This is a genomic window from Caballeronia mineralivorans PML1(12), assembly GCF_001028175.1.
GTDB lineage: Bacteria > Pseudomonadota > Gammaproteobacteria > Burkholderiales > Burkholderiaceae > Caballeronia > Caballeronia mineralivorans.
Genome location: NZ_AEJF01000210.1, coordinates 1 through 54,848, shown reverse-complemented (window position 1 = coordinate 54,848; position 54,848 = coordinate 1). Strand labels below are relative to the sequence as shown.

At 60.5% G+C, this 54,848-nt stretch carries 61 protein-coding genes and 2 tRNA genes (1 of these 63 running past the window's edge); 34 read left to right on the top strand and 29 right to left on the bottom strand.

What is annotated here, in order from left to right:
* From EOS_RS35215 to EOS_RS35165, 11 genes are all read left to right on the top strand, one after another.
* A protein-coding gene (locus tag EOS_RS35215) for a glycosyltransferase family 39 protein (protein ID WP_047896836.1) crosses the window boundary here: on the top strand, nt 1–1,352 show its 3' portion. The gene continues 322 nt to the left of window position 1, outside the view; only the last 1,352 of its 1,674 coding nucleotides appear in the window; its start codon lies off the left edge, out of view; it ends in the stop codon at nt 1,350–1,352.
* A 117-nt stretch (nt 1,353–1,469) separates the two neighbouring features.
* On the top strand, nt 1,470–1,841 hold the full coding sequence (locus EOS_RS35210; protein WP_047896835.1) for an SMR family transporter: 372 nt from the start codon (nt 1,470–1,472) through the stop codon (nt 1,839–1,841).
* A 105-nt stretch (nt 1,842–1,946) separates the two neighbouring features.
* The gene (locus EOS_RS35205; protein WP_047896834.1) at nt 1,947–3,110 is read left to right on the top strand and encodes a DegT/DnrJ/EryC1/StrS family aminotransferase; all 1,164 of its coding nucleotides are present in this window, start codon (nt 1,947–1,949) and stop codon (nt 3,108–3,110) included.
* Between the two features lie 102 nt (nt 3,111–3,212).
* Nucleotides 3,213–4,241, top strand: coding sequence for a glycosyltransferase (locus EOS_RS35200; protein WP_047896833.1), 1,029 nt, complete (start codon nt 3,213–3,215; stop codon nt 4,239–4,241).
* A gap of 7 nt (nt 4,242–4,248) precedes the next feature.
* Nucleotides 4,249–5,259, top strand: coding sequence for a formyltransferase (locus EOS_RS35195; RefSeq protein WP_047896832.1), 1,011 nt, complete (start codon nt 4,249–4,251; stop codon nt 5,257–5,259).
* Nucleotides 5,256–6,305, top strand: coding sequence for a bifunctional UDP-4-keto-pentose/UDP-xylose synthase (locus EOS_RS35190; protein WP_053064141.1), 1,050 nt, complete (start codon nt 5,256–5,258; stop codon nt 6,303–6,305). The genes EOS_RS35195 and EOS_RS35190 overlap by 4 nt, the downstream gene beginning before the upstream one ends.
* Before the next feature lie 9 nt (nt 6,306–6,314).
* Nucleotides 6,315–7,211: a polysaccharide deacetylase family protein gene (locus tag EOS_RS35185; RefSeq protein WP_047896831.1), complete on the top strand. Its 897-nt coding sequence runs from the start codon at nt 6,315–6,317 to the stop codon at nt 7,209–7,211.
* A 153-nt stretch (nt 7,212–7,364) separates the two neighbouring features.
* Nucleotides 7,365–7,826 carry a peroxiredoxin gene (locus tag EOS_RS35180; RefSeq protein ID WP_047896830.1) on the top strand — a complete coding sequence of 154 codons (462 nt, stop codon included), beginning with the start codon at nt 7,365–7,367 and terminating at the stop codon, nt 7,824–7,826.
* Nucleotides 7,827–8,300: 474 nt separating this feature from the next.
* Nucleotides 8,301–10,169, top strand: coding sequence for a PhoH family protein (locus EOS_RS35175; protein ID WP_047896829.1), 1,869 nt, complete (start codon nt 8,301–8,303; stop codon nt 10,167–10,169).
* Between the two features lie 224 nt (nt 10,170–10,393).
* Entirely contained in the window at nt 10,394–11,626 is a 1,233-nt protein-coding gene (locus EOS_RS35170; RefSeq protein WP_047896828.1) for an NlpC/P60 family protein, read from the top strand.
* A gap of 131 nt (nt 11,627–11,757) precedes the next feature.
* The gene (locus tag EOS_RS35165) at nt 11,758–12,564 is read left to right on the top strand and encodes an SDR family oxidoreductase (RefSeq protein ID WP_047896827.1); all 807 of its coding nucleotides are present in this window, start codon (nt 11,758–11,760) and stop codon (nt 12,562–12,564) included.
* A gap of 46 nt (nt 12,565–12,610) precedes the next feature.
* Here the strand turns inward: EOS_RS35165 and EOS_RS35160 are convergent, their stop codons facing one another.
* The 8 genes from EOS_RS35160 to EOS_RS35125 form a co-directional block, all read right to left on the bottom strand.
* Nucleotides 12,611–13,621 carry an inorganic phosphate transporter gene (locus EOS_RS35160; protein WP_047896826.1) on the bottom strand — a complete coding sequence of 337 codons (1,011 nt, stop codon included), beginning with the start codon at nt 13,619–13,621 and terminating at the stop codon, nt 12,611–12,613.
* Nucleotides 13,622–13,650: 29 nt separating this feature from the next.
* A complete protein-coding gene (locus EOS_RS35155) occupies nt 13,651–14,277 on the bottom strand; it encodes a DUF47 domain-containing protein (RefSeq protein WP_047896825.1) in 627 nt (208 codons plus the stop codon).
* Between the two features lie 119 nt (nt 14,278–14,396).
* A complete protein-coding gene (locus tag EOS_RS35150; RefSeq protein ID WP_047896824.1) occupies nt 14,397–15,785 on the bottom strand; it encodes a replicative DNA helicase in 1,389 nt (462 codons plus the stop codon).
* A 142-nt stretch (nt 15,786–15,927) separates the two neighbouring features.
* On the bottom strand, nt 15,928–16,383 hold the full coding sequence (rplI, locus tag EOS_RS35145; RefSeq protein ID WP_047896823.1) for a 50S ribosomal protein L9: 456 nt from the start codon (nt 16,381–16,383) through the stop codon (nt 15,928–15,930).
* 28 nt (nt 16,384–16,411) lie between these two features.
* Nucleotides 16,412–16,687: a 30S ribosomal protein S18 gene (rpsR, locus tag EOS_RS35140; RefSeq protein WP_047896822.1), complete on the bottom strand. Its 276-nt coding sequence runs from the start codon at nt 16,685–16,687 to the stop codon at nt 16,412–16,414.
* Nucleotides 16,688–16,689: 2 nt separating this feature from the next.
* Nucleotides 16,690–16,989 carry a primosomal replication protein N gene (priB, locus tag EOS_RS35135; protein ID WP_047896821.1) on the bottom strand — a complete coding sequence of 100 codons (300 nt, stop codon included), beginning with the start codon at nt 16,987–16,989 and terminating at the stop codon, nt 16,690–16,692.
* A 38-nt stretch (nt 16,990–17,027) separates the two neighbouring features.
* Nucleotides 17,028–17,402 carry a 30S ribosomal protein S6 gene (rpsF, locus tag EOS_RS35130; RefSeq protein ID WP_047896820.1) on the bottom strand — a complete coding sequence of 125 codons (375 nt, stop codon included), beginning with the start codon at nt 17,400–17,402 and terminating at the stop codon, nt 17,028–17,030.
* A gap of 163 nt (nt 17,403–17,565) precedes the next feature.
* On the bottom strand, nt 17,566–18,477 hold the full coding sequence (locus EOS_RS35125) for a LysR family transcriptional regulator (RefSeq protein ID WP_047896819.1): 912 nt from the start codon (nt 18,475–18,477) through the stop codon (nt 17,566–17,568).
* A gap of 142 nt (nt 18,478–18,619) precedes the next feature.
* Between EOS_RS35125 and gcl the strand changes: the two genes are divergently transcribed.
* From gcl to EOS_RS35105, 5 genes are all read left to right on the top strand, one after another.
* The gene (gcl, locus tag EOS_RS35120) at nt 18,620–20,395 is read left to right on the top strand and encodes a glyoxylate carboligase (protein ID WP_047896818.1); all 1,776 of its coding nucleotides are present in this window, start codon (nt 18,620–18,622) and stop codon (nt 20,393–20,395) included.
* Nucleotides 20,396–20,409: 14 nt separating this feature from the next.
* Complete coding sequence (hyi, locus tag EOS_RS35115) at nt 20,410–21,213, top strand: hydroxypyruvate isomerase (RefSeq protein WP_047896817.1); 804 nt, start codon at nt 20,410–20,412, stop codon at nt 21,211–21,213.
* Between the two features lie 18 nt (nt 21,214–21,231).
* Nucleotides 21,232–22,113 carry a 2-hydroxy-3-oxopropionate reductase gene (glxR, locus tag EOS_RS35110; RefSeq protein ID WP_047896816.1) on the top strand — a complete coding sequence of 294 codons (882 nt, stop codon included), beginning with the start codon at nt 21,232–21,234 and terminating at the stop codon, nt 22,111–22,113.
* Nucleotides 22,114–22,202: 89 nt separating this feature from the next.
* The gene (locus tag EOS_RS46630) at nt 22,203–22,574 is read left to right on the top strand and encodes a hypothetical protein (protein ID WP_152693228.1); all 372 of its coding nucleotides are present in this window, start codon (nt 22,203–22,205) and stop codon (nt 22,572–22,574) included.
* Nucleotides 22,571–23,029: a GNAT family N-acetyltransferase gene (locus EOS_RS35105; RefSeq protein WP_047896815.1), complete on the top strand. Its 459-nt coding sequence runs from the start codon at nt 22,571–22,573 to the stop codon at nt 23,027–23,029. Before EOS_RS46630 ends, EOS_RS35105 begins: the two co-directional genes overlap by 4 nt.
* Before the next feature lie 31 nt (nt 23,030–23,060).
* On the opposite strand, the gene EOS_RS35100 is transcribed toward EOS_RS35105, so the two are convergent.
* The 6 genes from EOS_RS35100 to EOS_RS35075 form a co-directional block, all read right to left on the bottom strand.
* Nucleotides 23,061–24,065: an asparaginase gene (locus EOS_RS35100; RefSeq protein WP_047896814.1), complete on the bottom strand. Its 1,005-nt coding sequence runs from the start codon at nt 24,063–24,065 to the stop codon at nt 23,061–23,063.
* A 36-nt stretch (nt 24,066–24,101) separates the two neighbouring features.
* Complete coding sequence (locus EOS_RS35095; RefSeq protein ID WP_047896813.1) at nt 24,102–25,028, bottom strand: CysB family HTH-type transcriptional regulator; 927 nt, start codon at nt 25,026–25,028, stop codon at nt 24,102–24,104.
* Nucleotides 25,029–25,052: 24 nt separating this feature from the next.
* Nucleotides 25,053–26,111, bottom strand: a complete 1,059-nt coding sequence (locus EOS_RS35090; RefSeq protein WP_047896812.1) for a sulfate/molybdate ABC transporter ATP-binding protein — start codon at nt 26,109–26,111, stop codon at nt 25,053–25,055.
* Nucleotides 26,112–26,126: 15 nt separating this feature from the next.
* Entirely contained in the window at nt 26,127–27,056 is a 930-nt protein-coding gene (gene cysW, locus EOS_RS35085; protein ID WP_047896811.1) for a sulfate ABC transporter permease subunit CysW, read from the bottom strand.
* Nucleotides 27,053–27,949, bottom strand: a complete 897-nt coding sequence (gene cysT / locus EOS_RS35080) for a sulfate ABC transporter permease subunit CysT (RefSeq protein ID WP_047896810.1) — start codon at nt 27,947–27,949, stop codon at nt 27,053–27,055. Before cysT ends, cysW begins: the two co-directional genes overlap by 4 nt.
* A 168-nt stretch (nt 27,950–28,117) precedes the next feature.
* Nucleotides 28,118–29,155 carry a sulfate ABC transporter substrate-binding protein gene (locus EOS_RS35075; RefSeq protein WP_047896809.1) on the bottom strand — a complete coding sequence of 346 codons (1,038 nt, stop codon included), beginning with the start codon at nt 29,153–29,155 and terminating at the stop codon, nt 28,118–28,120.
* A gap of 293 nt (nt 29,156–29,448) precedes the next feature.
* Between EOS_RS35075 and lexA the strand changes: the two genes are divergently transcribed.
* From lexA to EOS_RS35060, 3 genes are all read left to right on the top strand, one after another.
* A complete protein-coding gene (gene lexA, locus EOS_RS35070) occupies nt 29,449–30,105 on the top strand; it encodes a transcriptional repressor LexA (protein ID WP_047896808.1) in 657 nt (218 codons plus the stop codon).
* Between the two features lie 186 nt (nt 30,106–30,291).
* Nucleotides 30,292–30,678: a hypothetical protein gene (locus EOS_RS35065; protein ID WP_235443056.1), complete on the top strand. Its 387-nt coding sequence runs from the start codon at nt 30,292–30,294 to the stop codon at nt 30,676–30,678.
* A gap of 121 nt (nt 30,679–30,799) precedes the next feature.
* On the top strand, nt 30,800–31,444 hold the full coding sequence (locus EOS_RS35060) for a DUF2939 domain-containing protein (RefSeq protein WP_047896807.1): 645 nt from the start codon (nt 30,800–30,802) through the stop codon (nt 31,442–31,444).
* 107 nt (nt 31,445–31,551) lie between these two features.
* Here the strand turns inward: EOS_RS35060 and EOS_RS35055 are convergent, their stop codons facing one another.
* Complete coding sequence (locus tag EOS_RS35055) at nt 31,552–32,058, bottom strand: universal stress protein (RefSeq protein ID WP_047896843.1); 507 nt, start codon at nt 32,056–32,058, stop codon at nt 31,552–31,554.
* A gap of 430 nt (nt 32,059–32,488) precedes the next feature.
* On the opposite strand from EOS_RS35055, the gene nodI reads away from it, so the two are divergent.
* Together nodI and EOS_RS35045 are read left to right on the top strand one after the other, a co-directional pair.
* Nucleotides 32,489–33,415 (top strand): nodulation factor ABC transporter ATP-binding protein NodI, encoded by a 927-nt coding sequence (gene nodI / locus EOS_RS35050; RefSeq protein WP_087882037.1) that lies wholly within the window; start codon nt 32,489–32,491, stop codon nt 33,413–33,415.
* Nucleotides 33,416–33,475: 60 nt separating this feature from the next.
* Complete coding sequence (locus EOS_RS35045) at nt 33,476–34,276, top strand: ABC transporter permease (protein ID WP_047896842.1); 801 nt, start codon at nt 33,476–33,478, stop codon at nt 34,274–34,276.
* Nucleotides 34,277–34,368: 92 nt separating this feature from the next.
* Here EOS_RS35045 and gnd read toward each other — a convergent pair whose 3' ends face one another.
* Together gnd and tkt are read right to left on the bottom strand one after the other, a co-directional pair.
* Nucleotides 34,369–35,355 (bottom strand): phosphogluconate dehydrogenase (NAD(+)-dependent, decarboxylating), encoded by a 987-nt coding sequence (gene gnd, locus EOS_RS35040; RefSeq protein WP_047896805.1) that lies wholly within the window; start codon nt 35,353–35,355, stop codon nt 34,369–34,371.
* A 6-nt stretch (nt 35,356–35,361) separates the two neighbouring features.
* Nucleotides 35,362–37,458 carry a transketolase gene (tkt, locus tag EOS_RS35035; protein WP_047896804.1) on the bottom strand — a complete coding sequence of 699 codons (2,097 nt, stop codon included), beginning with the start codon at nt 37,456–37,458 and terminating at the stop codon, nt 35,362–35,364.
* Between the two features lie 86 nt (nt 37,459–37,544).
* Between tkt and EOS_RS35030 the strand changes: the two genes are divergently transcribed.
* Nucleotides 37,545–37,739, top strand: a complete 195-nt coding sequence (locus EOS_RS35030) for a hypothetical protein (protein WP_047896803.1) — start codon at nt 37,545–37,547, stop codon at nt 37,737–37,739.
* Nucleotides 37,740–37,757: 18 nt separating this feature from the next.
* Here EOS_RS35030 and EOS_RS35025 read toward each other — a convergent pair whose 3' ends face one another.
* Nucleotides 37,758–38,810, bottom strand: a complete 1,053-nt coding sequence (locus tag EOS_RS35025; protein WP_047896841.1) for an NADP(H)-dependent aldo-keto reductase — start codon at nt 38,808–38,810, stop codon at nt 37,758–37,760.
* A 194-nt stretch (nt 38,811–39,004) separates the two neighbouring features.
* Between EOS_RS35025 and EOS_RS35020 the strand changes: the two genes are divergently transcribed.
* The 5 genes from EOS_RS35020 to EOS_RS35000 all read left to right on the top strand — a co-directional run bounded on the left by EOS_RS35020 (nt 39,005) and on the right by EOS_RS35000 (nt 42,946).
* Complete coding sequence (locus EOS_RS35020) at nt 39,005–40,447, top strand: DHA2 family efflux MFS transporter permease subunit (protein ID WP_047896802.1); 1,443 nt, start codon at nt 39,005–39,007, stop codon at nt 40,445–40,447.
* A 136-nt stretch (nt 40,448–40,583) separates the two neighbouring features.
* Nucleotides 40,584–41,585 carry a tRNA dihydrouridine(20/20a) synthase DusA gene (dusA, locus tag EOS_RS35015; protein ID WP_047896801.1) on the top strand — a complete coding sequence of 334 codons (1,002 nt, stop codon included), beginning with the start codon at nt 40,584–40,586 and terminating at the stop codon, nt 41,583–41,585.
* Nucleotides 41,586–41,684: 99 nt separating this feature from the next.
* Nucleotides 41,685–41,760 (top strand) — tRNA-His (locus EOS_RS35010).
* Between the two features lie 327 nt (nt 41,761–42,087).
* Nucleotides 42,088–42,369, top strand: coding sequence for a hypothetical protein (locus EOS_RS45100; protein WP_075645444.1), 282 nt, complete (start codon nt 42,088–42,090; stop codon nt 42,367–42,369).
* A 151-nt stretch (nt 42,370–42,520) separates the two neighbouring features.
* Nucleotides 42,521–42,946, top strand: coding sequence for a hypothetical protein (locus tag EOS_RS35000; RefSeq protein WP_047896799.1), 426 nt, complete (start codon nt 42,521–42,523; stop codon nt 42,944–42,946).
* Here the strand turns inward: EOS_RS35000 and EOS_RS34995 are convergent.
* The 5 genes from EOS_RS34995 to EOS_RS34975 all read right to left on the bottom strand — a co-directional run bounded on the left by EOS_RS34995 (nt 42,943) and on the right by EOS_RS34975 (nt 45,811).
* The gene (locus tag EOS_RS34995; protein WP_047896798.1) at nt 42,943–44,049 is read right to left on the bottom strand and encodes an enoyl-CoA hydratase/isomerase family protein; all 1,107 of its coding nucleotides are present in this window, start codon (nt 44,047–44,049) and stop codon (nt 42,943–42,945) included. The genes EOS_RS35000 and EOS_RS34995 overlap by 4 nt on opposite strands.
* A gap of 55 nt (nt 44,050–44,104) precedes the next feature.
* Entirely contained in the window at nt 44,105–44,731 is a 627-nt protein-coding gene (locus EOS_RS34990) for a TetR/AcrR family transcriptional regulator (protein WP_047896797.1), read from the bottom strand.
* Between the two features lie 94 nt (nt 44,732–44,825).
* Nucleotides 44,826–45,104: a DUF1488 family protein gene (locus tag EOS_RS34985; RefSeq protein ID WP_047896796.1), complete on the bottom strand. Its 279-nt coding sequence runs from the start codon at nt 45,102–45,104 to the stop codon at nt 44,826–44,828.
* Between the two features lie 63 nt (nt 45,105–45,167).
* A complete protein-coding gene (locus EOS_RS34980) occupies nt 45,168–45,539 on the bottom strand; it encodes a hypothetical protein (RefSeq protein ID WP_235443055.1) in 372 nt (123 codons plus the stop codon).
* Nucleotides 45,539–45,811, bottom strand: coding sequence for a hypothetical protein (locus EOS_RS34975; protein ID WP_047896840.1), 273 nt, complete (start codon nt 45,809–45,811; stop codon nt 45,539–45,541). The genes EOS_RS34980 and EOS_RS34975 overlap by 1 nt, the downstream gene beginning before the upstream one ends.
* 377 nt (nt 45,812–46,188) lie before the next feature.
* Here EOS_RS34975 and EOS_RS34970 point away from each other — a divergent pair, with 377 nt between their 5' ends.
* On the top strand, nt 46,189–46,551 hold the full coding sequence (locus EOS_RS34970) for a hypothetical protein (protein ID WP_047896794.1): 363 nt from the start codon (nt 46,189–46,191) through the stop codon (nt 46,549–46,551).
* A gap of 48 nt (nt 46,552–46,599) precedes the next feature.
* Here EOS_RS34970 and EOS_RS34965 read toward each other — a convergent pair whose 3' ends face one another.
* Together EOS_RS34965 and EOS_RS34960 are read right to left on the bottom strand one after the other, a co-directional pair.
* The gene (locus EOS_RS34965; protein WP_047896793.1) at nt 46,600–46,938 is read right to left on the bottom strand and encodes an SMR family transporter; all 339 of its coding nucleotides are present in this window, start codon (nt 46,936–46,938) and stop codon (nt 46,600–46,602) included.
* Between the two features lie 3 nt (nt 46,939–46,941).
* Nucleotides 46,942–47,445, bottom strand: coding sequence for a heme-degrading domain-containing protein (locus tag EOS_RS34960; RefSeq protein ID WP_047896792.1), 504 nt, complete (start codon nt 47,443–47,445; stop codon nt 46,942–46,944).
* Nucleotides 47,446–47,747: 302 nt separating this feature from the next.
* On the opposite strand from EOS_RS34960, the gene EOS_RS34955 reads away from it, so the two are divergent.
* The 5 genes from EOS_RS34955 (at nt 47,748) to EOS_RS34935 (ending at nt 49,896) form a co-directional block, all read left to right on the top strand.
* Nucleotides 47,748–48,080: a YadA-like family protein gene (locus tag EOS_RS34955; protein WP_152693226.1), complete on the top strand. Its 333-nt coding sequence runs from the start codon at nt 47,748–47,750 to the stop codon at nt 48,078–48,080.
* Nucleotides 48,081–48,351: 271 nt separating this feature from the next.
* A tRNA-Met gene (locus EOS_RS34950) sits at nt 48,352–48,428 on the top strand.
* Between the two features lie 191 nt (nt 48,429–48,619).
* Nucleotides 48,620–48,997, top strand: coding sequence for a DUF2946 domain-containing protein (locus EOS_RS34945; protein WP_047896790.1), 378 nt, complete (start codon nt 48,620–48,622; stop codon nt 48,995–48,997).
* A gap of 64 nt (nt 48,998–49,061) precedes the next feature.
* Nucleotides 49,062–49,442 carry a copper homeostasis periplasmic binding protein CopC gene (gene copC, locus EOS_RS34940; protein ID WP_047896789.1) on the top strand — a complete coding sequence of 127 codons (381 nt, stop codon included), beginning with the start codon at nt 49,062–49,064 and terminating at the stop codon, nt 49,440–49,442.
* 7 nt (nt 49,443–49,449) lie between these two features.
* Nucleotides 49,450–49,896 carry a copper chaperone PCu(A)C gene (locus EOS_RS34935; protein WP_047896788.1) on the top strand — a complete coding sequence of 149 codons (447 nt, stop codon included), beginning with the start codon at nt 49,450–49,452 and terminating at the stop codon, nt 49,894–49,896.
* A gap of 104 nt (nt 49,897–50,000) precedes the next feature.
* On the opposite strand, the gene EOS_RS34930 is transcribed toward EOS_RS34935, so the two are convergent.
* Entirely contained in the window at nt 50,001–52,487 is a 2,487-nt protein-coding gene (locus tag EOS_RS34930; protein ID WP_047896787.1) for a penicillin-binding protein 1A, read from the bottom strand.
* Between the two features lie 528 nt (nt 52,488–53,015).
* Between EOS_RS34930 and EOS_RS49400 the strand changes: the two genes are divergently transcribed.
* A complete protein-coding gene (locus EOS_RS49400; RefSeq protein ID WP_235443054.1) occupies nt 53,016–53,573 on the top strand; it encodes a hypothetical protein in 558 nt (185 codons plus the stop codon).
* Nucleotides 53,574–53,613: 40 nt separating this feature from the next.
* Here EOS_RS49400 and EOS_RS34920 read toward each other — a convergent pair whose 3' ends face one another.
* From EOS_RS34920 to EOS_RS46620, 3 genes are read right to left on the bottom strand one after another with little or no spacing between them, the layout of a single operon-like run.
* The gene (locus tag EOS_RS34920) at nt 53,614–53,910 is read right to left on the bottom strand and encodes a DUF2177 family protein (RefSeq protein WP_047896786.1); all 297 of its coding nucleotides are present in this window, start codon (nt 53,908–53,910) and stop codon (nt 53,614–53,616) included.
* A 35-nt stretch (nt 53,911–53,945) separates the two neighbouring features.
* The gene (locus EOS_RS49395) at nt 53,946–54,191 is read right to left on the bottom strand and encodes a transposase (protein WP_235443053.1); all 246 of its coding nucleotides are present in this window, start codon (nt 54,189–54,191) and stop codon (nt 53,946–53,948) included.
* On the bottom strand, nt 54,169–54,720 hold the full coding sequence (locus EOS_RS46620; protein ID WP_053064140.1) for a hypothetical protein: 552 nt from the start codon (nt 54,718–54,720) through the stop codon (nt 54,169–54,171). Before EOS_RS46620 ends, EOS_RS49395 begins: the two co-directional genes overlap by 23 nt.
* Nucleotides 54,721–54,848 lie beyond the last annotated feature (128 nt).

Below are 54,848 nucleotides of genomic sequence, written 5' to 3'. Positions count from 1 at the left end.
ACACCGGCGCGCGGGTGTTCAATGGTGTAACGGGATTTTGCGCGGCCGTCGTGCTCGCGACTTCGCCGTACTGGAACCTGATGGCCCATTTCGATACGCTCGACATGGGTCTCTCGTTCTGGATGCAACTCACGCTGTGCAGCTTGCTGCTGGCGCAGCGGCCGAATCTGCCGGCGAACCAGGTCCGGCTCTGGATGTGGCTCTGCTGGGCCGGCATGGCGCTCGCGCTGTTGTCGAAGGGGCTGGTCGGGCTGATCCTGCCTGGCGCGGTGCTAGTGCTGTACACGCTGATTGCGCGTGACTGGGCGCTCTGGCGGCGTCTTTATATCGGCAGTGGGCTGATCCTGTTCCTGGTGATCGCCGCGCCGTGGTTCGTGCTGGTCCAGATGAAGAATCCCGAGTTTCTGAACTTCTTTTTCATCGTTCAGCAGTTCCAGCGGTATCTGACCCCTGAGCAAAACCGTCCGGGGCCATTCTACTACTTTATACCGGTGCTGATCGTCGGATTCCTGCCCTGGCTCTCGGTGGTGTTCCAGAGCGTCCGGCATGCGCTGAAGGTGCCGCGCCAGCCGAACGGCTTCGCGCCGGTCATGCTGCTCATCGTCTGGTCGGTGTTTATCTTCTTGTTCTTCAGCGCGTCGCATTCGAAACTGCTGTCGTACACGCTGCCGATCGCACCCGCCATTGCGTTGCTGATCGCCATCTACCTGCCGTTGCTCACGCGCGCGCAATGGCACCGGCATCTCAGCGGATATGCGGTGTTTCTCGTTGTGGCAGCTTTTGGCGCGATCTTTTTGGGCCGGATGGGCAGCGGTCACACGCCTAACGTGCTGTACCGGGAATTTCAGGTCTGGGTGTACGCGGCGCTCGCCGTGGCCTTCGTGGTGACGCTTGCCGCCATCTGGGTGAACCGGCGCAGTTCGATCGGCGGCGTCGTGCTGCTGGGAACGGCGTGGTTGCTAATGGGTACCATCGCCGGCACGGGTCACGACGTATTCGGCCGCGAAAGCTCGGGCGTGCGGATGGTGCCGGCAGTAAAGGCGGCCATGGCGAGATTGCCGGCCGACACGCCGTTCTACTCGGTCGCCAAGCTCGATCACACCATGCCGTTCTATCTCGGCCACACCATGATCATGGTCCAGGAACCCGACGAACTGAAGTTCGGGGTCACGACGGAGCCCCAGAAGTGGGTGCCCACCATCGACGCCTGGATTCAGCGCTGGGATGCGCAACGCTACGGCCTCGCGCTGATACCGCCCGACCGGTATGACGAATTGCTGGCGAAGCACGTGCCGATGCAGGTCATCGCGCGAGACGAACGCAGGGTGATTGTCGAAAAGCCGCAGCCTTGAAACAGTGGCGCCGTGCGCTGACTGCAGCGCCGCCCGCCAGCGAATACAGAAGGAAGAGATGCGACGAAGCCTTACCGCTTCGCCGCGCTCCGCAAAAAAACCCTATTACGGCCCACGATGAACCCGATATCCTTCATTTGCATCATCACCGGCGTCATGTTGAACGCTGGCGCCCAGTTGCTGCTCAAGGCGGGCGTGAATGCCGTCGGCCACTTTGAGTTCACGCCTGCAAACATCGTGCCGATCGGCTTCAAGATCGCGACGCAATGGCCCATCATCGGCGGATTGGCATGCTACGTGTTCAGCGTGGTGGTCTGGATTGTGGGGTTGTCGCGGGTCGACGTCTCCGTGGCGTACCCCATGCTCTCGCTCGGCTACGTAGTGAACGCGATCGCGGCGTGGTATTTATTTGGCGAAATCCTGTCATTGCAGCGGCTGGTGGGCATCGGCATTATCCTGATCGGCGTCGTCGTGCTGACGCGTGCTTGAGGCCCAGAGCCCACCTGGGCGTGCCCAAAAGTATCTGAGCGCGCGTGAGTACGGCTGAAACTGTGTATCAAAGATCTCACCGTTCCTTTCCTTTGCAGAGTTTCCATGACCCAGAACGTGCCTTCTAAAACGCTTCCCTTTCTGCCTTTCGTACGCTCCGAGATCGACGAAGAGACGATTCAGGGCGTCGCCGACGTTCTGCGTTCAGGCTGGATCACGACCGGCCCGCAAAACCAGCAGTTCGAAGCCGAACTGTCCGCCTATTGCGGCGGCCGCCCGGTGCGCACGTTCAATTCCGGCACGGCGACCATGGAAATCGGTTTGCGCATCGCAGGCGTGGGCGAAGGCGACGAAGTCATCACCACGCCCATGACCTGGGTCTCGACCAGCAACGTGATCATCGAAACGGGCGCCACGCCGGTTTTCGCCGATATCGACCCGGTCACACGCAATATCGATCTGGACCTGCTCGAAAAAGCCATCACGCCGCGCACCAAGGCAATCCTGCCGGTGTATTTGTCGGGACTGCCCGTGGACATGGACCGGCTGTACGGCATCGCGCGCGAACACGGCTTGCGGGTGATCGAGGACGCAGCCCAGGCGTTTGGGTCGTCGTGGCGCGGCCAGAAGATCGGCGCATTTGGCGACATCGTTTCGTTCAGCTTCCATGCTAACAAGAACGTCACGTCTATAGAAGGCGGCGCGCTCGTCCTGAATAACGAGGAAGAAGCCGTGCTCGCGCAAAAGTACCGGCTGCAAGGCATCACGCGCACCGGCTTTGACGGCATGGATTGCGATCTCCTCGGCGGCAAATACAATCTCACCGATGTCGCCGCCCGTGTCGGTCTCGGCCAACTCAAGCACGTCGAGCGGTTCACGGAACAACGCCGCGAGCTGGCGCGCGCATACTTTGAGAGTTTCGCGAACGGCGCGGCCGTGCGAACCGGTGTGCAATTGCCGGTCCAGAACTTCACCGACAGCAACTGGCACATGTTCCAGATCGCGCTGCCGCTGGAGCGTCTGTCGCTCACGCGCGCCGAGTTCATGGGGCAGATGAAGGAGCGCGGCATTGGCACGGGCGTACATTACCCGGCACTGCACCTGTTCACGCTGTATCGCGGGCGCGGTTTTCACGAAGGCATGTTCCCGCACGCGGAAAAGTATGGCGCGTCAACGGTCACCCTGCCGCTCTTCACGCAGATGAACCAGGACGACGTGACGCGCGTCGTACAGGCAGTCGATGAAATCTGCGCGGCGCATGCCATTTAAGGCGCACTAAAGGTGCGTTAAGCAAACATGCGGAACCCGCAGCAAAAACCAGAACCAGAACCACATTCATCACCACGGACACCTAGCGGAACCATCGCCAACATGAGTCAAACGGATTATCTGCCGACCGGCCCCGAATTAACGGTCGTGGTCCCGGTATACAACGAAGAAGAAGGCCTCGCCGCACTCTTCTCCCGTCTGTATCCCGCGCTCGACGCGCTCGGCGCGACGTATGAAGTCATATTCATCAACGACGGCAGCCGCGACAAGTCGGCTGCATTGCTCGCCCAGCAGTTTCGCGCGCGGCCGGACACCACCCGCGTGATCCTGCTGAACGGCAACTATGGCCAGCACATGGCCATCCTCGCCGGCTTCGAACAATCCCGCGGGGAAATGGTCATCACGCTCGACGCCGACTTGCAGAATCCTCCCGAGGAGATCGCCAAGCTGCTCGAGAAGATGCGCGAAGGTTACGACTACGTCGGCACGATTCGCCAGCAACGTCAGGACAGCTTTTGGCGCAAGAAAGCGTCGCGGCTGATGAACCGGCTGCGCGAGCGCATCACGCGCATCCGGATGACGGACCAGGGCTGCATGTTGCGCGGTTACAGCCGCCACATCATTGACACCATCAACCGCTGCGGCGAGATCAACACGTTCATTCCGGCACTGGCCTATACCTTCTCGCAGAACCCGATTGAAATCGACGTGGCGCACGAAGAGCGTTTCGCCGGCGAATCGAAGTATTCGCTGTACAGCCTGATTCGCCTCAACTTCGACCTGGTGACCGGATTCTCGGTCGTGCCGCTGCAGTGGTTGTCGTTCATCGGCGTGATCCTGTCCGTGGGATCCGCGGGCCTGTTCCTGCTGCTGTTGGTTAGACGCTTCATGTTCGGCGCGGAAGTCGAAGGTGTGTTCACACTGTTCGCTATCACCTTCTTCATGCTGGGCGTGATCATCTTCGCGCTCGGGCTGCTCGGTGAATATATCGGCCGGATCTATCAGCAGGTGCGCGCACGGCCTCGTTATCTGGTGCAGACCATCCTGGAAGAACGCGACGGCCTGGTTGCGCGAACCATGCCACGTCAGGAAGCGGTGGCCGCGATCACCCGCGAGGTCGATCCGCTATGAGGTCGTTATGAACCCGGCGATCCAGCCACGCGCGAAGCCTCGTGCAGTCGTGTTCGCGTATCACAATGTCGGCGTGCGCTGCCTGCAGGTGCTGCTCGCGCGCGGCGTGGAGGTCGCGCTCGTTGTCACGCACGAAGACAATCCCGACGAGAACATCTGGTTCGGCAGCGTGAAGTCAGTGGCGGCGGATCATGGCATCACCGTCATCACGCCCGCCGATCCCAAGTCACCGGAACTGCATGAAGCAGTCAGCGAACTCGCGCCGGACTTCATTTTTTCGTTCTATTACCGGCACATGCTGCCGGTCGATCTGCTCGCGCTCGCCACGCGCGGCGCGTACAACATGCACGGTTCGCTGTTGCCGAAGTATCGCGGACGCGTGCCCACCAATTGGGCCGTGCTGAACGGCGAAACGGAAACCGGCGCGACGTTGCACGAGATGGCTGCCAAGCCTGACGCCGGTGCAATCCTCGCGCAGACGCCCGTGCCCATTCTCCCGGACGACACCGCCGCGCAAGTCTTCGACAAAACCACGGTCGCCGCCGAGCAAACCTTGTGGCGCGTGTTGCCGGCGTTGATCGCGGGCGAAGCGCCGCATCTGCCGAACGATCTCACGAAAGGCAGCTACTTCGGCGGGCGCAAGCCGGAGGACGGCCGCATCGACTGGTCACACACTGCGCAGCAGGTCTACAACCTGATTCGTGCCGTCGCGCCGCCGTATCCGGGGGCTTTTACGGACATCGCCCAGCACCGGTTTGTCGTCGCACGAGCCCGGCTTGTTCCCGAAAACGGCCTGCCGAGCATCGCCGCGGACACCCTGCGTGCCGTCTCGAATTTGCCCCCTGGGCTGCACGTGAAGGATAATGCGCTGTTTGGCGTATGCGGCGACGGTCGCGTCGTCGCCATCCGTGAATTGCGGCAGCCGTTCGTGGACGAAAGCCAGACTCCAGCCGGCGGCGAACGCGTCGTCAGTCCCGCCGAATTCGGCCGACTCACTCAATCACTTCCTCATTCATGAAAAAAGTCCTGATCCTGGGTGTCAACGGCTTCATTGGCCATCACCTCTCCAAGCGCATTCTCGAGACGACCGACTGGGAAGTCTTCGGTATGGACATGCAACGCGACCGTCTCGGCGACCTCGCCAATCACGAGCGCATGCATTTCTTCGAAGGCGACATCACGATCAACAAAGAGTGGGTCGAATATCACATCAAGAAGTGCGATGTGATCCTGCCACTGGTCGCTATCGCCACGCCGGCAACCTACGTGAAGCAGCCGCTGCGCGTCTTCGAACTCGACTTCGAAGCGAACTTGCCGATCGTGCGTTCGGCCGTGAAGTACGGCAAACACCTCGTGTTTCCGTCCACGTCCGAGGTGTACGGCATGTGCACCGACGAACAATTCGATCCCGAAGAATCGCAACTGAGCTACGGCCCGATCAACAAGCCGCGCTGGATCTACGCGTGTTCAAAGCAGTTGATGGACCGCGTGATCTGGGGTTACGGCATGGAAGGCCTGAACTTCACGCTGTTCCGTCCGTTCAACTGGATCGGCCCGGGCCTCGACTCCATCTACACGCCGAAGGAAGGCAGCTCGCGTGTGGTCACGCAATTCCTGGGTCACATCGTGCGCGGTGAAAACATCAGTCTGGTCGACGGCGGCGCGCAAAAGCGTGCGTTCACGGACATCGACGACGGCATCGGCGCGTTGATGAAGATCATCGAAAACAAGAACGGCGTGGCGACGGGCAAGATCTATAACATCGGCAATCCGAGCAATAACTTCTCGGTCCGCGAACTCGCCAACAAGATGCTGAAGCTCGCGAACGAGATCAGCGAGTACGCCGAAAGCGCGAAGTCAGTGCAGCTCGTGGAGACATCGTCAGGCGCCTACTACGGCGCGGGTTATCAGGACGTGCAGAACCGGGTGCCGAAAATCGACAACACGATTCAGGAGCTCGGCTGGAAACCGGTCGCCACCATGGACGACGCGCTGCGCAAGATTTTCGAAGCGTATCGCGGCGACGTGGGCACGGCGCGGCGCCTCGTCGAAGATCAGGCTTAAGGGCGGCGCGTGGCTCGGATCGTTCTGAAAATCGACGTCGACACCCTGCGCGGCACGCGTGAAGGCGTGCCGAATCTCGCGCGCCTGCTCGACAAATATCACGCCCGTGCAACGTTCTTGTTCAGTCTCGGACCCGATCACACCGGCTGGGCGTTACGCCGCGTGTTTCGCCCGGGGTTTCTCAAGAAAGTGTCGCGGACGTCGGTGGTCGAGCATTACGGCATCAAGACGCTGATGTACGGCGTCCTTCTGCCGGGACCGGATATCGGCCGTCGTGCCGTCGCCGAAATGCGCGCGATCCATGAAGCGGGCTTCGAGTGCGGCATTCATACGTGGGATCACGTGTACTGGCAGGACAACGTGCGTGCCGGCAACCGTGAGTGGACCGCCGCGCAAATGCAGCGCAGCCACGCGCGTTTCGTCGAAATCTTCGGCACGCCACCGGTCACGCACGGTGCTGCGGGCTGGCAGATGAACGGCCACGCTTTCGAGCAGATCGATGCCTGGGGCATGAAATATGCATCGGACGGGCGTGGCCACACGCCCTACATTCCCGTGCTCGACGGCCGGATGCTGAATCACGTCCAGATGCCGACCACGCTGCCCACGCTGGATGAAATCCTCGGTGTGGATGGCGTCGATGTCGGCAATGTGGCCGCGCATTTGCTGGGCCTCACGTCGAAGCACGCGCACGATCAGGTCTTTACGCTGCACGCCGAACTGGAAGGACAAAAACTGGCCACCGTGTTCGAGCAATTGCTGGCAGGCTGGAGCGCGCAAGGTCACAGTTTCTGCACGATGGGCGACTATCATGCGACGCTGGACCGCGCGACGCTGCCCACGTACCCTGTCGCGTGGGGCGAGATTCCAGGTCGCGCGGGCGAACTGATACTCCAGCCGGACTGACGCTGCTTGCGCCTGTTTTCGCGCCTGACATCTGTTTCAGGCTCGGCCGGACGGCCGCAGCCTTTCCCGGATCCGCACTACCGTTCCAACGTGCTCGTTCGCTGGAAACCGGCGCATGGGCACGCGCCTACCGATAAAAATAGGAGAAACTTCGTGCCGATCGCTGTCGATCAACCCGTTCCCGATTTCACCGCGCCTGCAACCGGTGGCGATTTTTCGCTGTCGACTCTGCGAGGCAAGAAAGTCGTGCTGTTTTTTTATCCGAAAGACAACACGCCGGGCTGCACGACCGAAAGCCTGCAGTTCCGCGATCTCTATGAGCAATTCAAGGCCGCGGGCGCTGAAGTCGTCGGCATCTCGCGAGACAGCGTGAAGTCGCACGATAACTTCAAGGCCAAGCTGGAACTGCCGTACACGCTGGTATCCGATTCCGACGAAGCCATCTGCTCGCTGTTCGGCGTCATCAAAATGAAGAAAATGTATGGCAAGGAAGTACGCGGAATCGAGCGTTCGACTTTCCTGCTGGACGCTAAAGGCGTGCTTCGCCGGGAGTTCCGTGGCGTAAAGGTTCCAGGTCACGTAGAGCAGATTGTGGAAGCTGTACAAGCGCTTTGAGGCACGTTATATTGATTCGCAATGAGCGCTTGCCCCTCCCTCCATTTCTCTTTACGTAGCGTCCGGTGTTTCGCGGTTTCCCCCGCGACCGGCACGGGTACCCGCTACACGCCACGTCTGGAATCCAGGGACGTGGTGGAAGTTGAAAGGCGTGTTGAAGCAGGCGCTGTAGAGCCGCTGGTCCCATCGTCCGGGACGGCGGCTTTTTTGTTTGCGGACGCTCCCTTACCCGCAGCGTGTGCGCCTTGGGCGTCCCGCGCCGTCCGTGCGTTTCATCCTCCATTTCATCTTCAGGACGCAACTTCCAAGGAGCCGATCGAAATCTAGGCGAACCGGCGTTTTCGAAACCGAAGCGCGTCTCCGGGCGCAAACTGCATCGACGTCCACCCTTCTGGCATGAAGGCCCGAAAGTCGACCCCGCAGGATGCGACAGGCGACGCACGACATACGATCCGAATCCTTTCGAGGGAAACCATGCCTTTGCCTACTGCACCCGTCAAGCTCGGCAACCTCCTGCCGTCTGAAGAATACAAAGCCAAAGCCCGGCCTGCCCGATCATCGAAAAAGCAGGCAAGCGATGGCGATCTGGTTGATACAGAAACCGATTTCGGCGCGAGCGTCGGCGCTTCGCGGCCTGCGGCCGCGAACACCGCCAATACGTTGCGCGCCATCGCCAGCGAAACGCTCGCGAACGCGGCAAAAGGCTCGGCGGTAGAAGCCTCTGACGCAGCGCCTGCCGCGCGCACCCGCCGCGCGAAACAAACGGCTGCCCTGCTGCAACCCGCTGCCGCGCCGGCCGAACAGGTCGAAACCGCAAAGCCCGCCGTTGCCCGCGCGCCGGTCGAAGCACGTGAACGCGCTCGCTCCGAAGCGCCTGCCGCGCCCGTGGCTACAGCCGTTCAGCCGCGTGGTCAGCAGAAGCGTCGCCAGCGTGGTCAGCCGGAAAACGAGATCGGCAAGCTGTTCGTGCTCGACACGAATGTGCTGATGCACGATCCGTCATCGCTGTTCCGTTTCGAGGAACACGACGTCTATCTGCCAATGATGACGCTCGAGGAACTCGATAACCACAAGAAGGGCATGTCGGAAGTGGCGCGCAATGCGCGTCAGGTCAGCCGCACGCTGGATGCGCTGGTGGCGCACGTCGGCGAGATGGCGGCGGGATTGCCGTTGTCCGCGCTGGGCAATCGCGATGCAACCGGCCGCCTGTATTTCCAGACCACGCTCACGGACATTGAGCCGGTTGAAGGTCTGCCGGTCGGCAAGGCCGACAACCAGATTCTCGGTGTGGTGCGCGCGCTGCAGAAAGAGCGCACGGATCGTCAGGTCGTGCTGGTGTCGAAAGACATCAACATGCGCATCAAGGCTCACGCGCTGGGCCTGCCGGCTGAAGATTATTTCAACGACCAGGTGCTGGAAGACAAGGACCTGCTCTACTCCGGCGTGCGTGCGCTACCTTCGGACTTCTGGACGAAGCACGCAAAGGGCATGGAGAGCTGGCAGGACACCAAGACTGGCACGACGTATTACCGAGTGACCGGTCCGCAATGCGCGTCCATGCTCGTGAACGAGTTCGTTTATTTCGAACCGCAGAATGGCGAACCGTCGTTCTACGGCATCGTGCGCGAGCTGAACGGCAAGACAGCGCTGCTGCAAACGCTGCGCGATTACAGCCACCACAAGAACAATGTGTGGGGCATCACGTCGCGTAATCGTGAGCAGAATTTTGCTTTGAACCTGCTGATGAACCCGGACGTGGATTTCGTCACGCTGCTGGGTCAGGCCGGTACGGGCAAGACCTTGATGGCGCTGGCCGCCGGCCTCGCGCAGGTGCTCGACGACAAACGCTACAACGAGATCATCGTGACGCGTGCGACGGTTCCCGTGGGCGAAGACATCGGCTTCTTGCCGGGTACGGAAGAGGAAAAGATGCAGCCGTGGATGGGCGCATTCGACGACAACCTCGAAGTCCTGCAAAAAACCGACGACGCCGCCGGCGAATGGGGCCGTGCTGCGACTCAGGAACTGATCCGTTCGCGCCTGAAGGTGAAGAGCATGAACTTCATGCGCGGCCGGACGTTCGTCGACAAGTACGTGATCATCGATGAAGCGCAAAACCTGACGCCCAAGCAGATGAAAACGCTCGTCACGCGCGCCGGTCCGGGCACGAAGATCGTGTGTCTGGGCAATATCGCGCAGATCGACACGCCTTATCTGACGGAAGGCAGTTCGGGGCTGACGTACGTGGTCGACCGCTTCAAGGGCTGGACGCATAGCGGTCACGTGACGCTCGCACGTGGTGAACGGTCGCGACTGGCGGATTACGCGTCCGAAATTCTTTAAGTTTCCTGACACGTTTTGAAAGCCCGGCAAGCATCGCTTGCCGGGCTTTTTTATGTCTTTTCATCGGGTTTTGAGCAAAAAACACGTCCCGCCGAAGCAACACTTACAGCGTAAACCTCAAGTGACTTATCAAGAAAACTTGCCGCAGCCCCGGCTGACGGGCTAGTATCGCGACACCGCCATCACGGCGAGCGCTCATGTTCACCCTCGGCTCGCCCTCCCGAATGCGTCGACTCTGGCCACTGCTGCTTCTCACCCTCCTCGTTGCCGCGTGCTCCAGCGCGCCGACGCTGGTGTCGCGCGCACCGGCCACATTGAGCACTACCGCTTCAAACCGCACCTTCGCTACGCCGTCAGGTTTCCCGAATTTTGTCGATCACAGCGTCGGACGCGAGGAAATTTCCATCCAGGCGATGTCGTTGGTCGGTGTGCCGTATCGTTGGGGCGGGAACACGCCCGAGGCGGGTTTCGATTGCAGCGGGCTCGTGCGATATGTCGTGGATCGGGCAGCCGCAGTGAACCTGCCCCGCACGACCGCCGACATGAGCGGGCGTGGCGAATCAATTGAACCGGATGAAGTCGCGCCCGGCGACCTGATTTTCTTCAACACGACGGGCCGGCCGCATTCGCACGTCGGGATTTATGTGGGCAAACTGCGATTCGTGAACGCACCGTCGACAGGCGGAACCGTACGGCTTGATTACCTCACGAACCCGTATTGGGCCAAGCGTTTCGATGGCATCAGACGCGTCGCGCCGGCGAAATCCGCGCCCACACCATTCGATACCCCGACGTATCTGGCGTCGCCTGTCCCCGTGCCAGCCGATAGCGCATCGGGCCGTTCGCAGGGGGCACAGGTTGCGGCGTCGAGCAGCAAAGCTACGGTTGTGGGTCGTTATGAACCGCCACCCGTTATAGCTGCTGCACAACGGCCGGCTGCGGATTCTCAGTCGATCGCAACTACGACGGCCGCGGCAGGTTCATACCATACCGCCACCGATCAGTTCGAACCGCCGCCGCCCGCGTTGTCCGCCGCGCAGCGCCAGGCGCAATCGGTGGGCGCTGTATCGCCGACCATCGCTGCAGCCCGATCCGGTTCCGATCCGTTCGAACCACCACCGCCTTCGCTTTCCGCGGCGCAGCGTCAATCGCAGGCAGCAAACGCGATGTCGCCGTCACGCGAGTCGCAGGCTGAATCGAACGCGGTCGCCGCGGCATCGAATTCCCCCGATCCGATCGCAGCCGCCGCCGATGCATTCGAACCCCCTCCGCCCACGGCCCGGCTGGCGGCCCAGCAGGCGCGCTCGGTGCAAGAGCAACAACCGTCATCGGTTGGCCGTATTCCTGCATCGGACTCCGCCGTCCACGTGATGCGCGCATCGACGAATTCGTTCGTGCCCGCGCGTCCCGCTGCGACCGACGACCCCATCGCGAAGTTCGCTAACGGCAGCTACTGAGCCGTCGCTCAAGCCGCTTCTTTCAGCCCTATTCCCGAACCGTACATACCCCGGCAGCGTCTGCTATCGTGTCTCGATAACGATTCCACGCATCAACGAATCGATCATCGGCCTCGATAGGAGTGAACCTCATGGACTTGGGACTCGCCGGCAAAGTCGTGCTCATCACGGGCGGCAGCAAAGGTATCGGCTTCGCGTGCGCGCGGGCGTTTGCAGCGGAAGGCGCGCGCGTCGCGATCGTTTCGCGCGATGCAGCAAACCTCGCACGCGCTCGCGAACAACTCGCGCAAGATGGCTTCCACGTGCATCTCGCGCGCGCCGATCTTCACGAAGCGCACAGCGCGCAAGACGTCGTGGAAGAAGCTACGGGCGCGCTCGGCCCGATCGATATTCTCGTGAACTGCGCGGGCGCCGCGAAACGGTACGACCCCGATCTCCTCGATGCCGACGCCTACAAAGCCGCAATGGAAGCGAAATATTTCCCCTGCATCTACCCGCAGCAAGCCGTGCTCAAGCAAATGGCGGAACGGCTGAGGGCGAACCCGAAAGCCGAGCCGGGTGCAGTGGTGAACATCATCGGGATGGGCGGGAAGATCGCGAGCGATATTCACATCGCGGGGGGAGCGGCGAACGCAGCGCTGATGCTGGCAACGGTTGGGCTTGCGCATCATTACGCGAAGCTCGGCATTCGTATCAACGCAATCAACCCGGGCGCGACACTGACGGAACGTGTTGAGGAATCGCTCGCGCTCGAGGCGCAAAGACAAGGGATCACGCGCGACGAAGCGCTGGCCCGCGGGCAGGCAAAAGTGCCGCTCGGCCGATACGCGAACCCCGAGGAAATCGCCGACGTCGCGCTCTTTTTAGCGAGCCGCCGCGCGAGTTACGTATCCGGTGCCATCATTCCAATGGACGGCGTGGGCGCACCGTTGATCTGAAGCGGGAAGCGGGTGACCAGACCAAGGCACCCGACAACCACCCGTTTCAAAGAAAGCGATGCCCAAACCACCATGCGGCAGCGGACATTACGGCCGATGCGGGGATCGTCAGGATCCAGGCCCAGACGATATTCCCTGCCACGCCCCAGCGAACCGCGCTGAACTTCTGCGTAGCACCAACCCCGACGATCGCGCCGATGATCGTATGCGTGGTCGACACAGGAATACCGAGAAACGACGCAACGAACAGCGTGATCGCCCCGCCCGTCTCCGCACAAAACCCGCCGACCGGCTTCAGCTTCGTGATCTTCTGACCCATCGTGCGAACGATGCGCCAGCCGCCGAAGAGCGTGCCGAGCCCCATCGACAGATAACATCCGCCGATCACCCAAACCGGCGGCGCATCGGCCGTAGCCGATGCATAACCGGCCGCGATCAGCAGCATCCAGATAATGCCGATGGTTTTCTGCGCGTCGTTGCCGCCGTGCCCGAGGCTGTACAAACCCGCCGATATCAGTTGCCACCGCCTGAAGCGCCGGTCCACTTTTGAGGGCGGCGTCCGGAAATACATCCACGACACCACCAGCATGAGCAGCGACCCGAGCACGAAACCCAGCAGCGGCGAGATAAAAATAAACGAGACGGTCTTGAGCAAGCCGTCCATGTTCAATGAGCCCCACCCCGATTTCGCCCACGCTGAACCGATCAATCCGCCGATCAACGCGTGCGACGAACTCGACGGAATGCCGTAGTGCCAGGTGATGATATTCCAGCCGATCGCCCCGACGAGCGCACCGAAGATCACATATTGATCGACGATAGCCGGATCGATCGTCCCTTTGCCGACGGTTGCGGCAACCTTCAAATGAAAGATGAAATACGCAATGACGTTGAACGCAGCGGCGAACGCCACGGCTTGCTGGGGTTTCAGCACGCCGGTGGACACGACAGTTGCGATGGAGTTGGCGGCGTCGTGGAAGCCGTTCATGAAGTCGAAAACCAGTGCGACCACGACGAGCGTAATGACAGCCCAGAGGGCGAGTTGAATCGAATGCATCGTTTATCGAATGAGTGGCGCGGCTGAAATCAGGCGTTTTCCAGCACGATGCCTTCAATGATGTTGGCGACATCCTCGCATTTGTCGGTGATCGTCTCGAGCAGCTCGTAGATTGCCTTTAGCTTGATCAGCGTCTTGACGTTGTCCTCTTCGCGGAAGAGTTTCGACATCGCCGAGCGCAGCACGCGGTCCGCATCCGATTCCAGGCGATCGATCTCCTCGCAGATCTTGAGGATTTCGCTGGCGCGTTTCATGTCGGCCAGCAGCATGACGGCTTGCTGCACACGCTCGGAGGTCGCTGTACAGATATGCGCAAGCTGGCTCATTTCCGCCGTCGATTCGCGCAGGTCGTAGAGCGAAATAGCGGTGGCGACGTCTTCCATCAGGTCGAGGATGTCGTCCATCGTCGTGATGAGCTTGTGGATTTCGTCGCGATCGAGCGGCGTGATGAAGGTCTTGTGCAGCAGATCGATGGTTTCGTGCGTGAGCTTGTCCGCACGTTTTTCGTTGGTCTGGACGTTCTGCTTATGGACCTCCATCTGGTCCATGTTGTCGATCAGCAGTTCGAGTTCGTGACTTGCGTCGACGATGCACTTTGCGTGTGCATTGAAGATTTCAAAAAATTTGCCCTCGGTGGGCATGAAGCGACCAAACATGAAAATCCCGGAAAATGGCCCAAAATGGCGCTGACATAAAAGTGCCACATTGTACCTTCGCGGGATCGCTGCCACACCCTGACAAGCGTCAAATCTAGCGCAGGCGGCGGATCGATTCCTTAGTCGCCGTAGAAATTCTGCGCACCGGCAAAATTCTCGAACTTCGTGTATTGCCCTTGGAACGTCAGGCGAACGGGACCGATCGGGCCGTTACGCTGCTTACCGATGATGATCTCGGCCGTGCCCTTGTCCTGGGTATCGGGGTTGTAAACCTCATCGCGATAAATGAAAAGAATCACGTCCGCGTCCTGCTCGATAGCGCCGGATTCACGCAGGTCGGACATGATCGGGCGTTTGTTCGGACGCTGCTCCAACCCCCGATTCAACTGCGAAAGCGCCATCACGGGAACATCAAGTTCCTTGGCGAGGCTTTTGAGCGAACGCGAGATTTCCGAAATTTCGGTCGCGCGGTTTTCACCGGCCGAACCGGAGCCGGACATGAGCTGCAAATAATCGACGATGATCAAGCCGAGCTTGCCGCATTGCCTCGCCAGACGACGCGAGCGCGAGCGCAATTCCATCGGGTTCAGACCACCCGTTTCATCGATAAAGATTTGCGCCTCGCTCATTTTCTGCACCGCGTGCGTGAGCTTTGGCCAATCTTCGTCAGTGAGACGGCCGGTACGCATTCTGTGCTGGTCCAGACGGCCGACCGAGCCGAGCATACGCATAGTGAGCTGCGTGCCCGGCATTTCCATGGAAAACACGGCCACCGGCAGGCCATATTCCACGGCCACGTATTCGCCAATATTCATCGAAAACGCGGTTTTACCCATCGATGGCCGACCGGCCACAATGATCAATTCGCCGCCATGCATGCCCGACGTCATCCGGTCGAGATCGACAAAACCTGTTGGCGTGCCGGTCACGTCGCTCGGATTAGCGGTGTGATAAAGCGTGTCAATACGCTCGACCACCTGCGTGAGCAACGGCCCGATCTCGAGAAAACCTTGCGTGCCGCGCGCGCCGCTTTCCGCGATCGAGAACACCTTCGCCTCTGCCTCGTCCAGCAACTGGCGCACTTCCTTGCCTTGCGGGTTAAAGGCATCGGCGGAAATTTCATCGGCGACTGAAACCAGCCGGCGCAACACCGCCCGATCCCGCACGATTTCCGCATAACGGCGAATGTTCGCGGCGCTCGGCGTGTTCTGCGCCAGCGCATTCAGATAGGCCAGCCCACCGACTTCCTCGGCCTTGCCGGTGTTCGTCAGCGCCTCGTAGACGGTGATCACGTCGGCCGGACGCGTGGTCGCGATCAGCTTGCCGATCGCCTCATAAATGATCCGATGGTCGTAGCGATAGAAATCGCCGTGCGACATCACGTCCGCAATACGGTCCCATGCGGCGTTGTCCAGCAGCAGGCCGCCAATGACGGACTGCTCGGCTTCGATGGAATGCGGCGGGACTTTCAGCGCATCCAGTTGGGGATCTTTCGACGGTGCGTTCATGGGGAGGAATTATCGGCGAAATGACGAGGTGGCGGGAGGCCGAAAAAACAAAAAGGCGGGAACCGTTTGCGGTTCCCGCCTTTCTTTTACTGCGGCACTACTTTTGCATCAGCGACAGGGCTCAGCCCGGCCGGCTAAATACTTAAGCGTGTTCGCCCAGCACCGACACCGTGACGTCAACAACCACGTCGGTGTGCAGTGCGATCTGGACGGCGTGATCGCCAACCAGCTTGAGCGGGCCGTCGGCCAGACGCACTTGCGACTTTTCGACTTCGGCCAGACCTTGCTTCTTCAGCGCGTCAGCGATGTCCGCGTTCGTCACCGAACCGAACAAACGACCGTCGACGCCAGCCTTTTGCGAGATCTGAACGGTAGCACCGCTCAGCTTTTCGCCCAGGGCCGTAGCGGCTGCCAGCTTTTCAGCAGCAACCTTTTCCAGGTCAGCACGGCGCACTTCGAATTCCGCGATTGCGTCCTTCGTTGCACGGCGGGCCTTCTTGCCCGGGATCAGGAAGTTACGTGCGTAACCGTCCTTGACTCGAACGATGTCGCCCAGGTTGCCCAGGTTGACGACTTTTTCCAAAAGAATGATTTGCATTTGGCTTTTTCCTTATTGCGTCGTCTGATTAGGCCTTGTGCAGGTCGGTGTACGGCAGCAGCGCGAGAAAGCGAGCGCGCTTGATAGCCGTATCGAGCTGACGTTGGTAGTGAGCCTTCGTTCCTGTCAGACGAGCCGGCGTGATCTTGCCGTTCTCACCAACGAAGTCCTTCAGCGTTTCCGTGTCCTTGTAGTCGATGTACTCGACATTAGCCGCGGTGAAACGGCAGAACTTCTTGCGCTTGAAGAGCGGGTTTTGTTGCTGACGACGTTTGTCGAATTTCTTACCAGTCGGGCGGGGCATGTTCAGTCCTTTCCAATATCCTGCAATTCTGTGATGTGAAACACCAGGGTTCGCGCGTTGCGGCTTTTCTTGGCCATGAAGCCCGTGAAGAGCGTTTCAACGCCCATCGCAATGCCTTCCAGCTTGCCGCTCGCAGCTCCGGCCGCTACCGCCGGGAGAGTCAGTTCGATTTGCCGGGCAATGCCCGCTTCGACGACTTCCGTACGGTGGTGCAACGTGCAACTTGCGATCGGGACGCCGGCGGGGGTGTACCGCACCGGTTCGCGTTCCACGACGCTTGCTGTCAGTTGCAGCCGGTTCACTTAAATCCTGGTGGCTTGACGCCTGTAGAGGCTGTCTATTAAGCCTGCGCTTCAGTCGACGGCTGGCTGGCCGCTTTCTTGGCTTCTTCGCGGTGCACTTCCTTCATCATCGGCGACGGACCGGTTTCGGCCTTCTTCATCTTGACAATGAGGTGACGCAGCACAGCGTCGTTGAACTTGAACGCGTGTTCCAGTTCTTCGAGCGTTTCCTGGCTGCATTCGATGTTCATGCACACGTAGTGAGCCTTCGCGAGTTTCTCGATCATGTAAGCCAGCTGACGGCGGCCCCAGTCTTCGATGCGATGGATCGAACCACCGTGAGTCGTGATCGTGGTTTTGTACCGTTCGATCATGGCGGGCACTTGCTCGCTTTGATCCGGATGCACGATAAATACGATTTCGTAATGACGCATTGTTACTCCTTGAGGATATAAAGCCACCCGGGCGTCGGACCGGTGCGGCAAGAGAGAAGCCAGCGATTATAGCGAGATAAGGCCGGCCGCACAACTGATTTACGCATTTCGCGGATTACTTCCGCTGTGTTTTCAATGGCTTAGCTGCGTTAAGCCCGGAGCGTCACCGTTCGCGGCTCCAGTAATCTGGTTGCGCATAGATTTTCTTCAAATAATCAATGAAGTAGCGCACTTTTGCGGGCACGTAGCGCTGCTGCGGATAGACCGCGAGGATGTCGTAATCGGGCAGCGCGAACTCGTCCAGGACGGTTTCCAGCTCGCCCGCCGCCAGTTGTCGCTGGATCTCCCAAGTGGAGCGCCAGCCGAGCCCGTGCCCTTCCGACACCCACCGGTGCAGCAATTCTCCGTCGTTGCAATCCAGATTGCCCGAAACACGCACCGTCGCCAGCTTGCCGTTGCGACGGAAATACCAGCCGCGGTTCTGGCCGCCCTGCAAGTTGAACGCGAGGCAGTTGTGGCGCAGCAGGTCATCGAGGGATTTCGGCTTGCCGTACTTCTTGAAATACGCCGGCGTGCCGCAGACCACGCGCCGGTTATCGGCTAGCTTCACCGCCACGAAGTTCTGATCGACCGCGCCGCCAATCCGGATCGACAGGTCGTAACCTTCGCGGATCAAATCGGCTACGCGGTCGTTCAGGTTAAACGACATCTGCAGCGCGGGTTTATCGGCGAGAAACCCGGGGGCGTGGGGTGCCACGTGCATCCGCCCGAACGCCGCCGGCGCCGACACGATCAGATGGCCGTCGACCGTACGCTGGCCGTCGGCGAGTTCGTCTTCAGCCTGGTTCCAGTCGGCCAGCAGTCCACGGCAGCGATCCAGAAACGCCGCACCCTCTTCGCTCACCACCAGCCGGCGGGTCGAGCGGTACATCAATTTCACGCCCAGCCGCTTCTCCAGCGCATCGATACGCCGCCCCAGAATCACTGGCGACACCCCCTCCTCCAGCGCCGCCGCGGCAAGACTGCCGGCCTCGGCGACCTTCACGAACGTCTCAATCTGCCTGAAGCGGTCCATTTCCGTGTCTCCTTTCCATACTTTTTGTATTGGATAAAACGACTATGGCTGATCTTATCAACACTCCGGCATACGCATAAAGTCCCCTAAACGACGTTCCGCAACGGCGGAACGCAGCAGAACACAATGGAAGGAGACAGAGATGACAAAAATGCGAGCAGTCGACGCAGCCGTTCTCGTGCTGGAAAAAGAAGGAATCGAAATGGCGTTCGGCGTTCCGGGCGCGGCGATCAACCCGTTCTACTCCGCCTTGCAACGCGCCGGCAGCATCGGCCACGTGCTGGCACGCCATGTGGAAGGCGCGTCGCACATGGCCGAAGGATATACGCGGGCAGCGCCAGGGAATATCGGCGTGTGCATCGGTACGTCGGGACCGGCGGGAACGGATATGATCACCGGGCTGTATTCCGCCCAGGCCGACTCCATCCCGATTCTCGCGATCACGGGCCAGGCGCCGCGTTCACGGCTCTATAAGGAAGACTTCCAGGCGGTCGACATCGAATCGATCGCCAAGCCGGTGACCAAGTGGGCGGTGACCGTGCGTGAACCGGCGCTCGTGCCGCGCGTGTTTCAGCAGGCATTCCACCTGATGCGCTCGGGCCGTCCGGGGCCGGTGCTGGTCGATCTGCCGATCGACGTGCAGCTCGCGGAAATCGAATTCGATATCGATACGTACGAACCCCTGCCCGTCTACAAGCCCAAAGCGACGCGTGTCCAGATCGAAAAGGCTTTGGCGATGCTGACGGCGTCCGACCGGCCGTTGATCGTGTCGGGCGGCGGCGTGCTGAATGCGGCAGCCGAGGATCTGCTTGTCGAATTCGCTGAGCTCATGAATGTGCCGGTTATCCCTACGCTGATGAGCTGGGGCGCCATTCCCGACGATCATCCGCTGATGGCCGGCATGTGCGGTTTGCAAACCGCGCATCGATACGGCAATGCCACGATGCTCGCCTCCGACTTCGTGCTGGGTATCGGCAATCGCTGGGCGAATCGTCACACGGGCAGCGTCGAGGTTTATACGAAGGGTCGCACCTTCGTCCACGTCGATATCGAGCCGACGCAAATCGGCCGCGTGTTTGGACCGGACCTCGGCATTGTCTCGGATGCAAAGTTCGCGCTCGAATTGTTCGTCGAAGTGGCGCGCGAGTGGAAGGCCGCAGGCAAGCTGAAGGATCGCGGCGCGTGGGTCGGCGAGTGCCAGGAACGCAAGCGCACGATGCATCGCAAGACGCACTTCGACAACGTGCCGATGAAGCCGCAACGCGTCTACGAAGAGATGAACAAGGTCTTCGGCCGCGACACCTGCTACGTCTCAACCATCGGTCTTTCGCAGATCGCCGGCGCACAGTTCCTGCATGTGTACAAGGCACGTAACTGGATCAATTGCGGTCAGGCCGGCCCGCTCGGCTGGACCATTCCGGCGGCGCTCGGCGTGCGCGCTGCGGACCCGCAACGGCCGATCGTCGCGCTCTCCGGCGACTACGACTTCCAGTTCATGATCGAAGAGCTTGCGGTCGGCGCGCAATTCCAGTTGCCGTACATCCATGTGGTGGTGAACAACTCGTACCTCGGCCTGATCCGTCAGGCACAACGTGGCTTCGACATGGATTATTGCGTCCAGCTCGCCTTCGAGAACATCAACGCACCCGATCTGAACGGTTATGGCGTCGATCACGTCGCGGTGGCCGAAGGGCTTGGTTGCAAGGCGGTGCGCGTATTCAACCCGGACGAACTCGCGCCCGCTCTTCGCCGAGCGCAGGGAATGCTCGCGGAATTCGGCGTGCCGATCATCGTGGAAGTGATCCTCGAGCGCGTGACGAACATCGCGATGGGCGCGGAGATCGATGCGATCAATGAATTCGAGCCGCTCGCCGAAACCGAGCAGGACGCGCCGACGGCCATTGCGCACCACGCCTAAGAGAGAACTGAGCCATGCCGAAATTTGCTGCAAACCTGACGATGCTGTTCAACGAAGTACCGTTCCTTGACCGCTTTGCGGCGGCGTCCGATGCGGGCTTCGAAGCGGTGGAGTTCCTGTTCCCGTATCCGTACCCGGCCACGGACCTTCGTCAGCGTCTCGACGCCAACAATCTCCAGCTCGTACTGCATAACCTGCCGGCAGGAAATTGGGAAGGCGGCGAGCGCGGCATCGCGTGCCTGCCCGACCGGAAAGAGGAATTTCGTGAGGGCGTGACGCGGGCTATCGAGTACGCGAAAACGCTGAATGTGCCGCAGCTAAATTGTCTCGTCGGCATTCCCCCCGCTTCGGTGAGCCTCAAGGAAGCGCGGGCGACTATTGTAGAAAACCTGAAATTTGCAGCCGATGCGTTAAAGAAAGAAGGCATCCGGTTGCTGGTCGAACCGTGCAATTACTTCGATATCCCCGGCTTCGCGCTGAACCGGTCGCAGGAAGGACTGGATGTGATTCGTGACGTCGGCTCGGACAATCTGTTCCTGCAATACGACATTTATCACATGCAGCGCATGGAAGGCGAACTGGCCGCCACGATCAAGCGCAATCTGCCGTCGATCGCGCATATTCAACTGGCCGATAACCCGGGCCGCAACGAACCGGGCACGGGCGAGATCAACTATCCGTTCCTGTTTTCGCTGCTGGACTCACTCGGCTACGACGGCTGGATCGGTTGCGAGTACAAACCACGCGGCACGACTGACGCCGGCCTTGGCTGGCTGCAGGAAATCGCTGGCTGGAAGACTGCGCGAGCAGCGGCATAACTGGAGGAGACGAACGTAATGGCAACAATCGGTTTTATCGGCCTTGGCATCATGGGCGCGCACATGGCGCGCAATTTGAAGAAAGCTGGCCACGCGCTGGTGCTGAACGGCGCCTATCCCGTGCCGGACGACCTGCGCTCGCTGGGCAAACTGGTTGGCAGCTCGACAGAAGTTGCGCGCGCTAGCGAAATCATCATCTTGATGGTGCCGGACACGCCCGATGTCGCGAACGTCCTCTTTGCTGAAGACGGCGTGGCGAAGGGACTCGAGAAAGGCCAGCTTGTCATCGACATGAGCTCCATCTCGCCGCTCGAAACGCAAGCGTTCGCGAAGAAAATCAACGCGCTCGGCTGCGATTACCTCGATGCGCCGGTGTCAGGTGGCGAAGTGGGTGCACGCGAAGCGACGCTGACGATCATGGTCGGCGGTCCCGAAGCGGCGTTCGAACGCGCGAAGCCGCTCTTCGAAGTGATGGGCAAGAACGTGACGCTCATCGGCGATAACGGCGCGGGGCAGACGTGCAAGGTTGCGAACCAGATCATTGTGGCGTTGAACATTGAAGCGGTGGCCGAGGCGCTGCTGTTCGCTTCAAAATCCGGCGCGGATCCCGAGCGCGTGCGGCGCGCGTTGATGGGTGGCTTCGCGGCATCGCGGATTCTGGAAGTTCATGGCGAGCGCATGACGAAGCGCACGTTCAATCCGGGCTTTCGGATCGAGTTGCATCAGAAAGATCTGAATCTCGCGCTGGAAAGTGCGAAGAAGCTGGGTCTGGCGTTGCCGCATACCGCGAGCGCACAGCAATTGTTCAGCGTGTGTGTGGCGAACGGTGGGCGTGAATGGGATCACTCAGGAATGGTGAAGGCGCTGGAACTGATGTCGAATCATCAGGTTACCGAATGAACTGTTTGAAAACCGGCTGATGCATACGCATAGCCGGTTGCATAAAGTGCAATAAAAGCTGGGTCCGTCGAGCGGCGCCCGGTGATGACGTGGAAGCCTTGGTCGGTCAGACGTCATTGCCGGGTGTCCGCCTGCCGGATCTTTTTTTGTTTTGGTGCCTGACTGTGAGCGCGCCGACAGCCCGTCCACACAGTATTGCAACTCCATCGGCGAAATCCGAGAACTATCGCTTAGTTCTCGCGACTAAATGGCTCGGTTCTATCGGGCCGATCTACCGGGTCGCGTTTTTTATTGCGTCGGGTTTCGAAGGGTTTGACATGCCCTGGTCGAACGACGATCCGCGCGTGGCTCCCCGCAAACGATCCTCACTGGCTCTTTTAGGCTTTGCGAAGGCACTCTATGATCTCCTGGACTATTTCGCACTATCCCAATCACACTCGCCAGGAAAAGCACGACCATGACATCAACAACCCCTCTTCAGATCAGATCGGTGGCCGTTGCTGATTTTGATGCATGGTTGACGCTATGGCGCGGCTATCAGGCCTTCTACAAGACCGACATCCCGATGGATACCACGCTGCGCACATGGGCGCGAATGCTCGATCCGGCAGAACCCGTGTTCGGCGCGGTAGCGGTCATGGACGGGCGTGTGGTCGGCATGGTGCATTGGATCATGCACCGGTCATGCTGGACCACCGGCGACTATTGTTATCTGCAGGACCTGTTCGTGAAAAGCGATATTCGCGGAGCCGGGATTGGACGCAAGCTCATCGAGCATGTCTACGCCAAGGCCGCAGAAGCGCAATGCTCGCGGGTCTGGTGGCTGACCCACGAGACCAATACCGATGCGATGCAGTTGTATGACCGCATCGCGGACCGGTCGGGGTTCGTGCAGTATCGGAAGACGCTGGGGTGACCGATAGGTAGGGCTCAGCGTTTCTCTGCCGTCAGTACGTGTCGAACACACGTTGCAAGTCCGCCGGCGCGGTGCCCGCCGCCAGCGCCAACATCAGCAGCACGCGCGCCTTGTACGGATTCAAAGCGCCCGCCGTAATCGAGCCAAGCGCATCGTCCGGCGCAGCGCCGTTGCGCATCACGTGCCCGGCTCCCACCCGTGAGGACCGCACGACCGCCACGCCTTGCTTGACGGCGTCGGCAACGGCTTGTTGCAGCGTCGAATGGATCGAGCCGTTGCCCGTCCCCGCGATCACCAGGCCTTTGACACCGGCAGCAACCAACGCATCGATAGCCACTCGCGACGCCCCCGCGTAACTCGTCACGATCTCGATTGCGGGCAGTTCGGCGCTTATCTGGAACGGGCTCTGCAGCGTGTGCGGCCGCACCACCGAACGCTGAAATTCCACCTGTTCGTCCTGCACCCAGCCGAGCGCGCCGCCTTCGGGTGACCGGAAGGCATCGACGGCATAGGTGCTCGTCTTGGTTACGTCGCGTCCGCAGTGGATCTGGTTATTGAAAGCGACCAGCACGCCCTGCTTCCACGATGCCCGACTCGCCGCCACCGTCACCGCATTTAAAAGATTCAGCGGCCCGTCGGCGGATAAAGCCGTCGCTGGGCGCATGGCGGCCGTCAGTACGACCGGCTTCTCGCTTTTAACGGTCAGATGCAGCAGGTACGCCGTTTCCTCGAGCGTATCCGTGCCGTGCGTGATGACGATTCCATCGATATCGTCCTGCTCCAGCAGCGCGTTCACGCGCGCGCACAACGTGGCCCACAGCGCCGGCGTCATGTCCTTGCTGTCGATGCTCGCGACCTGCTCCGAGTGAATCCGCGCGAGCTGCGACAGCGACGGCACGGCACCGAGCAATTTATCGACGCCGACTACGCCGGCCTTGTAGCCCGAGGTTTTCGCGGCATCGCTGGCCTCGCCCGCGATGGTACCGCCGGTGGCCAGCACCGCGATCCGCGGCAATGAAGTGTGTGAGGAGTTCATGGCCGCAATTGTAGCGGAGCGGCGGCTGGCCGGTCTCTAAGCTGCTTCCCGCAACTGCGCTGCGATCTGCGCTTCATCGAGTTGCGGCGCGAACATCTCGATCAGCCTGTACGCATACGCCCTGAGGAAAGCGCCCTTGCGCAAGCCCACGCGCGTGGTGCTGGCTTCGAACAGATGCTGCGTATCGAGCGCGACGAGTTCGGTATCGCGCTTCTCGTCGAAGGCCATCGCCGCCACGATGCCGATGCCCATGCCCAGCTCAACGTACGTCTTGATCACGTCGGCGTCGATAGCGGTGAGCACCACGTCCGGCAGTGCGCCCACTTTCGCGAACGCCTGGTCGACGTGCGAACGGCCCGTGAAATCGTTATCGTAGGTGACGATCGGATATTCGGCGATTTCATCGAGCGTGAGGTTTTCACGGCCGACCAGCGGATGCCCCTTCGGCACGACCACCGTGTGATGCCACGAATAGCAAGGGAACGTGACGATATCCGGATAACGGTCGAGCGCTTCCGTCGAGATGCCGATATCCGCCTCGCCATTGATGATCATCTGCGCGATCTGTTGCGGACTTCCCTGGCGCAGTGCGAGATGGACTTTCGGGAACACCTCGGTGAATTGGCGAATCACCTTGGGCAACGCATAACGCGCCTGCGTGTGAGTCGTCGCCACGACCAGATGGCCGTTGTCCTGATCGGCGAACTGGCGGGCTACGCGGCGCAGATTCTCGGCGTCGAGCAGCATGCGCTCGATCACCTGATGCACTTCCTTGCCCGGCTCGGTCAGGCCTGTCAAGCGCTTGCCGCGTCGAATGAAAATGTCGACGCCGAGTTCGTCCTCGAGATCCTTGATCTGCTTCGATACACCCGACTGCGACGTATAAAGCACATTCGCGACCTCGGTCAGATTCATGTTCTGCCGGACGGCCTCACGCACGAAACGTAATTGCTGGAAGTTCATGTCAGCCTCTCTTCTTGAGTATTCTTAATGTGCCGGAAACACGCGCAGAACGCGCGGTACGGCAGTCACGCCATCGCCAATATTCAGGTTCAATCCACGCCAGGTTTCGCGATCCAGTTCTGCTTCGAGCACATTGCCTTCAGCGCCTTCCAGATCCACGCGCACCGAACCGCCCAGCGTCACGACCCGCCGTACATCGACCACGATGCCATCGCGATGACCCGTAGCCGTTGGGAACAGCGTGAGGTCGTGCGGCCGGACGTAGGCCACTGCCGGGCCCGCGAAATTCGCTTCGGTGGCGATCGGTTGCGCCGCGCCCTGAGCCACGAAACCGTTTGCATCCACGCTGCCTTTGAGCCGATTTGCCGCGCCGAGAAACTCGTACACGAACGACGTCTGCGGATGATCGTAGACATCTTGCGGGCTGCCGACCTGCTCCACATGTCCACGATTGAGCACCACGATCCGGTCCGCGACTTCAAGCGCTTCTTCCTGATCGTGGGTCACGAAAATGGTGGAGATATGGAGGTCATCATGCAGACGCCGCAACCAGCTACGCAGTTCCTTGCGGACCTTGGCATCGAGTGCGCCGAACGGTTCATCGAGCAGCAGCACTTTCGGTTCGACAGCCAGCGCCCGGGCCAATGCGATTCGCTGCCGCTGTCCACCCGAGAGTTCCGACGGGAACCGTTGCGCCAGCCAGTCGAGCTGCACGAGCTTGAGCAATTCATGCACTTTCTCGCGGATCACCGCTTCGGACGGCCGCTCCTTGCGCGGTTTCACGCGCAAGCCGAACGCCACGTTCTCGAACACGGTCATGTGACGGAACAGCGCGTAATGCTGGAACACGAAACCGACCTGCCTTTCGCGAGCGCCCACGGCCGCCACGTCCTCGCCGTTCAGCACGACCGAACCGGCGTCCGCGTATTCCAGCCCCGCGATCACGCGCAGCAGCGTGGTCTTTCCACAACCCGACGGCCCGAGCAGCGCGACGAGTTCGCCCGCCGGAAAGTCGAGCGAGACGTTGTCCAGCGCGACGAAATCGCCGAAGCGCTTCTGCAAATTGCGAACGATGATGCTCATGGTGATCTTCGCCTTCTAGTTCTGGATTGACACGACGGGCACATCGGCGGGTCGCGCCTGCACTGCTGCAATCGATTGCGACATGCGGCGTTCGGCGAGCAGCTTGAGGGCCAGCGTCACGAGCGCGAGCAGCGCCAGCAGCGAGGCCACGGCGAACGCCGCCGAAAAGTTGTACTCGTTGTAGAGGATCTCTACATGCAGCGGCATGGTGTCGGTTTGTCCGCGAATATGGCCCGATACCACCGATACCGCGCCAAACTCGCCCATCGCACGCGCGTTGCAAAGAATCACGCCATACAGCAAACCCCACTTCACGTTCGGCAGCGTCACGCGGCGAAAGATCTGCCAGCCCGATGCGCCAAGGACGTGCGCCGCTTCTTCCTCGTCGTTGCCCTGCGCCTGCATCAGCGGGATCAGCTCGCGCGCGACGAACGGGAACGTGACGAAGATCGTCGCCAGCACAATGCCGGGCACGGCGAAGATGATCTGTACGTTGTGGTCGATAAGCCAGGGACCGAACCAGCCCTGTGCGCCGAACATCAGCACGTAGATGAGGCCAGAGACGACCGGCGAGACCGAGAACGGCAAATCGATCAGCGTCGTGAGGAAAGCTTTGCCGCGAAATTCGAACTTCGCGATGGACCACGATGCCGTCAACCCGAAGACCACGTTCAACGGCACCGCGATTACGGCAACGATCAGCGTGAGTTTGATGGCGGACCACGCGTCCGGGTCTTTCAGCGAGTCGAAGTAATAATCGACACCCTTAGCGAACGCCTGTGCAAACACAGCAATGAGCGGCACCACGAGAAACAGTGCGAGGAAAATCAGCGCAATGGTGGTCAGGATCCAGCGCACGGCGCGCGGTTCGGTAACCGGATCGAGCTTATGTTCGATCGCACGCGGCACCGCGACGTCCACCGCTTTCTGGTTGGCCGTGCTCATGCTTTCGCCCCATCGATATGCAACGCACCGGCCGAAGCGGGCGCGGGCCCTGCCCCGCTGCGGCTCGTGCGCCGTTGCAGGAACCATTGCAGCGTATTGATCAGCAGCAGCATCAGGAACGACACGCACAGCATCACCACGGCGATTGCGGTGGCCCCGGCGTAGTCATATTGTTCGAGCTTCGTGATGATCAGCAACGACGTGATTTCGGACTTCATCGGCACATTGCCTGCGATGAAAATCACCGACCCGTATTCGCCCAGCGCACGCGCAAACGCGAGCGCGAAACCAGTCAAAAGCGCGGGAAACAACGACGGCAGCACCACGCGGCGAAACGTCAGCCAGCGCGTGGCGCCAAGGCACGCGGCCGCTTCTTCCTGCTCGCGTTCGAAATCTTCAAGCACGGGCTGCACGGTGCGCACCACAAACGGCAAGCCGATAAACGTCAGCGCCACGAGCACGCCCAACGGCGTGAACGCCACCTTGAGCCCGAGCGGTGCGAGAAACTGGCCGATCCAGCCGTTTGGCGCATACACGGCCGCGAGCGCGATGCCAGCAACGGAAGTCGGCAAGGCAAACGGCAGATCGACCACAGCATCCACCACGCGCTTGAACGGGAACGTGTAGCGCACCAGCACCCACGCCACCAAAAAACCGAACACCGCGTTGATCAGCGCGCCGCCGAGCGCAGCAGTAAACGTCAGCCGATACGAGGCCAGCACGCGCGGCGCCGTGACCGCGCGCACGAACGTCGCCCAGTCGAGCGTGGCCGTCTTGGCGAACGTCGCGGCGAGCGGGATCAGCACCACCAGGCTCAAATACGCCACCGTGATGCCGAGCGTCAGGCCGAAGCCCGGCAGTGCGCTGGGCTTGCGGAAAATGAAAGTCGTCATGCCTGAATCATCCAGTTCCGTGGCGCCGCGGGGACGGCGCTTCGGGGTCAATCTTCGGGTTGGTTTTCTGGCCGTCTGACGCGGCCGTAGTGTTATTTCAAGCTTCTTTACGACTACAGCACCGCGAGCGCTTCGGCGCCGGCGATGCTGTCTTTCATGCCGCCGTGTTTACTGCGGCTGATAGATCGAATCGAATACACCGCCATCGGCGAAATGCGTCTTTTGCGCCTTGGTCCAGCCACCGAATGAATCGTCGATGGTGTAAAGCTTGATCTTCGGGAACTGCTTCGTCAGTGCAGCGGGCACCGCCGTCGAACGCGGCCGATAGAAATTGCGCGCCGCGATTTCCTGACCTTCCTCGCTGTACAAATACTTGAGATACGCCTCGGCCAACTTGCGGGTGCCATGGCGATCGACCACCTTGTCGACGACCGCAACCGGGGGCTCAGCCAGGATGCTCACCGACGGCACCACGATCTCGAACTTGTCCGCTCCGAATTCCTTCAGCGACAAAAACGCCTCGTTTTCCCACGCGATCAGCACGTCGCCCTGACCACGCTGCACGAAACTCGTCGTCGCGCCCCGCGCGCCGGAATCCAGCACGCCGGCATTCTTATAGAGCTTGGTCACGAAGTCCTTCGCAGTCGTCGCATTACCGCCCGGCAGATGTTCCGCATACGCCCATGCCGCGAGGTAATTCCAGCGCGCACCGCCCGATGTCTTCGGATTCGGCGTCACAATGGACACGCCCGGCTTGAGCAGGTCCGGCCAGTCCTTGATCTGCTTTGGGTTACCCTTGCGCACGAGGAACACGATCGTCGATGTGTACGGCGACGCGTTATCCGGCAAGCGCTTCTGCCAGTCCTGGTCTACCAGTCCCTTAGCTGCCAGCGCATCGATGTCATAGGCCAGCGCCAACGTCACCACATCGGCCTGCAGGCCATCCAGGACCGACCGTGCCTGACCGCCCGAGCCGCCGTGCGACTGTTTGAACGTGACGGTTTCGCCGGTTTCAGCCTTCCATTTCTTGCCGAACGCCTGATTGAACTCCTGATACAACTCACGCGTCGGGTCGTACGACACGTTGAGGAACGATGTGTCGGCGTGCGCTTGCGCGATCAAACCCACCCCCGACGCCGCCCCGATCACGGCCGTCGCGAATAGCTTCCTTGCTCGTGCGCCCCACCCCGAATTCCGACTCCGCATTCCCCGTTCTCCGTCTTATGTGTTTGAGGAGCCGAGTCTATCGACGGGTCTTCATTATTAAAAATAATTGTTATTCATTCTTTTAGATGAAAAAGTGCTAATGACCGCTGGAAGCGGCGTTGCGGCCATCAAACAGGTGCTGAAGCGCCATGTTTACCCCTTCTGTGTGGTTCCGACGACGTCGAACTTAAAGTAAAGCTTGAAAAGCATCGAATACTGTATAAAACTACAGGCATCTGTTCATCCATACAGTGGACGACCGGCCATATAAGGGGCAAAAGCACGTGACCAAAATGAGCAAACTGACTACGCGGCAGCAAGAGGTTTACGAACTGATCCAGCGCGCTATCGAACGCACGGGGTTTCCGCCCACGCGCGCCGAGATCGCAGCGGAACTCGGTTTTAGCTCCGCCAATTCGGCCGAAGAGCATCTTCGGGCGCTGGCGCGTAAAGGGGTGATCGAACTGGCCGCGGGTTCATCGCGTGGCATTCGCTTGTTGAGCCAGGGCGGCCCTGATGACGGACCCCATCAGTTCACGCTGCCGCATGCCAGCATCATGCAACTGTCCTTGCCGCTGGTCGGGCGCGTGGCGGCGGGTAGCCCGATCCTCGCGCAGGAACATATCTCTCAGCATTACGCCTGCGATCCGGCGCTGTTCTCCAGCAAACCGGACTATCTATTGAAGGTGCGTGGTCTTTCCATGCGCGACGCGGGCATCTTGGACGGCGATTTGCTCGCCGTGCAGAAGAAAAACGAGGCGAAGGACGGGCAGATTGTCGTGGCGCGGCTTGGCGACGACGTCACGGTGAAACGCTGGAAACGTCGTCCGGACGGTGTTGAACTGATCGCTGAGAATCCTGACTACGAGAATATCTTCGTGGCGTCGGGAAGTGATGACTTCGCACTGGAAGGCATTGCGGTTGGGTTGATTCGTTCCGGCGAGCTTTGATTTCCGCAAGGTTTTCGGTTTCTGCTTCTGTTTTGATTTCTGTTTTCTGATTCTTCTGATATGCAGGGCGGCGGCGGGCGTTCCCGCTTCCAGCCGCGCTGCAATTGCATTCCGGTCCTATAAAGCGTGACGGACATCGCAGCCGCGATGAACCGGCGCGCGTCCTATTGTCTTCGGAGAAACATCATGGAACGATTCGCCCGCCTGTTTTCTGCCTCGTTTTTAACGGCATCTTTCGCACCGGCTGCACGCTCGCCCCTGTCGTTTCGGCAATTTCGCGAGTTCGGCCGGTTGCGGCATCTGCGCGCGCTGATCTCCTGCAAGACGCAAACGCCGGCCGACACCCGCGATCTCTTCGACGAACTCCCCGTCCTGCCCTCACGGCAGCCTGCGTTCGCCCGGGTGTCGTTGAGCGCGTCGGTGCATACGCGGGCCGAGCAACGTGCGCCGGTGCGGGTTTATCGCGGGGAATCGCGGGTGATCATGGTTGGCAATATCAACGCCGTATCGCGCATGATCGACCGGTGTATTGACGAAGAACGTGCAGGGGTTGAAGACGGATTGCTCGCCTGATTTTCAATATCGATGAGTTTTGCAGGGATAATTTCGGCGCCGTTGCGGTCCATCTGGAGAGTTGTCTCTACTCTCGCATTCGAGCCGCATCCATCTCATCAGCCACGAGGCGCCCTAACGTATGTCCCGCACCAGCAAGTCCGTTGTAATTGCGCTGATCGTCGTCGTTGTCGTAGCAGCACTCGGTTTGATCTATGCGTCGCCGTATATCGCGCTCGACCGGTTGAAACGCGCCGCCGACGCCCGCGACGCGCAAACCGTGAATCAGTACGTCGACTTTCCGTCGCTGCGTGAAAGTCTGAAAGACCAGGTTGGGCAGTTGCTCACGCGGAAAATCGATACGCAGAAGAGCGGCAATCCGCTCGCGATGATCGGCGCCTTGATTGGTGCAGCGTTGATTGGCCCGCTGGTGGATTCGTACGCGACGCCCGACGGCGTGGCGGCGCTCCTCAACGGCATACCGCCGCGAGGCGATCCGGGCGAAAAACCGCCGGTTCCGTCCGAGGCGAACAGCCCTGCTGGCGCTGCTCCGGGAACCGCGCCAGCGCCTCTATCAGCCGCGCCCGCGCAACCTGCGCCTACCACCGTTGCGCCGTCTGCACCATCCGCGCCGAAGCCCCCGCCGCAAACCACGGCGGGATATCGGAGTTTCGATACTTTCGCGGTGAACTATCAGCATGGCGCCGGCGACGCCCGCTATTCAGCTATTCTCCGGCGCTACGGGCTGTTCTCGTGGAAGCTCGTCGCGGTGGAGTTGAACGGTTGAGCGAGTAATTAGTTACCCACAACAACGGGACAATCTGAGCTGAGCTGAGCGATACCGCCACGGTTTAATCGCGAAGCTCGCTCAGCAACTCACAGTCCTCAGCCGCATCAGACATTCGCCTCGGCTTTCGCGGGCATCGCCGCGTGCGCTGCGTCTTCCTGCTCGGCCGATGTGCCCGTTGGCGACACCGCCACCAAAATGCTGCATGACACCCTATCCATCAGCGGCGTGTTACCCGCGCCCATCCACCAGCGCGCGAGGCCCGTGCGGCACCGATGCCCCACCACTACCAGATCGACCTGCAAACTCTGGGCAAGCCCGGCAATTTCATCGATAGGATGGCCGAACGCAAAGTGACCCTCCGCCTTTACGCCCCGCTCGGTCAGCCATTCCACGCCTTCACGCAGAATGTCGCGGGCGGCGTCCTCGAAACGGCCGCATGCCATATCGGTGAGAAGGCCTGCACTTTGGGCAATGCTGGAGCGCATGTCGACAACAGCCAGCACGTGCGTTTCGGCTTTCAGGTCGAGCGCCAGATTCGCGCCGTCGCGCAATGCCTTGCGCCCTTCACGGGAGCCGTCGTAACACAACAGGATTTTTCGGTAGCTCGCCATGGTGGTTCTCCGCGCTGCACAGGGGCAGCAAAGGGCATCGAAAAAACGGTCGTCAAAGTCTTGCAGATTCTGCCCCGTGGGCCGGGTGGGCGACAAAACCCGGGCCGCGTTGCCTTCATCATGGTGCGTCGCTGAAACGGTGACAACGATGGAAAACGCTAATGCGGCCCCGTCGTTGGTGAAACGCCAAGCGGGCACCATGCCAGGAGCCCCAATCCCTTGATGGGCGGGCTTTCCAGCCACCAGATCCGGCACAACGAACGCGCCGTGAGACCACAAAATAACCGGCATGCGCATCCGCAGTGCAGGTCGCGCGACGGGACGCGCCTCGTTGGTGCAATCGATTAAACTAGTTAGCTTGTTTTCAGACCCAACGCCCGAGTGTTTGCGCATGTCAGATGCAGCAGTGTTACCCAGCCACGCGACCCGCATGACAGGCGCGCCGGCAAACCCAGCGATCGAATTTATCGACGTCGAGAAACATTACGGCGACAAGACGGTCGTCAACGGCCTGTCGTTCCACGTCCAGCCCGGCGAGTGTTTCGGCCTGCTTGGCCCCAATGGCGCGGGCAAGACGACCACGCTCAAAATGCTGCTCGGCCTCACCGCGCCGGATGCGGGCACGATCCGTCTTGTCGATGAACCAATTCCTTCTCGCGCCCGTTACGCCCGGCGCCGCGTGGGTGTGGTGCCGCAATTCGACAACCTCGATCCCGACTTCACCGTGCGCGAAAACCTGCTCGTGTTCGGCCGTTATTTCGGCATGAGCGGCAGCGAGATAGCAGCCGTGGTGCCGTCGCTGCTGGAATTCGCGCGGCTGGAAAGCAAGGCGAATGCGCGGGTCGGCGAGTTATCCGGCGGGATGAAACGGCGGCTGACGCTCGCGCGCGCACTAGTGAACGATCCCGACGTGCTGATCATGGACGAACCGACCACCGGGCTCGATCCGCAAGCGCGGCATCTGATTTGGGAACGGCTACGCTCGCTGCTCGCGCGCGGCAAGACGATCCTGCTCACCACGCACTTCATGGAGGAAGCCGAACGGCTTTGCGACCGGTTGTGCGTGATCGAGGAAGGCCGCAAGGTGGCCGAGGGAAAACCGGACGATCTGATCCAGCGGGTGATCGGCTGCGACGTGATCGAGATCTATGGTCCCGATCCGCAAGCCCTTCGCGAGGAACTGTTGCCGTTCGTCGGCCGGATGGAGATCAGCGGCGAGACGCTGTTTTGTTATGTCGATGACCCCGCGCCCGTGCATCAGCGAGTAAAGGGGCGGCCAGGCGTGCGTTATCTACATCGGCCGGCGAATCTTGAAGATGTGTTTTTGCGCCTGACCGGGCGCGAGATGGTGGACTGATCCATGTCGAGCGAACCGAATGTGAACACCGTGGAATCGGCACCCCGCGCTCCGCGCTCCGTGCAAAAGCCGGAACACGAGCCGTTCGTGGCCGCGATGCCCGCGAACGCGACGAACTGGATGTCGGTCTGGCGGCGCAATTATCTCGTCTGGAAAAAGCTCGCGATTGCCTCGATGTTCGGCAATCTCGCCGATCCGATGATTTACCTGTTCGGCCTGGGTCTCGGGCTCGGCCTGATGGTCGGCCACGTGGACGGTGTTTCGTATATCGCGTTTCTCGCGGCGGGCACGGTGGCGTCGAGTGTGATGATGTCGGCGAGTTTCGAGGCCATGTACTCCGGCTTCTCGCGCATGCATGTGCAACGCACGTGGGAGGCGATCATGCATACGCCGCTCACCCTGGGCGATATCGTGCTCGCGGAAATTGTATGGGCTGCGAGCAAGTCAGTGTTGTCGGGCGTGGCGATCATGCTGGTGGCCGGCGTTCTCGGCTACGCGAGTTTTCCATCGATGCTTTATGCGTTGCCCGTGATCGTCCTGACCGGTCTGGCGTTTTCGAGCACGGCGATGATCGTGACGGCGGTGGCGCCGAGCTACGACTTTTTCATGTTCTACCAGACGCTCGCGCTCACGCCCATGCTGCTGCTTTCGGGCGTGTTTTTCCCGCTTACGCAGCTGCCCGCAATCGCGCAGCACGTCTCGCTGTTGTTGCCGTTATCGCATGCGGTCGAGCTCATCCGGCCCGCGATGCTCGACCGTCCGGCAGAGCATCTGGTGCTGCATGTGGCGGTGCTGGCGGCCTATGCGATCATGCCGTTCTTTATCTGCGCGATGCTGTTCCGTCGACGGATGATGCGTTAAGCGGATAGCCAAGACTTGAGGCCACCCGAAGCGCTTAATAAAAAACCGTTCCAACGTAAGTTGGAACGGTTTCTCTTCGTGCTGTGCTCCGATTACTTCAGCCCGGGCGTGAATTCCTTATGTCCGCCGAACCCGAATCGCATCGCCGATAACATCCGGTCTGCGAACGAATTATCTTCGCGCGACCGGAACCGCGAATAAAGCGCCGCCGATAAAACCTGCACCGGCACCGCTTCCTCGATCGCCGCCTCGATCGTCCAGCGCCCTTCGCCACTGTCGGCCACTTCGGAAGAATACTTGTCGAGCGTGCTGTTACCGGCAAGCGCCCCCGCTGTCAGATCCAGCAGCCACGACGACACCACGCTGCCTCGCCGCCACACCTCCGCTATATCTGCAATATCCAGATCGTAGCGCTGCGCCTCAGGCAACTCCGTCGACGACTTGTGCTTCAGGATGTCGAACCCTTCCGCATACGCCTGCATCAAGCCGTACTCGATGCCGTTATGCACCATCTTCACAAAGTGCCCCGATCCCACCGGCCCCACGTACATATAGCCGTTTTCGACACGTTGATCGCGACCTTCGCGATTCGGCGTGGCGGGAATATCACCGCGTCCGGGAGCCAGCACAGACAAAATCGGATCGTGCCGCAGCACCACGTCCTTGTCGCCGCCGATCATCATGCAATAACCGCGCTCGAGTCCCCACACGCCGCCCGACGTGCCTACATCCATGAAATGGATGCCCTTCTCTTTCAGCTTCGCCGCGTGGACGATGTCATCCTTGTAGAAACTATTGCCGCCATCGATAACCGTATCGCCCGCTTCCAGGATCTCGTAGAGATCGTTCAGCGTGTCTTCGGTGATCTTGCCCGCCGGCAGCATCAGCCAGACCGAGCGCGGCGCAGCCAGCTTTTGGACGAGATCGCCTAGCTCGCTTGCGCCGGTCGCGCCATCGGCCACGACCGCCTGCGTCGCTTCGGGCGCATGGTCGTACACCACGCACGTCTGCCCGCCGCGCATCAACCGGCGTGCAATGTTCGCGCCCATCCTGCCAAGTCCCACGATTCCGATCTGCATGATGGCTTACTCCTTATGGCTGGTTTTAACGCGTTCGATCTGCTTTTTCGCTTCGTCGTAGACGTGTTCCGGCGTAAAGCCAAACTTCTTCTTCAAGTCGGAGAGCGGCGCCGACGCCCCGAACGTATGCATCACGACTTGCGAACCGAGACGGCCCACATAACGATCCCAGCCGAGAGTGCCGGCCTGCTCCACGCACACGCGCGCGTCCACGTCTGGCGGAAACACGGAATCCTTGTAGGCTTCATCCTGCCTTTCGAACAGATCCCATGACGGCATGGAGACCACCCGCGCCGCGATGCCCTCGCTCTTGAGCTTCTCGTAGGTATCGACGCACAACGACAGTTCGCTGCCCGTCGCCATCAGGATGACTTGCGGCTTCTTGCCGTTTTCAGCGTCGGCGAGAACATACGCGCCCTTGTGAACGCCCTTCGCCGATGCATATTTCGAGCGGTCCAAAGTCGGCAGCGGCTGGCGCGAGACGATGATGCAAGCCGGCCGATGCGGCTCGGACAGTGCGGCACGCCACGATTCGGCGACTTCGTTTGCATCGCCCGGACGGTAGCTGCTGAGTCCCGGCACGCCGCGCAACGAAGCCAGTTGTTCGATCGGCTGATGCGTCGGGCCGTCTTCGCCCACGCCGATGGAATCGTGCGTGAACACGTAGATCACCGGCACTTCCATGATGGACGAAAGCCGGATCGGCGGCTTCATGTAGTCGCTGAAAATCAGGAACGTGGAACCGTAGGGGCGCAGATTCGACAATGCGATGCCGTTGCAGATCGCACCCATGACATGCTCGCGAATACCGAAGTGCAGGTTGCGGCCGGCGTAGTTGTCATGTTCGAAGCTGCCCGCGCCTTCGAACTTCATGTCGGTCTTGGTCGATGGCGACAAATCCGCCGAGCCGCCGATCATCCACGGGAAGCGCTTCGCGATGGCGTTAAGCACCTTCCCCGACGATTCCCGCGACGCCATGCCCTTCGCGTCGGCGTCGAACGTGGGGATGTCCGCGTCCCAACCCTCCGGCAACGCATGCGCTTCGATCTGCGCAAACTCCTTCGCCAAGTCCGGATACTTCTTCGCGTAGTCATCGAAACTCTTTTGCCACGCTTCGCGCGCCGCTTTGCCACGCGCGCCGATGCCCTCGTTGAAATGCTCGTACACGCCGTCCGGCACCAGGAAACTGGAATCCTCCGGCCAACCGTAGAACTTCTTCGCGAGCTTGATTTCATCGACACCCAGCGGTTCGCCATGCGCCGCCGACGTGTCCTGCTTATGCGGCGCGCCCCAGCCAATAATGCTTTTCACCACGATCAGTGTGGGTTTGTCGGTCGTGGCCTTCGCCTTGTTCAGCGCGGCTTCGAGCGCGGCGCCGTCGTTGGCGTCGTCCACATGCATCGTGTTCCAGTTGTAGCCCTTGAAACGCGTTTCCACGTCGTCGCTGTACGCCAGATCCGTGTGCCCTTCGATCGTCACGCGATTGCTGTCGTAGATCCAGATCAGGTTCGACAATTGCAGATGCCCCGCCATCGACGCCGCTTCGTGCGAGATGCCTTCCATCATGTCGCCGTCGCCGCACAGCGCATACACGCGATAGTCGAAAATCTGCGCATCCGGCTTGTTGAAACGCGACTCGTACCAGCGCGCGGCCATCGCCATGCCGACGCTATTTCCAAGCCCTTGCCCAAGCGGACCCGTCGTGGTCTCGACGCCCGTTGTCATCCGGTATTCCGGGTGGCCCGGCGTCTTGCTGTCGAGCTGCCGGAAATGCTTGATGTCATCCAGCGATACGGCCGGGCCATCCGTTGGCTTACCAGCATGATCGAGCGCTCTCACACCAGTCAGATGCAGCAGCGAATACAGCAGCATCGACGCATGGCCAACCGACAGCACGAAGCGGTCGCGATTCGGCCACAGTGGCTCGGTCGGATCGTAGCGCAGGTGGTTTTGCCAGAGATGGAAGCCGACCGGTGCAAGTGCCATCGGCGTTCCCGGATGACCGGAATTGGCTTTTTGCACGGCGTCCATGGACAGCGTGCGGATGGTGTTGATGGCGAGGGTGTCGAGATCGGAAGAGGACTTCGAGGGGGATTGCGGCATGAGCGACGACTCCTTTTGCGTAGGGCGCGCTGAGGCACGAGAGGCGCCACAGCGGGCAACCGAGACCTTCGAGCAAGTGTAGTGCCATGAAAACAGGCGCGTCACCAAAGAACAACGAAGCGCGCGCCACCAAAGGAGCGGCGCGGCTTATGACTGACGATTACGACATCGGACGCGACAACAACTTTACGCTTGAAACCGTGCAAAAACGAACGCGATGGGTAAAAAATCGTGGTGCGTTTCGATCACCGGATGTCGACCACCATAACGAGCGCGTATGACATTTTCCGGTGGTTTTATCAGGGCGCGGGATTAGGCTGGGTTTCGTGAAGCAAGTTGATTTCAGCCAGAATCTCGTCCGACAATTTCACGTCCACGCTGCCGATGTTCTCATGCAATTGCGCGAGCGAGGTTGCGCCGATCAGCGTGCTGGTCGTGAACGGACGGCTGTTCACAAACGCGAGCGCGAGTTGCGTCGGGCTCAGGCCGTGACGCTTGGCGAGCTCGACGTAGCCGCTGATGGCCTTGATCGCGTGCGGCTTGCTGTAGCGTGCAAATCGCTCGAACAACGTGATACGGGCGCCTGCCGGACGCGCGCCACCCTCGTACTTGCCGGACAGCCAGCCGAACGCCAACGGCGAATACGCCAGCAGGCCGATGCCTTCCTTGTGCGTGAATTCCGAGAGCCCGGTTTCGAACGTGCGGTTCACCAGGCTGTACGGATTCTGAATGCTCACGATGCGCGGCAGGCCGAGTTTATCGGCGGCATTCAGGAATTGTGCGACACCCCAGGGCGTCTCATTCGATACCCCGACGTAGCGGATCTTGCCTGCCTTCACGAGATCGCCAAGCACGCTCAGCGTCTCCTCGATAGGCACCGTGTATTCGTCCTCGACCCACGGATAATTCGCGCGGCCGAACGTCATCGTGCTGCGGTCCGGCCAGTGCAGTTGATACAAATCGACGTAATCCGTCTGCAGCCGTGCAAGGCTGGTATCGATGGCTTCGGTCAGGTTCTTCCGGTCGAACTGGTTGCCCGCGCCGCGGATATGCCGCGGATTATGCGGCTGGCGCGCGGGTCCCGCGACCTTGGTAGCGAGCACGATCTTCTCGCGCGCGCCCGGGTGCGCGGCCAGCCACGTGCCGATATATTCCTCCGTGCGCCCTTGCGTCTCGGGGCGCGGCGGCACCGGATACATCTCGGCGGCGTCGATCAGGTTGACACCGGCCTCGAGCGCGGCATCGATCTGCGCGTGCGCATCGGCTTCCGTGTTCTGCTCGCCCCAGGTCATCGTGCCCAGTCCGATCAGGCTGACATTGATATCCGTTCCACCGAGTTTCCGGTACTCCATCGCGTGCTTCCCCATGTTCGTGTTCAGGTTTTAAAGGCGCTAGCCGAATGCCGAAGCTACCATAGCCCCGGCCATGCTGCATCGAAGCTCATCGCAACGGCGCTGTCCGGTCCACAAACGATAAAGCTTCCGTTTTGCCTGTCATCGTCTTACATATTTACATCATCCAAGATCCAAGCAGGAGAACGCCTTCGATGCAGGCCCCCGACCTCACCCGCACGACGTCCGGCGCGGCGAACCCACGCGGCTCCTCCGTCATCGTGACGCTGGTCGCGGCGACCTTCTTCATGGAGAACCTCGACGGCACGATCATCGCCACGGCGCTGCCGCAGATGGCGCGCTCGTTTTCCCTGCATCCCGTCGATCTGAGCCTTGGTATTACGTCGTACCTGCTGACGCTTGCCGTGTTCATCCCGATCAGCGGCTGGGCCGCCGATCGCTTCGGCCTGCGCACCGTGTTCGCCGGCGCGATCGCCGTGTTCACGATTGCGTCCGTGCTGTGCGGCATGACGTCCACGCTGCCCACGTTCACGGCGGCGCGCGTGCTGCAGGGTATCGGTGGCGCGATGATGGTGCCCGTCGGGCGGCTCGCGGTATTGCGCGCTACGCCCAAGGAAGGCTTGATGCGCGCGATTTCGATCATCACCTGGCCGGGCCTTGTCGCGCCCGTGATCGGGCCGCCGCTCGGCGGGTTTATCACCACGTATTCGTCGTGGCGCTGGATTTTTTATCTGAATCTGCCGCTTGGGGTCATTGGTCTTGTGCTGGCGCTGCGTTACCTCGACAACACCCGCGAGCATGCAGGCCGCCGCTTCGATTTTCTGGGTTTCGTGCTGTGCGGTCTTGCCTGCACCACCCTGCTCTACGCGATGGAACTCATCGGCCGTAACGACACGCCCTGGGTATTCGCGAGCGGCCTGATTGCGATGGGCTTGATCGCAGGCGCGGGAGCGTGGCTACATGTGCGGCGGTCAACGGAGCCAGTGGTCGATCTCACCGCGCTGCGAATCAGGACCTTCGCCGTCGCGATGGGCGGCGGTTCGCTGTTTCGCATCTCCATCAGCGCGGCGCCGTTTTTGCTGCCGCTGATGTTTCAGGTCGGTTTCGGGCTGAACGCGTTCGAATCCGGGCTCCTGACGTTGTCCGTATTCGCCGGCAATTTATCGATGAAACTCGTCACCACGCCCGTCATGCGGCGCTTTGGCTTTCGTCCTGTGCTGATCGTGAACGGGATTCTGGCGGCTGTGTCGCTGGCGGTGATGAGTTTGATATCGCCGACAACACCGACCTGGATCGTCGTCGCCGTGTTGTTCGCGAGCGGACTGTCGCGCTCGCTGCAATTCACTGCGCTGAACACGCTCAGTTTCGCCGATGTCCCGAAGGCCCAGATGAGCGGCGCGTCCGCGTTGTCGAGCACGCTGTTCCAGTTGACGATGGGCGTAGGCGTCGCGTTGGGCGCGATTGCGTTGCGGCTCGCTGAGTGGATGCATGGCCGCGATACGCAGACAGTCGTGCCCGCGGATTTCAGCGTTGCGTTTCTGATTGTGGCGGCGGTCGGGTTGCTGGGCGTGGCGGACCTGTTCAGCCTGCATCGCGATGCGGGGGCTGAGGTGAGTGGACATCGGCGAAAGGGGTGAGGGAGGAATCGGCTGACTGCGGATTTCAGCGATAGCCCCGCCCCGCGAGCGACCAGTCAGTGCCCTTTCGAGCGTTACGGTAAAATTACAAACTCGGCGCCGGAAAGGCGCCCAACGCTCAAAAATAGCAGTTCCCATGTCAACAGCTTTAAAACCCAGCCCGCGCCGCGTAAGCGTTGCCCCGATGATGGACTGGACCGATAGGCACTGTCGGTCGTTTCACCGCATCTTGACGCGGCATACGTGGCTCTACACCGAGATGGTCACCACCGGCGCTTTGCTCCACGGCGACGTCGCGCGTCATCTCGCGTTCACGCCAGGCGAAGCACCCGTCGCGTTGCAGCTTGGCGGCAGCGAACCGGCCGATCTCGCCCACAGCGCGAAGCTGGGTGAACAGTGGGGTTACGACGAAATCAACCTGAATTGCGGCTGCCCATCAGAGCGCGTGCAGCGCGGCGCTTTTGGCGCGTGCCTGATGAACGAACCGCAACTGGTCGCGGATTGCGTGAAAGCCATGCGCGATGCGGTATCCATTCCGGTCACGGTCAAACATCGGATCGGCGTCGATACGGTCGAGGACTACGCATACGTGCGGGACTTCGTGGGCACGGTCGCCAATGCCGGATGCGAGGTGTTCATCGTCCACGCGCGCAACGCGATCCTGAAGGGCTTGAGCCCGAAGGAGAATCGTGAGATTCCGCCGTTGAAGTACGAATATGCGTACCAGTTGAAGCGCGATTTTCCGCATCTGGAAATATCGATCAACGGCGGCATCAAGACGCTCGATGAGGTCGAAGAGCATTTGAAACACGTCGATGGCGTGATGCTCGGCCGAGAGGCCTATCACAATCCCTATGTGCTTGCAGCCGTCGATTCGCGTTTTTACGGCGCAGAGACTCCCGTGCTGTCGCGCGAGGAAGTAGAGGCCCGATTGATCGACTATGCGCGTCAGGAAGTGGCACGCGGGACATTCCTCGGCGGCATCACGCGGCATTCGCTAGGCTTGTACCGAGGTGTAGCGGGTGCGCGTGGCTGGCGTCGCGTGCTCTCGGATAGCCGCAGGCTCGCGACCGGCGATCTGGCGATTTTCGATGAAGCACGCACGCATCTGCGCGAAGCCATCGAATTGATCGAATAAGGGACTAGGCAAACCGAATCTTTGTTCGTATAATCTCGTTTCTCGATTCGGCAAGCCAGTTCCTGGTGACCCAGAGAGGCAGTAAGAAGTAAGTCAGTGGTGGCTGTAGCTCAGTTGGTAGAGTCCAGGATTGTGATTCCTGTTGTCGTGGGTTCGAGCCCCATCAGCCACCCCAAAAGATTAGTTAAGGCTAAGCCGTTCCGAATTAAAACCGGAACGGCTTTTGTCTTTTCTGAAGTCACTCTGTAGCGTTCGGACTTCCATCCCGCATTCACCATCGTGTTTATAGGGTGCCGTGTTTATAGGGTGCCAGTCTTCGACGTCCGTGCAAAAGCCCCTGGACGATTTCCAAGCTCACGCTGCAGACAAAAAACCACGAGCGGTCCCGCGACAAAACCGCCAACCCGCAAAAAACGAATCTTTAGCATTCTCCGGTGTCACAAAAGCAAAAGGCAGCGCTTGCCAGTCTCGATCAAAGCGTGCCGCCGATCCGGAGAAACCCATGAACTTCCGTGCGATTAAAGCGCTCCCCGGCACCGTCGTTGCTCTTGCCTTGCTAACGGCGGGAATTGGCATCGGAACTGGGACGAGCGCGCAAGCTCAGACCGCTGCGCCAGCCAGATCCTCGTCGATGGCCAAACCACCCGTTGCCCCCAGCGCCGCGAACGCGAACGGCGCGCGTATGTACAACCCCGACAACATGCCGACGAAGCGCCCCGCCCTGCCGCCCAATAGCGGCCGCATGCTGCACAACAACCCGGCAAGCGACGCGATCGCGAAATAAAATCGGCGGGCGCGGCGCATTAGCAAGCACCCGTTGCATCCACCGCAAAGCGGGCCTCGATTGCACCATAACGCGGCATGCCCGACCCTATAATGACGCCACCTTAAAATATTCGCGCAGCCGCTGCTCGCGTCCCAAGCGGTGCTTTTCAATGCAAAAAGTGATTCTGCCGTTCGTCGCGGGCTTTCTCGCCGCCCTGTTCTTCCGTGAATCCACCATAGCGCTGTTTCACGCGGCGGGCGTCGTCGATCCAGCCGGCTACTCCACCGCTGCGTTCCTGCCGCTGGGCATTCCCGAATTCATCGTCAATGCGTTGTGGAGCGCATTTTTCGGCATTCTGATGGCATGGCTGCTGCGCGTCGCGCCCGACCGCACGGCGCCGTGGATCGGTGCACTGGTGTTCGGCGGGATCGTGCTGACGGCCGCGAGCGTGTTCGTAGTCGATCCGCTGCGCGGCATCTGGCCGAGCGGCAACATGCTGCCGCGGCTAGCACTTGGGTTTGCATCGAATGCCATGTGGGGCTGGGGCGCGCTTGTCTTCATGCGCGCCTTCATGGCCGGCAGCGACGCGGACTAATCCGCGAGTGCAGCAAGCGGATGGTCGCGTTCAGCCCACGGGCTATCGAACATCCGCAGCACCTCTTCGCGCGTCACATCTTCCATACGCGTCACCTTCCACGCCGGCTGATTGTCTTTATCGACGATACGCGCCCGGATGCCTTCCATCACATCGCCATGATCGAACGTCGCACGCGTGAGTCCGAGGTCGCGACGCAACGTCTCGGCCATGCTCGACGACTTCGCGCGATCCACGAGTTCCAGCGATACGTCGACGGATAACGGCGAACGTTCGCGCAACTCAGCCGCCGTATGCGCTGCCCACTCGCTTTCTGCGCCGCTCGTCACGCTCTCCAGCGACTTCAGGCAGGCCGCGCCGTTGCCCGAAGCAAAATGCTTGTCGATCAACACGCGGTCCCGTTCGAGTTCACTGGCCTTGCCTGCATCGCGCCGAGCCTCGGCTTCGATAAACCGCACAACCTCCGCGCCCGAAGCGAAAGATTTCTCCTTCAGCGTGTCCACGAGCGCGGGCCGCGCTTCATCGTCCATATAGGCGTCGGCGAGACCGGCGTAGAGGGCATCGGCGGCATCGATTGTCGCGCCCGTCGCGGCGAGATAACGCCCGATCGCACCTGGTGTACGCGCGAGAAACCAGCTCACACCGACATCCGGAAACAAGCCGATACGCGTCTCGGGCATCGCCATCTTCGTCGAGCCCGTGACCACGCGCACGCCGCCCGTATGCTGCGCGCCTTGCGAGATGCCCATTCCCCCGCCCATCACCACGCCGTTCAGCAACGCGATATACGGCTTCGGATACGTAAAAATCGCGTGGTTCAGACGGTATTCATCGGTGAAAAATTCGTCGATAACCGCGCGCTCGCCCGCCTTCGCCGATTGGTACAAAAAGCGGATATCCCCGCCGGCGCAGAACGCGCGCGGATGCGGGCTGTACACGACCACCGCGTGCACCGACGCGTCGTCGCGCCAGGCCCCAAGCGCGCGATGAATGGCATGCAACATTGGCGTGGACAACGCATTCAGCGCCTTCGGCCGGTTCAGCGCGATAAAACCAATACCCTGTGCACGTTCAATACGAATTTCGTCGATAGTCTCGGTCATATGCAATACACGTCTTAATAAATGTGAGTAGAACTTGAGAGTATGGCGTTGAACCTCACGCAGTGCGCGCGGACGGCCTCTTTCGAGCGGATTTTTTCTTGACGCCGACGTATCGACCCGGCAAACAAAGGTTAAGCATTGTGTCAACAAGTACATCGACTGGCGTAGGCAAATACTTCGCCGCGGTCAGGCTCAACGACACAACGCCATGCAACGCAGTCCACACTATTTCGGCTGCAGCCGGCGGGTTCTCGGAGGACGCCAGCGCCTGCGTGAATAACGACAGCGCCGACTCGCCGGCCGCTTCGGGGTCACTGAAGGCTGCGTCCGTGTACGCCGGATTCTGCATGAATATCAGCCGATATACCTCCGGATGCGCCCGCCCGAACGCAACGTACGCATGCGCCATCGCCTTCACGCGCTCGCCGGGGTCCAGCATGGAATCGTGCGTATGCAGCGAGGCGAGCAACAGCGCGTGACCCTCGATGCACAGCGCGTGGGCGATTGCATCGCGTCCGCTGAAATGCAGATAGAGCGAAGCGGGCGAATAACCGACATCCTCGGCGATCTTGCGCATCGACAACGCGTCGAAGCCCTGGCGCACGACGATTGAGCGCGCCGCATCGAGGATATGGCTTCGCTGGAGCGGCTGATTAGAGAGGTGTTGCGTTGAACGGGCCATCCCGCGCATTTTCCGCGAGATGCGGATCAAGTCAATTCAAAACTGAACGGTGTTTAGCGCGACCGTCTTATGAGAATCTGTAATGAGCCTGTCATCATGCCGCGCCCGGCGGAAAATGCCCGCTTTTCAACAGCACCGGCGCGCCCTGACTGATCGACAGATGCTCCCGCGCCACAGCTTCGATCTTCGGGCGCGCCGCGTCGAATGCGCGGATCCAGCCGCTGCTGTCGCAACTCTCCACGCCGAAATGATCTTCAAGCGCTTCGACTGAAATCGCGCATGGAATGCGCTCCCCGTCGACCAGTGCGGCAAACACCACAGTCAGATTCGCGTCGCGATACGCGGGCGCGTCGGCCGGAAAGTGGATGTTCATGATTGCCTCGGGCGCAAGAAAAGCGGGATCGCAACGATGGTACTCGCGGCGCCCGGATTCGGTCTACCCCGCGGCGGCCATGCTCTTGCGGACCAGCTCGGTCGGCACGTCGACAATCTTCAGCGAAACCGCGTCCGGATCGGCGTAGTCGAACTTCAAATGCCGGCTCATATCCCTCACCTGCTCGCAGAAGCGGTGCTGGACGGGTTCGGAGACGAGATCGAAAAGACTCAGCGCTTCGGCCTCGAACCGGTAATGCACTCCCCAGGCGATATTGCCCGGGTAAGTCGCCATACCGCCCGTGCGCCAGCTCACGAACAGGCACGGTTTCGCGTCCGTCCCGATTTCGCTGATATCCGCGCCGCTCGGAAACAGATCGAGCAGCGCCTCGGCAACACATCGCATCGCCGGGTGGCGGATATTGAGCGAACGCATCAGCTATTTTGCAACAATCTGTCAATGTAAGCGCGGGCCGCTTGCTCTACGTAACCCAGCGCCTCGTCCTCGGTTGCAAAGCGCCGCTGCTCGCCGAGATCGACGAGCGCCTCGAACTGACGGACATTGTCCGGTCCGCCCTGCGCGACGTTCACCGTGCCTACGTAAATGGGCGGATTCGGCTTGCCGCCGGCCTGATCCGGTGACTGGGTCAGACGTGCCGCAGCGCTAATGTAATAGCCGCGATACGGGCCGCTAACGCGTTCAGCCATGGTTGTCCTCTCGTACGTTTTATAAGTGTTCGTCAATGTCCCACGCTTCTGTATGGTTTGCGTCCTCGCAAAAAGTTCTCGCTCGTTGCATCCGGTTGCATTTTCTTCCGGCAGCCGGACGTGGGCTGCGTTAGAAAGGTCAATCGTCAGAACTTGCTTCGCAAGGCGCGCACCAGCGATACACATCGTGAAGCGGCCAATCAAGATGCATTTGATGTACATCAAACGCGCGGCTTTTTACCGCGTTCAGCGGCGTGTGGGAAAATGCGGCACGAAATATGTCCGGGAAAACGTTCGGGCGTGGGGTTGTTGCCTGTCAACCGACCTTGGCTCGGCCCGCTCGAACGCAGTCCGGCGTGGTCCACAAGAGGAACAGAATGAAGCAATTTGCACGGCGCTTGCCGCTTACCCCATCGTTTCAGGTTTTGCGTGTTTTACAGACCGCCGGCGTGATCGCAGCGGCCGCGGGTGCGATGAGCCTCGGCGGATGCGCATCGTCGACCGATGCCTCGCTGATCCATCTCCCCGATGGCCAGAGCGGCTACGCCATCAACTGCAGCGGCGCGGACGCCAGCACGACGTGGGCGAGCTGCTACGTCATGGCCGGCGATAAATGCGGCGCGACCGGCTACACGATCGTATCGAAGGATAACGAGGAAGGCGGACCGTCGGGCGGCAGCATCACCAACGTGGTATCGGCAAATGTAAAAAATCGTTCGATGGTCGTGCGTTGTAATTGACGCAATTGACGCGTCGACGTGCCGCCCGCCGTACAGGCGCATGTACGCCTAGTGCGGACTCACCTTTGAAAACACGTTCAGCACGATCACACCCGCCACGATCAGGCCCATGCCGAGCACGGCAGGCAGATCGGGGATCTGCTTGAACAGCAGCGCTGCCACCAGCGTGATCAGCACGATACCCGCCCCCGACCACACGGCATACACAATGCCGACGGGCAGCGACTTCAGCGTCAGCGACAGCAAGTAGAACGAGATGCCGTAGCCGATCACGACGATGACGGACGGCACCAGCCGCGAGAATCCCTCCGATGCCCGCAAGGCCGATGTCGCCACGACTTCGGCAACGATAGCGACCGCGAGCAGCACATAAGCGGATGAGCGCATGTATTACGCCTTGTCCGGTGCAAACGCGAGCGCGCTTGCGTCGTGGCCGAGGACCGCGCACAGCGCTTCGACCACGAATTCATGATCCTGGCGTTGCGGCAAGCCGGACACCGTCACCACGCCGATCACGCCTGCACCTTTGACCGTCAACGGAAACGCGCCGCCGTGCGAGGCGAACTCGGCGGCGGGGAGACTGTATTTATCCGCGAGGGTTGCGGATGCCTGTTGCAGACTCAAACCGATCGCATACGAACTGCGGCGGAAGTGCTCGACCGTGCGCGCCTTGCGTTGCACCCAGCGCACGTTGTCGGGCGTGGTGCCATTGAGGGCGGCAAAGAACAGCGGCTGGCCGAACGTGCGCACTTCTATCGCCATGACCGCGCCTCGCGCGACAGCCATTTCGCGAAGTTGCGAGCCAATCTGCCAGGCACGGTCTGAATCGAATTGCGGGAAGACGAGCATCTTTTCCTGTTGAGCGATGGTCTGCAAGTCGTGGTTGATGTTCATGAGCAATGGGTTCCTGGCAAGTGACAGATCAAGCGACGCTGCCATAGACGCGCGACGCGATTAGACAAATTGTGACATGCCCCGGCGATCGAGCTTGCTTGATCGCGTCATTGAACTGCTTTTCGACGACTAGTGCGCGTCGTGAACGCTTGATGTGCGAATCGCCATATCGGCTAAGAAATCTTAGTTTTTCTTGGTTCGTCTTAATTTGTCTTATAAAGTTAATTGGTTCGGGTGCCTAATATGTTGTTTATCTTGCACTACGAGGCGAATTAGGAACTTTCTCATTAGGGCATTCCGCCTTGCTCAGTAGAGTTCGAGCCCTGTCCACGCAGCCATCGACGAGTCCGCTTCGTTCCGACATGCGCAGCGGCCTCTCGCTCGCGAACAACCACATCAATAGCGTCGGTGCGATAAGCAGCGCGATGGCGATGATAGCGGGCAGCGCGGCAGCCATCATCGCCATCGCGGACAAGGACAACCGTTTTGCGGCAGACACGGGCGTGTATCGTGACAAGGCAGCTATCGCGATTGGTTTCCAGAAGCGCTTCGGAACCAACATGGTGCTGATGGTCGGCGGTTCGACGACCGGTGACGAAACTACCGGAGGCGCAGGCTTCGCGTTCGGGCTCTAACTGGCATTCAGCCAACTAAGAAGCACAGTTGAAAAACACGGCCGCTGATCTCATCAGATCAGCGGCCGCGTCCTTTTATTCGTCCAACGCTATGTAGTGCAACTCGAGCGACGCCTCGCACTTGCGGCACTTGCGCTCAGCGTCTCAAAGCATTTGCCCACGAACACAGTCGATGCTCCTGATAGCCCGATGCTGTGTTCAATCACGTCATCAACCAGAGCAACGTGACAAACATGTTGCGCTGCAATCACCGTTGTCTTATAATCTTTTTCGCGGGGTGGAGCAGTCTGGCAGCTCGTCGGGCTCATAACCCGAAGGTCATAGGTTCAAATCCTATCCCCGCAACCAAAGATTCAACGTCAAAAGCCCGGTTCTGCGGGCTTTTTTCATTTCAGGCGCTGATGTTCTTTTTTAGCCTGTAGACCTAGCGCCTTGAGCGATACCAGTGTCACAACAGGTCGCATCTCAACCGAACGAATGGCGCTTCCACGCGTGGCATAATCGAGCGCTTAGCCGCTTTGGAAGCCACCTTTAGCACCATGCGCCGTCGCCTAGTCCGCAAGTTCGGCAGCCTCATCGGATTGCTTGCAATCCTGATGAGCGTGCTCGCTCCGGCTGTATCGCAAGCACTTGCTTCAGGCGCTCACGCCGAGACTATTCTTAGCGCTTACTGCTCGGCGGCATCGCAGAGTCAAGCTGAAAAACACACGCCTTCGCAGCACTCCGCCGCAGGCCATTGGGACGCATGCGGCTACTGCAATTTCGCGGCCCATTCGCCTGCTGCGCCGCCTTCAACGCACGCGCTTCAACCGCGTCTCGCAGCGACATCCCCCGCCACCAACGCGCGCGTTGAATCTATCGCGCCGTATGCGCCGGTGTTCGCCGCACAACCTCGTGCACCACCCTTCTCCGCCTGATTCTTCGCACTGTCGCCGGCGCTATTTTGCCGGCTCTCATCTCTCGCGTAAAAACAGGATCAGCATGACCTCGTCCCTTGCAAACATCGCAAACATGGCTAAGCGCGGCGCGCTTGCGGCCACGCTTCTCATCACCGCTCAACTGGCCGTCGCTCACGCGCTGCCGAAGCAACAAAGCCCTGCACCCGACTCGACCGTCGAAGCGCCGCATGAAGTCGCCATCGATTTCTCTGAAGGTCTCGAGTCGGCGTTCAGCACGCTGGTTGTCGTCGATGCCGCCGGCAAACAGGTCAACAGCGCAAAGTCAGCCGTCGATGCCACCAACAAGAAGCACATGAGCGTCGCGCTCGGCGATCTCAAGACGGGCACGTATCAAGTGGAATGGACAGCGGTAGCAGACGACGGCCATCGTACTAAAGGCCACTACCTGTTCAACGTCAAGTGAGCCGGCCATGAAAAAAACTACGCTGATTCACGCCGGCATGCTTTTGGTATGCGCTCTTGCGGCATCGGGCGCGCAAGCCGCGACACTCGAAGCACACGATTGCTGGATCCGTTCGATGCCGGCGAGCCTCCCGTCATCGGGCTACTTCGTGGTATCGAATAGCGGCGATAAACCCGCTACCCTCACCGGCGCCGAAACCCCCGCGTTCGGCATGGCGATGCTGCATAAATCAACGAGCAACGGCAGCACATCGACCATGTCGATGGTCGAGTCCGCCGAGGTTCCCGCGCACGGTACGCTTGCGTTTGCACCGAGCGGTTATCACCTGATGCTCGAGGACGCCCCGAAGCCGTTGAAGGTCGGCACAACGATCCCGTTGAAGCTGACGTTCGCGGACCAGTCGAGCATCGAGACGACATGTGCAGTGAAACCGGCGTCCACATTAGGCAAGTAAGCTCGCAGCAGTAAAAAAAGGTGCGCCGCAACTGGATTGCGGCGCGCCTTTTTACCTGACGTTGTCTGTGCCACCGAGCCGGGCGCATCGAACAATCAAGCCGCTCAATGCCCCTTGAAGAGATCCATGATCTCCTGGCGCTCCGCCGGGTTCACGTTGGGCGGCGGCACGCTCGGAGGTGTCATGCCACCGGGACCGACACCGCCCACCGCATCGCTTGCACCTTCAGCCGGATTCGCCGAATCCATTCCGATACTCGCGACAAAACCATCGCCCGGCGTTTTATCGGCGTAAAACAACTCCCCGTCGATGTTCGTCAAACCGTCAGGCATCGCCATGGGTTGCTGCGGAACCTTGGCGAGCGCCCGTTGCATGTACTCGACCCAAATCGGCAATGCAAGTTGTGCGCCGAACTCTCGGCTACCGAGCGATTTAGGCTGGTCGTAACCCATCCACGCGATCGCCACGAGCTGATGCTGATAGCCCGCGAACCAGCCGTCCTTCGCGTCATTGGTCGTACCGGTCTTGCCCTGCAAGTCGTTGCGCTTGAGCACGTTGGTGCCGGCGCCCGTGCCGCCGGTTGCAACCGAATGCAGCAAGCTATTCATGACGTACGCGTTGCGCGGCTCCAAAGTTTGCGGCGCGTTGCTGCCGGCAATCAGCGGATTGGCGCGCGAAACCACCGTGCCGCGTGCATCGGCTACTTCACCGATCAGATACGGATTGATCCGCGAACCGCCGTTGGCGAACACCGAATACCCCCCGGCCAGTTGCAGCGGCGTGACGAGACCGGCACCCAGCGCGAGCGGCAGATAAGGCGGCGTCTTATCCACATCGAAACCGAATTTCTGCGTGACGTAGTCCTGCGCGTACTTCGTGCCGATGTACGAAAGGATGCGGATCGACACGAGGTTCTTCGACTTCTGCAAAGCCGTGCGCATGGACATGGGGCCCTCAGGCTGGTCGTCGTCCTTCGGCTCCCATGCCTGGCCGCCCGGTGAAGCCGGCGGGAAATACAACGGTGCGTCATTGATGATGGTCGCCGGTCCAAGCCCCTTTTCCAGCGATGCGGAATAAATGAATGGCTTGAAGCTCGACCCCGGCTGGCGCCATGCCTGCGTGACGTGATTGAACTTGTTCTTGTTGTAATCGAAGCCGCCGACCAGCGCGCGAATCGCGCCATCCTGCGGCACGAGCGAGACCAGCGCACCCTCCACTTGCGGCAACTGCGTGATGCTCCAGTTGCCCTTTGCGTCTTGCATCACACGCACGATGGAACCCGGCTTGATCCGCACCGCTGCCGATGCATTGCTGCGCAAACCGGCTGCGACGAAACGCAAGCCGTCGCCGGTGACGGTCGCCGGATCGGCGTTGACGAACGTCACCACCACCTCCTTCGGATTCACCGATGTCACCACGCCCGCGACCAGATCACCGTTATCGGGATGATCGGCGAGCGCGTCGTCGATGGCTTCGTCGCGGTCGTCCTGGTTCGTCGGCAGATTGACGAACCCTTCCGGCCCGCGATACCCATGGCGCCGCTCGTAATCCATCACGCCCTTGCGCACGGCGTTGTACGCCGCTTCCTGATCGGCGGAATCGACAGTCGTGGTCACCGAAAAACCACGCGTGTACGTGTCGTCGCGATATTGCGCGTACATCATCTGCCGCACCATCTCCGCAACATATTCCGCGTGCACGCTGTACTCCGTGCCCGTCACGCGCGCGTGTATTTCTTCGGCGCTGGCCTGGTCGAATTGCGCTTGCGTGATGAAGTTCAGGTCGAGCATGCGCTTCAGGATGTATTGCTGACGAACCTTCGCGCGCTTCGGATTGACGACCGGGTTATAGGCCGACGGTGCTTTCGGTAAACCGGCGAGCATCGCGCATTCGGCCAGCGTCAGGTCCTTGAGGTCCTTGCCGAAATACACCCGCGCCGCCGATGCAAACCCATACGCCCGCTCGCCCAGGTAAATCTGGTTCATGTACAGCTCGAGAATCTGGTCCTTGGTCAGCGCCCGCTCGATCTTGTAGGCGAGCAGCATTTCATAGACCTTGCGCGTGTAGGTCTTCTCACTCGACAAGAAGAAGTTGCGCGCGACCTGCATGGTGATCGTGCTTGCGCCCTGCGATGCACCGCCGTGCATGATGTCGCTCAAGCCTGCGCGCGCAATGCCGATGAAATCGACGCCGCCGTGCTCGTAGAAGCGGTAATCCTCGATCGCGAGGACCGCCTTCTTCATCTGGTCCGGAATCTCGTCGAAGCGCGCGATACGTCGACGCTCCTCGCCGAATTCACCGATCAGCACGTGATCCGCGGTGTAGACACGCAACGGCACTTTCGGACGATAGTCGGTCAACGCGTCGAGCGACGGCAGGTTCGGCCCCATCACGACCAGCGCATAACCGATGATCAGCGCGCCGACTATCGCCGCGACGGCGAAGAGGCCGACGAACCACAACACGATGCGCGCCGCGATCGAGGGTCCGGCTGACGACTTGCGGGTGGGTTGACGGTAACGATTGGGACCATCTTGATCCCGGTCATCGCGTGGAGCGTTCGAGGAATTCGGTCGTTTGATGATTGGCATGACTTGGATTGAACGGTGCGCCCCTAAGGCGCCCGGTGCGCCACGCCCTGACGCTGCGTGACGATAAATGTTGGGGTGGGCGAAAGCCGTGGCCAGCTCCGCCGTGTAGCCGATGTGTAGCGCTGCGGCCCGATCGAAATGTGGAAGCGCTCAAATAAGCGTTCGCACGAAAAATCGACCTGGACCTGCTGCGTCGCGTGCCGTTGCCCCCCGGACTGGCTGCGCGTTCCCGCGAATGACGCCGTTATCACATTGTAAGAAAACCTGCAACGCTGGCGGCCACGCAGAATAACAGCGCATTTTAAAGAATTCGAGCGCCGAGTACCGGCAGCGATACGATTTTTTTGTAAGTAAATCCCGTGGAATGGGCCGCCGCGCAAGTATGTCCGACAAGGCTGACCGTCTTGGGCCACATCGCGGGCACGGCTCTATCACCACTATCTCAATATTGCAAGCCATTGATGCGGTGACCGTTTGAAGAGCGGCTCGGGTGATGTGCGGGCGCGCACGAAAAGATGGCAAACCGATATGATGGACACCTTGGTTGCGTGGTTTGCCGTACCGCCGCGCACGCCGAAAGCGCATCAAATGGCGTTGCCCGTGTCGGATATCGGCCGTTCGGACTTGCCCAGCCCTGCTTGTGAGGCGCTCATGACTACCAAACCCAGCGAACGCATCGTTGTTTTTGTCACCCCCGCGCAGAAACTTGCGATTACCAGCACCGCCGATGGCCTTGGCATCAGCGTCAGCGAACTCATGCGGCGCGCCGTACTGAGCTTCAACGCGACCAGCGAGCAAGTGAAAGTGGCAGGTCTCGTGGACAAGTTGCGTGCGCCCAAAACGCCTGATCCGCTGAATGTCGCGCTGCGGCAAGTCGCCGAACGAGCCGCCGCGCGTGAGGCCCGGGACGCCGCGCAGGTCGCCAAGGTGGCCAGCAAACGGACGTTGGCCGCCGAACCGCCAGCAACGTTGGCTGCGCGCAAGCCGGACATGGGCGACGTCTTGCCGGAAACCTGCGATTCCGAAGAGGACCTCGGTTCGCCGGATGAATCGGATAAAGATGCCTCGCTTTCCGGGCGCTCCTGACTGAACTGCTTGTCGGACCGTCTGCAAACGGTCCGGTTGTTCAAGCGCGCGGCACCACGCGCATGGTCACCGTCACCGCAACGGCCGACGCGACCGCGCTGGCGACTGCGCCCCACGCAATATCGATGAATACAAGCGTTATGCTCCAGCCTTTCAGCGTGACGAGATTGGTCAGGTCATACGTGGCATAAGCGATGATCCCAAACAACAATCCGCTCACCAGGCCGCGCATGGCGCTCTGCCCGGTCACGCCCGGCACGACGCAGAAATGCACCAGCCCCGCGATGTAGATCACATAGAAGATCGCCGCCGCGCCGAAGTTGGGTTTCGGCAACATTGACGTCCTCCCCGTCCTCAGCCATCAGCTGCCGCTTACGCGGAAAGGGCGGGGATTCCTCCAGCGAGACGGCCACGTCCGACCGCGAGAATGTTGATGGCGGCGTTGATGTCGCGGTGGTGATACGCACCGCATACCGCACACGCCCATTCTCTTATTCCAAGACCTGCGACACCTTTGGGCCCCGTGCGAGACTGGCAGCACGAACAGGTCTGGGTTGAATACGCTTCGTTGACTTGCTCGAACCACACGCCTGCGTCATCGCATTTGTACCGGAGCATGGTTCGCAACATCCCCCAACCTGCATCGAGCACGGACTGGGCCATCCGTGTCTTTGCCAGGGCAAGGGAATTCACATGGCCTACGAAGAATCGCGTCGTACTTGCGCACGAGCGCTGTGGAGTGCTTGTGATGCTGATCCTTGCGACGGTTCGCGGCTTTCGCGCAGAGTGCGCGCACGAGCTCCGGCTTCTTCGCCCGCTGCGCCCGGGCAATCTTCTCTTCGAGTAGGCGATGATGCGGTTCAAACTCGAGCAGGACGGCATCGCTGGTCGCGGCACGGCGCAGATTCAGATCCAGTGCGACGGCCTTGCCGATCGCCGCAGGGGCTAGTCTGGGTTGCTTCTGGAGCTTGATCGTGACGTTCAGATACCAGCGCCCGCGCGCGTCTTCGCTGATCGAACCCGTACCCAGCCTGTACTTCGACAAGCCGTAGCTGTCCCACAGACCCAGCGGCTTGCCGGCGAGAAACACCTGGGCGTTGCGATACTGGATCGCGCTCGGATCGCGCTCGACTTGAAGGGGATCCACCCCAGGCTGCGCTTCGCACCCTTGGACACTCGCCATCTGAGCTTCACCTTGCGGAACTGCCTGCGGCGGCTTGCAAACTCTTCGGCCACTGCCTGCACGGTTTGCGAATGGAGCGGCAGGCCTTCCTT

What these genes read in the sequence shown, in the direction of transcription:
- EOS_RS35210 (WP_047896835.1), top strand. Translation starts at nt 1,470, where the DNA reads ATGAACCCGATATCCTTCATTTGCATCATCACCGGCGTCATGTTGAAC.
- EOS_RS35205 (WP_047896834.1), top strand. Translation starts at nt 1,947, where the DNA reads ATGACCCAGAACGTGCCTTCTAAAACGCTTCCCTTTCTGCCTTTCGTA.
- EOS_RS35200 (WP_047896833.1), top strand. Translation starts at nt 3,213, where the DNA reads ATGAGTCAAACGGATTATCTGCCGACCGGCCCCGAATTAACGGTCGTG.
- EOS_RS35195 (WP_047896832.1), top strand. Translation starts at nt 4,249, where the DNA reads ATGAACCCGGCGATCCAGCCACGCGCGAAGCCTCGTGCAGTCGTGTTC.
- EOS_RS35190 (WP_053064141.1), top strand. Translation starts at nt 5,256, where the DNA reads ATGAAAAAAGTCCTGATCCTGGGTGTCAACGGCTTCATTGGCCATCAC.
- EOS_RS35175 (WP_047896829.1), top strand. Translation starts at nt 8,301, where the DNA reads ATGCCTTTGCCTACTGCACCCGTCAAGCTCGGCAACCTCCTGCCGTCT.
- EOS_RS35170 (WP_047896828.1), top strand. Translation starts at nt 10,394, where the DNA reads ATGCGTCGACTCTGGCCACTGCTGCTTCTCACCCTCCTCGTTGCCGCG.
- EOS_RS35165 (WP_047896827.1), top strand. Translation starts at nt 11,758, where the DNA reads ATGGACTTGGGACTCGCCGGCAAAGTCGTGCTCATCACGGGCGGCAGC.
- EOS_RS35160 (WP_047896826.1), bottom strand. Translation starts at nt 13,621, where the DNA reads ATGCATTCGATTCAACTCGCCCTCTGGGCTGTCATTACGCTCGTCGTG.
- EOS_RS35155 (WP_047896825.1), bottom strand. Translation starts at nt 14,277, where the DNA reads ATGTTTGGTCGCTTCATGCCCACCGAGGGCAAATTTTTTGAAATCTTC.
- EOS_RS35150 (WP_047896824.1), bottom strand. Translation starts at nt 15,785, where the DNA reads ATGAACGCACCGTCGAAAGATCCCCAACTGGATGCGCTGAAAGTCCCG.
- rplI (WP_047896823.1), bottom strand. Translation starts at nt 16,383, where the DNA reads ATGCAAATCATTCTTTTGGAAAAAGTCGTCAACCTGGGCAACCTGGGC.
- rpsR (WP_047896822.1), bottom strand. Translation starts at nt 16,687, where the DNA reads ATGCCCCGCCCGACTGGTAAGAAATTCGACAAACGTCGTCAGCAACAA.
- rpsF (WP_047896820.1), bottom strand. Translation starts at nt 17,402, where the DNA reads ATGCGTCATTACGAAATCGTATTTATCGTGCATCCGGATCAAAGCGAG.
- EOS_RS35125 (WP_047896819.1), bottom strand. Translation starts at nt 18,477, where the DNA reads ATGGACCGCTTCAGGCAGATTGAGACGTTCGTGAAGGTCGCCGAGGCC.
- gcl (WP_047896818.1), top strand. Translation starts at nt 18,620, where the DNA reads ATGACAAAAATGCGAGCAGTCGACGCAGCCGTTCTCGTGCTGGAAAAA.
- hyi (WP_047896817.1), top strand. Translation starts at nt 20,410, where the DNA reads ATGCCGAAATTTGCTGCAAACCTGACGATGCTGTTCAACGAAGTACCG.
- glxR (WP_047896816.1), top strand. Translation starts at nt 21,232, where the DNA reads ATGGCAACAATCGGTTTTATCGGCCTTGGCATCATGGGCGCGCACATG.
- EOS_RS35105 (WP_047896815.1), top strand. Translation starts at nt 22,571, where the DNA reads ATGACATCAACAACCCCTCTTCAGATCAGATCGGTGGCCGTTGCTGAT.
- EOS_RS35100 (WP_047896814.1), bottom strand. Translation starts at nt 24,065, where the DNA reads ATGAACTCCTCACACACTTCATTGCCGCGGATCGCGGTGCTGGCCACC.
- EOS_RS35095 (WP_047896813.1), bottom strand. Translation starts at nt 25,028, where the DNA reads ATGAACTTCCAGCAATTACGTTTCGTGCGTGAGGCCGTCCGGCAGAAC.
- EOS_RS35090 (WP_047896812.1), bottom strand. Translation starts at nt 26,111, where the DNA reads ATGAGCATCATCGTTCGCAATTTGCAGAAGCGCTTCGGCGATTTCGTC.
- cysW (WP_047896811.1), bottom strand. Translation starts at nt 27,056, where the DNA reads ATGAGCACGGCCAACCAGAAAGCGGTGGACGTCGCGGTGCCGCGTGCG.
- cysT (WP_047896810.1), bottom strand. Translation starts at nt 27,949, where the DNA reads ATGACGACTTTCATTTTCCGCAAGCCCAGCGCACTGCCGGGCTTCGGC.
- EOS_RS35075 (WP_047896809.1), bottom strand. Translation starts at nt 29,155, where the DNA reads ATGCGGAGTCGGAATTCGGGGTGGGGCGCACGAGCAAGGAAGCTATTC.
- lexA (WP_047896808.1), top strand. Translation starts at nt 29,449, where the DNA reads ATGAGCAAACTGACTACGCGGCAGCAAGAGGTTTACGAACTGATCCAG.
- EOS_RS35065 (WP_235443056.1), top strand. Translation starts at nt 30,292, where the DNA reads ATGGAACGATTCGCCCGCCTGTTTTCTGCCTCGTTTTTAACGGCATCT.
- EOS_RS35060 (WP_047896807.1), top strand. Translation starts at nt 30,800, where the DNA reads ATGTCCCGCACCAGCAAGTCCGTTGTAATTGCGCTGATCGTCGTCGTT.
- EOS_RS35055 (WP_047896843.1), bottom strand. Translation starts at nt 32,058, where the DNA reads ATGGCGAGCTACCGAAAAATCCTGTTGTGTTACGACGGCTCCCGTGAA.
- nodI (WP_087882037.1), top strand. Translation starts at nt 32,489, where the DNA reads ATGACAGGCGCGCCGGCAAACCCAGCGATCGAATTTATCGACGTCGAG.
- gnd (WP_047896805.1), bottom strand. Translation starts at nt 35,355, where the DNA reads ATGCAGATCGGAATCGTGGGACTTGGCAGGATGGGCGCGAACATTGCA.
- tkt (WP_047896804.1), bottom strand. Translation starts at nt 37,458, where the DNA reads ATGCCGCAATCCCCCTCGAAGTCCTCTTCCGATCTCGACACCCTCGCC.
- EOS_RS35030 (WP_047896803.1), top strand. Translation starts at nt 37,545, where the DNA reads ATGAAAACAGGCGCGTCACCAAAGAACAACGAAGCGCGCGCCACCAAA.
- EOS_RS35025 (WP_047896841.1), bottom strand. Translation starts at nt 38,810, where the DNA reads ATGGAGTACCGGAAACTCGGTGGAACGGATATCAATGTCAGCCTGATC.
- EOS_RS35020 (WP_047896802.1), top strand. Translation starts at nt 39,005, where the DNA reads ATGCAGGCCCCCGACCTCACCCGCACGACGTCCGGCGCGGCGAACCCA.
- dusA (WP_047896801.1), top strand. Translation starts at nt 40,584, where the DNA reads ATGTCAACAGCTTTAAAACCCAGCCCGCGCCGCGTAAGCGTTGCCCCG.
- EOS_RS45100 (WP_075645444.1), top strand. Translation starts at nt 42,088, where the DNA reads ATGAACTTCCGTGCGATTAAAGCGCTCCCCGGCACCGTCGTTGCTCTT.
- EOS_RS35000 (WP_047896799.1), top strand. Translation starts at nt 42,521, where the DNA reads ATGCAAAAAGTGATTCTGCCGTTCGTCGCGGGCTTTCTCGCCGCCCTG.
- EOS_RS34995 (WP_047896798.1), bottom strand. Translation starts at nt 44,049, where the DNA reads ATGACCGAGACTATCGACGAAATTCGTATTGAACGTGCACAGGGTATT.
- EOS_RS34990 (WP_047896797.1), bottom strand. Translation starts at nt 44,731, where the DNA reads ATGGCCCGTTCAACGCAACACCTCTCTAATCAGCCGCTCCAGCGAAGC.
- EOS_RS34985 (WP_047896796.1), bottom strand. Translation starts at nt 45,104, where the DNA reads ATGAACATCCACTTTCCGGCCGACGCGCCCGCGTATCGCGACGCGAAT.
- EOS_RS34980 (WP_235443055.1), bottom strand. Translation starts at nt 45,539, where the DNA reads ATGCGTTCGCTCAATATCCGCCACCCGGCGATGCGATGTGTTGCCGAG.
- EOS_RS34975 (WP_047896840.1), bottom strand. Translation starts at nt 45,811, where the DNA reads ATGGCTGAACGCGTTAGCGGCCCGTATCGCGGCTATTACATTAGCGCT.
- EOS_RS34970 (WP_047896794.1), top strand. Translation starts at nt 46,189, where the DNA reads ATGAAGCAATTTGCACGGCGCTTGCCGCTTACCCCATCGTTTCAGGTT.
- EOS_RS34965 (WP_047896793.1), bottom strand. Translation starts at nt 46,938, where the DNA reads ATGCGCTCATCCGCTTATGTGCTGCTCGCGGTCGCTATCGTTGCCGAA.
- EOS_RS34960 (WP_047896792.1), bottom strand. Translation starts at nt 47,445, where the DNA reads ATGAACATCAACCACGACTTGCAGACCATCGCTCAACAGGAAAAGATG.
- EOS_RS34945 (WP_047896790.1), top strand. Translation starts at nt 48,620, where the DNA reads ATGCGCCGTCGCCTAGTCCGCAAGTTCGGCAGCCTCATCGGATTGCTT.
- copC (WP_047896789.1), top strand. Translation starts at nt 49,062, where the DNA reads ATGACCTCGTCCCTTGCAAACATCGCAAACATGGCTAAGCGCGGCGCG.
- EOS_RS34935 (WP_047896788.1), top strand. Translation starts at nt 49,450, where the DNA reads ATGAAAAAAACTACGCTGATTCACGCCGGCATGCTTTTGGTATGCGCT.
- EOS_RS34930 (WP_047896787.1), bottom strand. Translation starts at nt 52,487, where the DNA reads ATGCCAATCATCAAACGACCGAATTCCTCGAACGCTCCACGCGATGAC.
- EOS_RS49400 (WP_235443054.1), top strand. Translation starts at nt 53,016, where the DNA reads ATGATGGACACCTTGGTTGCGTGGTTTGCCGTACCGCCGCGCACGCCG.
- EOS_RS34920 (WP_047896786.1), bottom strand. Translation starts at nt 53,910, where the DNA reads ATGTTGCCGAAACCCAACTTCGGCGCGGCGGCGATCTTCTATGTGATC.
- EOS_RS49395 (WP_235443053.1), bottom strand. Translation starts at nt 54,191, where the DNA reads ATGCTCCGGTACAAATGCGATGACGCAGGCGTGTGGTTCGAGCAAGTC.